Source organism: Streptomyces sp. T028 (assembly GCF_048159505.1).
Classification (GTDB): Bacteria; Actinomycetota; Actinomycetes; order Streptomycetales; family Streptomycetaceae; genus Streptomyces.
On record NZ_JBLRVZ010000028.1, the window covers coordinates 1 to 57,671 of the forward strand.

The window sequence follows — 57,671 nt, forward strand, 5'->3', positions numbered from 1 at the left end:
ACCTGCTGGAGAAGTACCACTGCGACCCCGTCCTGATCGTCGTCACCCAGAACAGTGCCACGGCCCGCTGGGCGGCCCAGCCCATCCAGGTCGGTGTGCGAGGCATGCCCTCCATGACTGTCCAGCCATTCGTCCTCGGGCCGGGGAACGTCCCGGTGATCTCGGACGAGGCGGAAGCGGTGCGGGACCCCGCCCTCGCGGTGCTCTCGGCGATGACGCACGGCCGGGGGCCGCAGGCCGCGGGCATACTGGAATCGCTGGTAGTCGCCCTGAAGTCCATCGACGCGGACAGCGCCGCGGTGTTCGTGCAATTCGTCGACTCGTGCCTGGCAGACCCCCAGGCCCAGCAGATGTGGAGGGACCTGATGACGGCAATGCAGTACTTCTGGCGGCACCCGCTCGCCGAGCAGGTGCGAGAAGAAGGCCGAGAAGAAGGCCGAGAAGAGGGCCGAGAAGAGGGCCGAGAAGAAGGCCGCGTCGGGGCGCTCGCCGAGATGACCCTGAACATCCTGCGCTGGCGCGGCATCGACGTCCCCGACTCCGTGCGCGACCGCGTCGAAGCCTGCACCGACCTCGACCAGCTCACCGCTTGGTCGGAGCGCGCCGTCCACGCCACCACCGCCGACGACCTCTTCACCGTCGGCGGAGTCGGCTAGGCCTTGCGCGTAGGGTGACACCCGGCCTTAGGTTTCTCACCTGGACGGATTTGCCAACAACATCAGTTCTCACCCGGAGGCCGTGGCCGCTCCGTCGGTCAGATCGTCCGAGCGCAGCAGGCGCAGGAACGCCTTCACTCCCGCGATGATCTCCTGGTTGTCGGTGAGCCGGTTCACCGTGGACTCGAACTCCCGGCCCAGCGCGGCGATCCGGCGGTCCGTTCCCTCCGCCCGCTCGTACGTGCTCAGGGCCAGCGCGTCCACCGTGCGCCGCAGTTCGGCGAGGGCCTTGTACTGTTCCTCCGCCTTCTCCTCCAGGACCCGCGTCCCGGTCTCGGCGCGGTCCAATCGGGCGCGCAGCTCCACGACGTCGTCCCGCGGGTACTTCACCTCCTTCAGGAGGGTGCCGAGGCGGCGTCGGAGCTGGGCGAAGTAGGCGCCGGCGGGGCGGAAGAAGGTGCTCAGGAGGAAGAACGCGGCGAACCAGTAACCCGTGAACTCGCCCGTCACCCAGGTGACCGCGAACACGACCGCCGCCGTCAGGACGTGGCCCGCGATCGCCGCCCGGAGCATCGCGCGAGCGATACGCCTCGCCTCGGCATCCCGGGCCTCGGAGATCTCCATCCCCTTCTCCCGGCTCACCGCGATCTCGGCGAGTACCGCATGCGCACGGAAGTACAGGTTCCACGGCAGCGTGAGCAGGAGCATCAGCCACAGCAGGCTCAGCACGCCCGCCCCGACGGCGAACACCACCGCGGTCGGCGCCCCCGCCACGTAGGCGAACACCAGTGCCGCGGCCGCCGCCACGACGGCCGCCATCGCCCCCAGAAATCTGCCCATGCCCCCGCCTCCCACCGGTCCGTCGACACCGTCCGTCCATCGTCCCCGCGCCGCTGCGGCTTGGCATGAGTAGGCGTACTCAGGCCGCCCGGCGAGGGAGGACTGGACGGGGCTGAAGTTCGCCCGACAGTGGGATAATCGCCGCAAAAGGGACGCAAAGTGAACCGGCGTTCGGGCAACCTCCGTATCTGAGGCAACATCTTGGTGAATGACGGGCGTCGCGCGACGGGAGCGCGGGGGAGTGCCGTCGTCGGCCGGACGGAGTGAAGAGGTTGAGCGACGTGGTGGAGCCGAGGATCGCCGTTGCCGTGGTGACCATGGGCAACCGGCCCGACGACGTGGACGCCCTGCTGGAGTCCGTCGCCAAGCAGGACCTGGCACCCGCCCGGATCGTGATCGTCGGCAACGGCTGCCGGCTCCCCGACTTCGCCGAACGCCTCGCCCTGCCCGGCGAGGTCACCACCATCGACCTCGACGAGAACCTCGGTTGTCCCGGTGGCCGCAACGTCGGCCTCGAACGGCTGCGCCAGTACGGCGACATCGACGTCGTCGTGGAGCTCGACGACGACGGGCTGCTCGTCGACCCCGACGTGCTCCGCCGCGTCCGCGACCTTTACGCCGCCGACCCCCGCCTCGGCATCGTCGGCTTCCGCATCGCCGACGAGAACGGCGAGACCCAGCGCAGGCATGTGCCGAGGGTCGGCGCCTCCGATCCCATGGAAGGCGGGTACGTCACCGGCTTCCTCGGCGGCGGTCACGCCCTCAGCATGGCCATGCTCGCCGAGACCGGTGACTGGCCCGCCGAGTTCTTCTTCGCGCACGAGGAGACCGACCTCGCCTGGCGCGCCACCGACGCGGGCTGGAAGATCCTCTACGCGCCCGAGCTGCTGCTCCAGCACCCCAAGACCTCGCCCGCCCGGCACGCCATCTACCACCGCGTCACCGCCCGCAACCGGGTCTGGCTGGTCCGCCGCAACCTGCCCCTGCCGCTCATCCCCGTCCACCTCGGCGTGTGGATCGCCGTCACCCTGCTGCGCACCCGCTCGCTGGGCGGCCTCAAGGCCTGGTTCGGCGGGTTCGCGGAAGGGGTGCGCAAGTCGGCCGGTCCCCGGCGGCCCATGCGGTGGCGCACGGTGTGGCGGCTCACCCGCCTCGGCCGACCGCCCGTCATCTGAGCCCGGCCGGCTGTTTTCTGATCTCACGTCACCTGAACGCGCGTGGAAACAGGGCGCGGGCCCCGGTCGTTCACCTCCGCCGACCGGGGCCCGACACGTCCCCGGACCCGGCCGCGGCGGCGACACTCCCCCGAGTACCGCGTTCACACGCGCGCACCGTCGGGCCGGCTCCGATGGTGTGATCACATCAGACGGCACCAACGGATCGCTAACATATTGCCAACGGATCTCCATGTCGTCGCTGGTCAGATGGTCTGCAGCGAGTGTTTGCACATGGGCGGAAAGGCGATGGCGGACGTGATACGGCAGGACGGGCTGCGGTTCGGACTGCTGGGACCGCCGGTCCTCCACCGCCCTGGCCCGCCGTACGAGAACACCCGGACCATCCGCAGCGCCAAACTCCGCACCCTCCTCGCCGCCCTCCTCCTCGACGCGAACCGGATCGTGCCCGTCGGGTCGCTCAAGGAGGCCCTGTGGGGCGGCGCGCCCCCGGCCTCCGCGCACGCCTCGCTGCACAACCACGTCACCCGGCTGCGTCGGCTCCTCGACGACCCGGAGCGGCTGCGGGCCGTGCCGCCCGGTTATCAACTCCGCGTTGAGCGGGGGGAGCTGGACGTCCATGTCTTCGAGCGGCACCTCGCCACCGCGCGCGGGGCGCACGCCGCCCGCAACTGGGAGCGTGTCGTCGCCGAGTGCGCCGCCGCGCTCGCGCTGTGGCGCGGTACCCCGCTCAGCGGCCTCCCCGCCGACCTGGGCGGCTATGCCCTCGTACGACGTCTGCGGGAGGCCCGGCTGCTCCTGCTGGAGTGGCGCTACGACGCCGAACTCGCCCTCGGCGGCGACCGGCCGGCCCGGATCGTGCCGGAGCTGACCGCCCTCGCCGCCGAGCACCCGCTGCGCGAGGCGTACCACCGCCAGCTGATGCTCGCCCTGCACCGCGCCGGCCGTCAGGCCGAGGCCCTCGCCATCCACCGCGACCTGCGCACCCGCCTCGTGGAGGAGCTCGGCGCCGAACCGGGCCCGGCGGTCCGCGAGGCCCATGCGGAGGTGCTGCGCGGCGCGGGGGAGCGGGGACCCGAGCAGGGCCCCTTCGGGGACGGGGAAGAGCCGAACGAGGGTGAGGGCGACGACGGCACCGACGCCCCTGACGGCTTCGGCCTCTCCAGTCCGGCGAGGGTTGCGCCCGATCCCGCCCAACTTCCCCCACCCCCCGCCCACTTCACCGGCCGCGACACCACCCTCCGCCGCCTCACCGACCTCCTGACCGCCCTCTCGGCGGACGGCCGCCCCACGCTCGCCGTCATCACCGGCATGGCAGGCGTCGGCAAGAGCGCCCTCGCCCTCCAGGTGGCCCACGCCCTGAGGGAACGTTTCCCCAGCGGGCAGCTCTATCTCAACCTGCACGGCGCCACCCCCGGCATGACCCCCCTGCCCGCCGCCCAGGCGCTCGCCGCCCTCCTCCGCGACCTCGGCACCGAGCCCCGCCGCATCCCCGAACACCCGGACGCGGCAGCCGCGTTGCTGCGCACCCTCCTCTCGCCGAGCCGCACTCTCCTCGTCCTGGACGACGCCGCCTCCGCCGCCCAGATCCGCCCGCTGCTGCCGGCCGGCCCCGGCTGCGCGGTGATCGTCACCAGCCGTTCCCCGCTCACCGTCCTCGACGGCGCCCACCGCTTCCCGCTCGCGCCCTTGTCCGCCGAGGACAGCGCCACCCTGCTGCGCGCTCTCTCCGGCCGCGACGACGCGCACGACGGTGACGGCCTCGACGCCCACCACCCCCTCGTCGACCTCACCGGCCGCCTCCCGCTCGCCCTCCGTATCGTCGCCGCCCGTCTCGCCGCCCGCCGGGCCCTCACCCCGGACACGCTCGCCGGGCAGCTGACCGCCACTCAGCGCAGGCTGCACCACCTCGAATACGACGACCTGAGCGTCCGCCGCTCCCTCGCCGTCGCCCACGACGCGCTCGCCGCCTCCGCGCGCGAGGCCGACCGGGACGCCGCCCTCGCCCTGCGCCGGGTCGGCGCCCTCGACCTGCCCTCGTACGGCGCACCCCTGCTGGCCCGGCTCACCGGCACCGACGAGCGCCGCGCCGAGGCCGCCCTCGACCGGCTCGTCGACGTGGCCCTCCTGGAGGAGACCACCTACGGCCGGTACGCACCCCACGACCTCGTACGCGACTTCGCCCGCGAACTCGCGGCACAGAACGGCACGACGGCCGCCACCGGTACGACGGCCGCCACCGCTACGGCCAGGACAACCGCCCTTCACTGGTACGCCGCCGTCGCCGAACGCGCCCTCACCGCCGTCGTCGACCCCGGCCTCGACCAGGACGACCGGCGCGGCCCGACCCCCGCCCAGCCGCCCGCCCACGCGGTGCACGTCGGGGACGTACCGCCCTTCCCCGGGCCCGAGGAGGCCTTCACCTGGGCCGAGTCGGAGCTGGAGAACATCGTCGCCCTGGTGGAGGGAGCCACCGGGGACACCGAGGCCGCGCTCGTCTCCACCCTTCTCCGTCTCCTCTTCCCCTGCCTCCAGCGCCGGGGGCGCGTCGCCGAGATGGAGGTGCTCGGGCAGGTCGCGCTGCGCACGGCACAGCGGCTCGGGGACGCGACGGCGGAGGCGTACGCCCTCGGCGACCTCGCCGGTCTGCACTTCCTGACCGGCCGGCTGCAGAACGCGCTCGCCCTCAACAGCCGGGCCCTGACCATCTGGCTCCGGCTCGACCGGCTGTCCTGGATCCGCCGCTGCCTCAACAACCGGGGGCTGCTGCTGGAGAGCCTCGGCCGGTACGAGGAGTCGGGCGACGCCCTGCGTCAGAGCCTTCGGTACTCGCGTCAGCTGAACGACCGGCACGGCGAGGCCGTCACCCACAGCCACCTCGGCAACCTGTACGAGCACACCGACCCGCGCGCCGCCATCGAGCAGCACCGCCTCTCGCTGGCCATCGGGGACGAGGTCGGCGCCGTGATCGTGCAGCACTCGGCGCACTGCAACATCGGCTACGCCCATCTCACCCTCGGTGAACCGGCTGCCGCCCTGCCGCACTTCGAGGAGAGCCTGCGCGTCCTCGGCGGCCACAGCGACTGGCACGGCGAGTCACAGACCCGGCTGGGACTCGTCCGCGCGCTGCGGCTGCTGGGCCGGAGCGGACCCGCCGCGGGGGAGTGCGCCGAGCTGCTGCGCCGCGCCGACTCCCGCGCCGACCACTACACGGGCGGTCTGGCCCGGCACCAGCACGGTCTGCTGCTGCGCGGGCAGGGACGTACGGACGAGGCGCGTGCGCAGTGGCGGGCGGCCCTGGAGGCACTGGACGGGACGGACGAGACGGCGGTCGTGGCCGAACTCAGGTACCTGCTCGGCCTGCTCGACCGGTCCGCCGGGTGATCACTTCGCGTCGGCATAACACTCCACCACCGCCGTCGTGAACGGAAACCGCACCGGTGTCTCCCCGAACGTCAGCCGTCCCGCCAGGCCGCCCGCCTCGCGGATCGCGGCGACGACCGCGCCCGCCTCCTCCTCGGGACAGTGCACGATCACCTCGTCGTGCTGGAAGAAGACCAGCTCGGCCGCCATGTCCGCGCAGGTGCGGCGCAGTGCGGCGAGCAGCAGCAGTGCCCAGTCGGCGGCGCTGCCCTGGACGACGAAGTTGCGGGCGAAGCGTCCCCGCGCGCGTGCGTCGGAGGAGGCGTAACCGGGCACCCACTGCCGGTCCTCCTCCGGCTCCTCGCCCTGGGTCGGGGCGACGGGGTCGACGGGGATGCCCGCCTCCTCCGTCCCCGCCTCGCCCGCGCCGACCGCCGGCGGGCAGGTCCGGCCCAGCCAGGTCCGTACGAGCCGGCCCTCCTCGCCCGCCTTGGCCGCCTCGTCGACGTAGGCCACCGCGCGCGGGAAGCGGCGGCGCAGCGCGGCGAGGTTCTTCAGACCGTCGCCGGAGGTCTGGCCGTAGACCGCGCCGAGCACGGCGATCTTCGCCTGGTCGCGGTCGCCGGAGAAGGCGCGGTCGGAGACGGACTGGTAGAGGTCGCTCTCCTGGCCGGCCACCTCCATCAGACCGGGGTCACGGGAGATCGCCGCGAGGACGCGCGGCTCCATCTGGTCGGCGTCGGCGACGACCAGCCGCCAGCCGGGGTCGGCGACCACGGCCCGCCGGATGACCTTGGGGATCTGCAGGGCGCCCCCGCCGTTGGTCACCCAGCGGCCGGTGACCGTGCCGTGCGCCAGGAACTCGGGGCGGAAGCGGCCCTCGCGCACCCAGTCCTGCAGCCAGGACCAGCCGTGGGCGACCCAGATGCGGTACAGCCTCTTGTACTCGATCAGCGGTTTCACCGCCGGATGGTCGACGGACTGCAGCTCCCAGCGGCGCGTCGACTTCACCCGGATCCCGGCCCGGCCGAACGCCTTGATCACATCGGCCGGCAGATCGGGGCGGACCCGGCGGCCGAACGCGGCGGACACCTCGGCGGCCAGCTCGGCCAGCCGGCGCGGCTCGCCGCCACCCGCGTACCGCTCGCCGAGCAGGTCGTGCAGCACCGCGCGGTGCACCTCCGCGCTCCACGGCAGGCCCGCGCGGTTCATCTCGGCGGCGACCAGCATCCCCGCCGACTCGGACGCCGTCAGCAGCCGCATCCGGTCCGGGTGCTCCGCGCGCGCGTGGCGTCGCTGCTGCTCGGCGTAGACCTCGGCGAGGTCGGCCAGCGGCAGGGGGGCCGCCTGGACTGACCGCGGTTCGAACAGCGAGGACTGGGCGCCGGGTACGGCGGAGCGCTGCGGCGGGTCCGGTGGTACGGGGCCTCCGCGCAGCCGCGCCAGGGCGGCGGCGGCCGAACGGGGTTCCCCGTACCGTCCCTCGTGGCCCAGGAGGAGGGTCTCGGCGTCCTCGACGTCGTAGCACCGCTCCACTCGCACCCCCGTGGCGAGCAGGCGCGGGTACACCTCGGCCGTGGAACGCCAGACCCAGCGGGTGACGCCGGGCCGCTCGCGGACGGCCCGCGCGAGATCCGCCTCCCGCAGCACCGGACCGGCGGGCAGCCCGTCCGGACCGAGGGGGGCGAGTTCCACGCCACCGTCCTCGGCCGGAGCGAGAGCCCACCGGTCGGCCATGGTGCGAGTGTCGCAGGAGGGTCTGACATCGACGCTGGGACAACGGCCCTCAGCCGTCGTCCCCGAGCCCCACGGTGAGCTTCGTCAGGGCCTGCGCGACCCACGCCTCCGTGGCGGGCTTCTCGATGCCGAGGCCCGACAGGATCCCCTCGCCGTTCTCGAACTCCAGGAGCGCCAGCAGGATGTGCTCGGTGCCGATGTAGTTGTGGCCGAGGCGGAGCGCCTCGCGGAAGGTGAGCTCCAGGACCTTCTTGGCGTCGGAGCCGTAGGGGACCAGTTCCGGGACCTCCTCCGCGGCGGGCGGCAGCGCGGCGCCGGCGGCCTGGCGCACGGTGTCCAGGAGGACCCCCTGCGCTGTGATCGCCTTGGCGGCCAGGCCCTCCGGTTCGGCCAGCAGGCCGAGCACCAGGTGCGCGGGGCGGCCCTCGGCGTTGCGGGCCGCGACGGCCTCGTTGTGGGCGGCCATCACGACGTTGCGGGCGCGCGGGGTGTAGCGGCTGAAGCCCTGGCTCGGGTCGAGGTCGGCCGACTCCTTCGGCACGAACCGCTTCTGTGCCGCCTGCCGGGTGACCCCCATGCTCCTGCCGATGTCCGTCCAGGAGGCGCCCGAGCGACGGGCCTGGTCCACGAAGTGCCCGATCAGATGGTCGGCCACCTCGCCGAGGTGATCGGCGGCGATCACCGCGTCCTGGAGCTGGTCGAGGGGTTCGGGGTGAACCTTCTTGATGGCCGCGATGAGTTCGTCGAGCCGTACGGATGACGTGATGTTGGGGTTCGTCGTCATGTGTCAACCGTAGGTTGACACCCTGTGGCTGTCAACCTCGGGTTGTCAGGGTGTATCGGCCCCCACGCGCGCGTTGGCCCCCACGCGCGCGTGACACGATCGACCCGTGAGCAGCACCGTTGACACCGCCTTCCAGGCCGCCCTCTACGACACCGCCGACACCGCCCTCGACACGGGTGCCTCCCTGCTCGCCGCCGACCCCTCGGCGGACACCGAACTCGAGCGGCGCGGCAGGGAGTTCGTGGCGGCGGCCTGGCGGCGCGGCTGGCAGCCCGCCGACGTCGTACGGATCGCGCGGCGGGAGCTGGACGACGTCCACGTACGCGTGCTCACCGCGCTGATCCGCGCGCAGGCACCGGACGACAAGGCGCGCGGCCCCCGCTGGACGGCCCAGCTGGCCGAGCTGCCCGAGGGGGCCCCGCCCCGCACGGACCGTTTCTCGTACGCCACCGCGGTCCTGGAGCTCTACCGCCTGCTGCTGCGCCTGCCCGCCCTCGAACCCCTCCAGGAGCCCCGGCCGGGGCCGGGTCGGCGCTCCGACTCCCGCATGCTCACCCGGATCCGCGCGCTGCTCGCCAAGGCCGAGGCCACCGGCTTTCCGGAGGAGGCGGAGGCGCTCACCGCGAAGGCGCAGGAGCTGATGGCCCGGCACAGCGTCGACGAGGCGCTGCTCGACGCGCAGGCCCCGGACCCGGACGCGCCCGCCGCCTGCCGGATCGGGGTCGAGCCGCCGTACGAGCAGGCCAAGGCGGTGCTGCTGGACGCCGTCGCGGACGCAAACCACTGCCGCGCGGTCTGGAACGAACCGTTCTGCTTCTCCACGGTCGTCGGCTTCGAGGCCGATCTGGAGGCGGTGGAGCTGCTCTACACCTCGCTGCTGGTGCAGGCGCAGTCGGCGATGGCGAAGGCGGAGGCCGCCCAGAGGGCCGGCGGACGTAAGCGGACCAAGACCTTCCGGCAGTCCTTCCTCGCCGCCTACGCCCACCGCATAGGGGCCAGGCTGGCCGAGGTCGCGGCAGCCACCGAGAGCCAGGCGGGCAAGGATCTGCTGCCGGTCCTCGCCACCCGGGAGGTCGCGGTCACGGCGGCCACGGACCGGATGTTCCCGGACACGGTCACCACCCGGCTGCGCGGGATCACCGACGAGGCGGGCTGGACCGAGGGAGCCGAGGCCGCCGACCGGGCACAGGTCGGCTCCCGGCCCCGGCTCCCCTGAGATACGTGGGTCGCCCGAAGTACGTCGGTCGCCCGAGGTACGTCGGTCGCCCGAAGTACGTCGGTCGCCCGAGGTACGTCAGTCGCCCGCCTGCGTGAAGGCGCCCACCGAGGCGTCCGGCTCGCCCGCGCTCTTCAGCGAGACGTCGCCGTACGACCAGGGGAAGCTCTCGGTCTTGTCGGACCCCGGCAGGCTGTACTCCACCGTCTTGACGGCGAGGCTCTTGTCGCCGCTCTCGCCACGGACGTACGTGATCGTGAAGGTGACCGTGCCCTGCTCCGGGACGGTCAGCTTCTGCGCCTGGGCGGCCGGGTCCTGCGGCACGCTCACGGGGTCGCCGTCTGCGGAGAGGCCGACGGTGGGCAGGCCGTCCAGGGTGCACTCGGCGCCCTTGTTGGTGAGGGTGACGGTGACGTTGCCGGTGTCCCCGGCGGCGGGGGCGGCGTCGACCGGGCCGACGTCCTGGCCCAGGTCGTCGAAGGCACAGGCGGAACCGGCGGCCTCGCTCCCGGAACCGGAAGCCTTGCTCGCGGTGTCGCCCGAGCCGCTGTCGTCGCCGCCGGAGCAGGCGGTGAGCAGCAGGGCCGCGGCGAGGGCGGTGACGGTGATCGGAACGGCGCGCATGAATGGTCCCCTGAGGTCTGTGGCGGTGCTGGAAGGATCATCACGCACGCGCGAGGCAACTCGCTGCGCGCCCCCACCCGTTCCCGCACTCCCGGGTGTCGCGTGCCCCTGCCCGTCGGTCAGGAGGAGCCCGCTCCCGCCGTCGGCAGCCCGGAGGGCAGCTTGCCGTTCTCCGCCCTGGTGTACGTCTCCTTGCCGGCGGCGCCCGACCAGGTCACCTTCATGGTGTCGCCGTCGACCGAGTCGACCATGCCGGTCGTACGGTCCTTCGAGCCGGTCGGGCACTTGAGGTAGATCATCTTCATGCCGGCCTCCGCACTGGCGGTCCCGCTGCACACGGTCCCGCCGGTGGCGAAGAGGGCGGCCTGCTTCCCGGTGACGATCAGCGCGACGGAGTCGCCGTCCGCCGTGGTCAGCCAGTTGCCCTCCAGCCCGCTCGACGCGGAGGCCGTGGCCCCGTCCGACCCGTCGCTCGCCCCGCCGGTGCCGGCGGTCGCCGTACCGGCGCTCGCGGACGGGATCGCCGAGGAGCCGTCGTCCTCGGACCCGCCGCCGCACCCGGTCAGCGCGAGCGCACCCGCCAGTGCCGCGGCGGCGGCCACGGCCCGCACCGGCCGACGGGACGTGCCGCGCGAGTAGATCGCCGAAGTCACTGCAAGCTCCCAAGCTGTAGCCGGACGGACCGGACGGACCGGACGGGAAGGACCGCAGCAAGCTACCAGCCCACCCACGCCGAACCCTGGGGGCGCCCTGTGACCTTCAAGGACTGACCTGTGACCCCGATGCCATCGGCGAATGAGGTCAGCGGCCTCGAAGTGTCGCGAGAGTCTCAGCGACACGCCGCCGGCACGGCGTGTCGCTGAGACTGCGCACACACTTTGCGAATGACACCCCCGGTGAGGGGCGTGACCGTGCGTCCTACGGTCCGGTCGTCTTCCGTGACCGGGAAAGGCACCGGCGGCCGTACGAGGGAAACCGGTCGCTTCGTCCATTCGGACTGGACGCGGTGTCGCCCACGGCTCGGCCGGACGGCCGATGCCACCGGTCCCCTCCGGTCCAGCCGGATTCGCCCCTGTGTACGACTTTCGGGGTCGTGCACAGGGGCGAGCGCTTTCCTCCTCCGGCCCGCCCCGGCAGGACGATTTCCGGATCCTCCGGGCGGGGCCCGCGGAACCGCCACGTCCGGAGGTCGGCCCACCGGTTTGACCGGAAGCCACGCATCCACCTTCCGGGACCATGCGAATCGGAGGAAAACGGTGCCCGCGCAGAGTGCCCGTGGAACATGACGGGCGTGCCGAGCGTCTGTTCCTAGTGCATGAGTGGTTCGATCCTGGACTACTTCCCCGCCGGGTAAAGCGAGCGTCAAAGCTGTAACCGCGCCAGCACCCCGCGTGCACGTGCATCTGCTCATGCAAGTGCACATGAACGGGGTTATGATCCGGGACAGTTGACCACGGCACCAATGGCCACACAAGCCAGTGCACCACCAGGGAGCGACCTGTGGACCACCACGTTGACGGGGGGCACGACGTGTACAACGGCATGACGGCCACACAGCTGTACGGGGTTGCCTGGCAGAAGAGCCGGCACAGCAACTCGCAGGGATCCTGCGTGGAGTTCGCGCGACTGCCCGGCGGGGACGTGGCCGTGCGCAACTCGCGCTTCCCCGACGGCCCCGCGCTCGTCTACACGCGGGCCGAGATCGAGGCGATGCTGCTCGGCATCAAGGACGGCGAGTTCGACCACCTGATCGCGAGCTGACCCGCCGGCCGCTCACGCACCGCGAGCCGGCCGGCCGGTCGGCCAGTCCTCACACATCACGGGCAAACCGGCATCAACAGGGTCACAACGCGCGTAGAACCGCGGCACGAGAGAGTGCCGCGGTTCGTCATTCGGCGGGCGTGTGCAACCGGAACAGCGCCCAGACCACCTTGCCGCCGAGGCTGCCCGAGAGCGGGTGCCAGCCCCAGCCGTCGGCGAAGGAGTCGACGAGGAACAGGCCGCGGCCCGACTCCGCCGAGAAGTCCTCGCTCTCCTGGGGCAGCGGGCTGTCGTGACTGGGGTCGCGCACCGCGCACACCAGCCGCTCGGTCCACCGCATCAGATGCAGCCGCACCGACGGGCTCTGGTCCGCCGCGAGCGGGGCCGTGTCGGGCAGTCCGTGTCGCAGGGCGTTGGTCACCAGCTCCGAGACGACGAGACAGACGTCGTCGAAGCGGTCGTCCACGTCCCACTGGCCGAGGGTTCTTCTGGTGAACTGTCTGGCCTCGCGCACCGCTTCGAGGCGGGCGGGCAGTGTGCAGGACGCGGCGTTGGACACGGCCGCGGGATCAAGCGGCGGAAGGCCCTGCCGTAACGGCTCGAGCATGGTCGATCCATTCGTCCCCATGCGAGGCACTCCCGGGATTCGCGGTCGTTGCGATGCAGCGGTGGCGCGAGACCATGGTCTTGGATGCGCACGGCGGATGCAAGGGCAGATGCACGTGCACGTGACCGAAATGGACCCGCCCGTACCGCTTCTTGGCCATTTTTTCCGCCATCTTCTCGTCGTTCGGGGCCCGTTCCCTTGCTCTCTCCTCACTCTTCCCTTGCGACGCTCCATGCGTATCCTTTGGCTTCTTTCCATCTCTGTAATCGGACGAGTACTGCTCGAAGTGTTTTAGTGGCAGACTGCGGGCCCAGAGGACGGTTGGGGAGGCTGGCGAACGTGAGCGCGGGAGAGCCCGGATCGGTGGTGCGGCGGATGCTGCTCGGCTCGCAACTACGACGACTGCGTGAGGCACGTGGAATCACGCGGGAGGCGGCGGGCTACCACATCCGGGCGTCGGAGTCGAAGATCAGCCGGATGGAACTCGGCCGGGTGAGCTTCAAGACCCGGGACGTGGAAGACCTGCTGACGCTGTACGGCATCACGGACGACGTCGAGCGCCAGGCGCTCATCGGACTCGCCCGCGAGGCCAACGTGGCCGGCTGGTGGCACAGTTACTCCGACGTCCTGCCCAACTGGTTCCCCACCTACGTCGGCCTGGAGGGCGCGGCCTCGCTGATCCGCGTCTACGAGGTGCAGTTCGTGCACGGACTGCTGCAGACCGAGGACTACGCCCACGCCGTCGTCTCCCGCGGTATGAAGGGCGCGAGCGCCGCCGACATCGACCGGCGCGTGGCCCTGCGTCTGGAGCGGCAGAAGTACCTGGTCGCCGAGAACGCCCCCGACTTCCACATCGTCCTCGACGAGGCCGCCCTGCGCCGCCCCTACGGCGACCGCGAGGTCATGCGCGGTCAGCTCCAGCATCTGATCGAGATCTCCGAGCGGCCCAACGTGCGGCTGCAGATCATGCCGTTCAGCTTCGGCGGGCACTCCGGCGAGTCCGGCTCCTTCACCATCCTGGGCTTCCCGGAGTCCGACCTGAAGGAGGTCGTCTACCTGGAGCAGCTCACCAGCGCCCTCTACCTGGACAAGCGCGAGGACGTCGCCCAGTACGAGTCGGCGCTGAAAGAACTCCAGCAGGACAGCCCCGGACCCGACGAGAGCCGGGACCTGCTGCGTGGCCTGATCCAGCTGTCGTAGGCCCGACCAGTGGCCGGTTCCTGAGGGTTTCCCCTCAAGAAACCGGGGAACACCCCAACCCCGTTGAAACACACGTACGATGACGCGTGATCAGATCGTGACGTCGATCGCAGCAGGGGATTGAGGGATCACATGTCGTCCTACTTCACGGACCTGGCGCAGCAGTTCATCGACGGTAAGTGGCGTCCAGGGACGGGGTCCTGGGACATCATCGACTTCAACCCCTACGACGGCGAGAAGCTCGCCTCGATCACCATCGCCACGGTCGACGAGGTCGACGAGGCCTACCGCGCCGCCGCCCGCGCCCAGAAGGAGTGGGCCGGGACGAACGCCTACGCCCGCCGCGGGATCCTCGAGCGCGCGCTGCGCCTGGTCGAGGAGCGCGAGCAGGAGATAGCCGACGTCATCATCGCCGAGCTCGGCGGCACCCGGCTGAAGGCCGCCTTCGAACTCCACCTCGTCAAGGAGTTCCTGCGGGAGTCGGTCAACCTGGCGCTGCGCCCCGAGGGCAAGATCATTCCGTCGCCGGTCGACGGCAAGGAGAACCGCCTCTACCGCGTGCCCGTCGGTGTCGTGGGTGTGATCAGCCCCTTCAACTTCCCGTTCCTGCTGTCCGTGAAGTCGGTCGCCCCGGCCCTGGCGCTCGGCAACGCCGTGGTGCTCAAGCCGCACCAGAACACCCCGATCACCGGCGGCACGCTGGTCGGCAAGCTGTTCGAGGACGCGGGGCTGCCGGCCGGTCTGCTGAACGTCGTCGTCACCGACATCGCGGAGATCGGCGACGCCTTCATCGAGCACCCGATCCCGCGCGTGATCTCCTTCACCGGCTCCGACAAGGTCGGCCGCCACGTGGCCACCGTCTGCGCCTCCCACTTCAAGCGTTCCGTCCTCGAACTGGGCGGCAACAGCGCGATCGTGGTCCTCGACGACGCCGACGTCGACTACGCCGTCGACGCGGCCGTCTTCAGCCGCTACGTCCACCAGGGCCAGGTCTGCATGGCCGCCAACCGCGTCCTGGTCGACCGCTCGCTCGCCGACGAGTTCACCGAGAAGTTCGTCGCCAAGGTGCGCGGCCTCAAGGCCGGCGACCCGCGCGACCCGGAGACCGTCATCGGCCCGGTGATCAACTCCCAGCAGGCGGAGTCGCTCACCTCGGTCGTCGAGCAGGCGCTCGCCGAGGGCGCGACGGCCCTGCTGCACGGCACGACCGAGGGCAATCTCGTCCAGCCGTCCGTCCTGACCGACCTCCCCGCCAGCTCCGCCCTGCTCCAGCAGGAGGTCTTCGGGCCCGTCGCCTTCCTCGTCCCGTTCGACGGCGAGGACGAGGCGCTGCGCCTGGTCAACGACACGCCGTACGGCCTGAGCGGCGCGGTCCACACCGGGAACATCGAACGCGGTGTCGCCTTCGCCAAGCAGGTCGACAGCGGCATGTTCCACGTCAACGACGGCACCGTCCACGACGAGCCGATCGTGCCCTTCGGCGGCGAGAAGAGCTCCGGCGTCGGCCGCCTCAACGGCGAGACGACCCTGGAGGCCTTCACCACCACCAAGTGGATCTCGGTGCAGCACGGCCGCAGCGGGTTCCCCTTCTGATCCTTCAGAGCCCTCAGAGCCGAACTCTGGCCCATGGCCCCGGGCCATAACCTGGGGCCATGTCAGCGATCCGTCTGCTCGTGCTGGGTGCGGTGCGTCAGCACGGGCGGGCCCACGGCTACCAGGTCCGCGGCGACCTGGAGTACTGGGGCGCCCACGAGTGGTCCAACGCCAAGCCGGGCTCGATCTACCACGCCCTGCGGCAGATGGCGAAGCAGGGCCTGCTGCACGAGCACGAGGCGGCCCCCTCCACCGCCGGCGGCCCGCCGCGCACCGAGTACGAGATCACCGGGGCGGGCACCGAGGAGTACTTCCGGCTGCTGCGCGAGGCGCTGGCCTCCTACGACCAGAGGACCGACGTCAAGTCGGCGGCCATCGGCTTCGTCGTCGACCTGCCCCGCGCCGAGGCCGTGTCCCTGCTGAGGGAACGCGTCCGCCGCATCGAGCGGTGGCGCGCCACCGTCACCGAGCAGTACGTCCCCGAGGGCGGCCCCCAGCAGCTGGGCCACATCGGCGAGATCATGAACCTCTGGGTCCACACGGCCGACGCGGAGGCCGAGTGGACCCATGGCCTGATCGGCCGTATCGAGGCAGGCGCGTACACCTTCGCGGGCGAGGGCGAGCCGTTCGTCGGCGTCCTGCCGGAGGGCGCCCCGAACCCGTACGCGACGGGGGAGCGCCATCCGAGGGACGACCGTTAGAGGGTTCCCCGGTGTTTTTCCCGGTGGTTCCCCCGGTGGCGCTAGTGATGGAAGCTCGTCGCCGCGGTCCTGTCCCGGCTCAGCGGGCCCGACTGGCGGCGCAGCTCCGGCAGCAGCCGGGTGAGGTCCTCCACGAACAGGTCCGCGAGGTCCTCCGAGAATCCGTTGCGGCACACCACCCGCAGGACCGACAGGTCCTCCCGGTTCGGCGGGAAGGTGTACGCCGGGAGCAGCCAGCCGCTCTCCCGCATCCGCCGCGACACGTCGAAGACGTCGTACGACGTCACGTCCGGCGCCGTCGTGAAGGCGAAGACTGGCAGCTGGTCGCCCCGGGTGAGCAGCCGGAAGTCACCGAGGGCCTCCACCTTGTCGGCGATGCCCCGGGCCACGTCCCGAGTGGTCTGCTGCACGGTCCGGTAGCCCTCGCGGCCCAGCCTGACCAGCGTGTAGTACTGGGCGACCACCTGGGCGCCGGGCCGGGAGAAGTTCAGCGCGAAGGTCGGCATGTTGCCGCCCAGGTAGTTGACCCGGAACACCAGTTCCTCGGGCAGGGCCTCCTTGTCGCGCCACAGAGCCCAGCCGACCCCCGGGTACACCAGCCCGTACTTGTGCCCTGAGGTGTTGATCGACGCCACGCGCGGGAGGCGGAAGTCCCACACCAGGTCCTCGTCGAGGAAGGGCGCGACCATCGCGCCGGACGCGCCGTCCACATGCACCGGGACGTCCAGGCCCGTGCGCTCCTGGAGGGCGTCCAGGGCCGCGCACAGCTCGGCGATCGGCTCGTAGGACCCGTCGAACGTGGAGCCGAGGATGCCGACGACCCCGATGGTGTTCTCGTCGCACCGGTCGGCGGCGGCCTGCGGGTCGAGGTGGTAGCGCTCGCCCTCCATGGGGATCAGCCGGGGCTCCACCTCCCAGAAGTTGCAGAACTTGTCCCAGCACACCTGGACGTTGACCCCCATGACCAGGTTCGGCTTCGCCCCGGAGTCCGGATTCCGCTTGCTCCAGCGGCGCTTGAGCGCCATTCCGGCCAGCATGCACGCCTCGCTGGACCCGGTCGTCGAGCAGCCCACGGCCGTCGACGGATCCGGCGCGTTCCACAGGTCGGCGAGCATCGCCACACAGCGCCGCTCCAGCTCGGCGGTGCGCGGATACTCGTCCTTGTCGATCATGTTCTTGTCGGTGCACTCCGCCATCAGCACCCCGGCCTGCGGCTCCATCCAGGTGGTGACGAAGGTGGCCAGGTTGAGCCGGGAATTGCCGTCCAGCATCAGCTCGTCGTGCACCAGCTGGTACGCCGCCGTCGGCGCCATCGGGTTGTCGGGCAGCCGGTGCTTGGGCGGGGCCTCGGTCATCCCGCCGACCGGATTGGCCTCGCCGTAGAAGGGATTCAGGGACAGTGGGCGCTCGTCGGGTTTCTCAGGACCTTTGTGCAACGCCATGAGGGCCTCCTGAAGGGGCGAACGGGTGGCGGCGGACCGGAGTTCCGCCCACGCGCGACAGCGGGGCCTCAGCGGCTCTGGGGCCACGGCTCACGATAAGCGGACGAAACGGACATGACATCCGGGCGGGTGACACCCTTGCACCTCACGCCACGTGAGGACGCACCGTGGAACCCGTACGGAAACGGAAGGGAACGGAGGAAGTGAGCTACTCCGTAGGACAGGTGGCCGGATTCGCCGGGGTCACGGTGCGCACCCTGCATCACTACGACGAGATCGGCCTGCTCGTCCCCGGCGGCCGCAGCCACGCGGGCCACCGGCGCTACGACGACGCCGACCTCGACCGGCTCCAGCAGATCCTGTTCTACCGCGAGCTCGGCTTCCCGCTCGAGGAGGTCGCCGCCCTGCTCGACGACCCGGCCGCGGACCCGCGCGCGCACCTGCGCCGCCAGCACGAACTGCTGACCGCCCGGATCGAGAAACTGCAGAAGATGGCGGCGGCCGTGGAACACGCCATGGAGGCACGCACGATGGGCATCAACCTCACACCCGAGGAGAAGTTCGAGGTCTTCGGCGACAAGGACCCCGAGCAGTACGCCGAGGAGGCTGAAGCGCGCTGGGGCGGCACCGAGGCCTACGCCGAGTCGCAGCGCCGGGCCGCCCGCTACACCAAGGAGGACTGGAAACGCGTCCAGGCCGAGGTCGACGCCTGGAGCGAGCGGTACGTCGCCCTGATGGCCGCAGGCGAGCCGTCCACCGGGGAGGCCGCCATGGACCTGGCCGAAGAACACCGGCGCCACATCGGCACCTGGTACTTCGACTGCCCGTACGAGATGCACCGCGGTCTGGGGGAGATGTACGTCGCCGACGAGCGCTTCAAGGCGTTCTACGACTCCATGCGGCCAGGCCTCGCCGAGCACCTCAAGGAGGCCATCCTGGCGAACGCGGCCCGCCAGAACTGACGGTCGCCCTGGTCCGGCGCTACTCCCGGGCCAGGACCACCGCCGTCCCGTACGCGCACACCTCGGTGCCCACGTCCGCCGCCTCCGTCACGTCGAAGCGGAACATCAGCACGCCGTTCGCGCCACGCGCGCGTGCCTGCTCGACGAGCCGCTCCATGGCCTGGTTGCGGGTCTCGACCAGGGTCTTCGTCAACCCCTTGAGCTCCCCGCCGATCATCGATTTCAGGCCCGCGCCGATCTGGCTGCCCAGGTGCCGTGACCGCACGGTCAGTCCGAAGACCTCGCCGAGGACCTCCTGCACCCGGAACCCGGGAACGTCGTTGGTGGTGACGACCAGTACGTCCGGCTGGGGCCCCTGGCCGCCGCCGAAATCATCGATGCCCATGTCCACAGCTTTGACCGAGGAGGGGCACAGTGCATCCTGGGGGAAGCCCTGGGAACCTGGTCCTGTGGCGCTGCGTTGATAGTTTGGGGCGGTCCCGCCGCCGCACCGATCGCCCTCACCCTTCAGGAGCCCAAAGCCGTGACGACCCTTGCCCTCGGACCGAGCTGGCTGGACCCCAACTACCTGCTCGACTCGTTCGGCATCTGGGGTCTGCTGCTCATCGTCTTCGCGGAGTCCGGCCTGCTCATCGGGTTCTTCCTGCCCGGTGACTCCCTGCTGTTCACCGCCGGCCTGCTGATCACCTCCGACCAGCTGGACTTCCCGCTGTGGGGCGCGGTCGCGCTGATCTGCGTCGCCGCGATCCTGGGCGACCAGGCGGGCTACATGTTCGGCAAGAAGGTGGGCCCGTCCCTCTTCAGCCGCCCCGACTCCCGCCTCTTCAAGCAGGAGAACGTCACCAAGGCGCACGAGTTCTTCGAGAAGCACGGCCCGAAGTCCCTGATCCTGGCCCGCTTCGTGCCCATCGTGCGGACGTTCACGCCGATCATCGCCGGCGTCAGCGGCATGAAGTACCGCTCGTTCCTGGTCTTCAACGTCATCGGCGGCGTCCTGTGGGGCGCGGGCGTGACCCTGCTCGGCTCCTGGCTCGGCAACATCGCCTTCGTCAAGAAGAACATCGAGGCGATCCTCATCCTGATCGTCCTCATCTCGGTGATCCCGATCGTCATCGAGTTCCTGAGGGCCCGCTCCCAGGCCAAGAAGAACCCGCCCCAGCAGCAGCCCCAGGACCCGGGCCGGCCCCAGTACCCGGTCATGGACGACGCGACGACCCAGCTCCGCCGCATCGACCCCCAGCACCCCCAACAGAACGACTACTACGCCCAGCCCCAGCCTCAGCCCTACGGCAACGACTACTACGGCGGCCAGCAGCAGTACCCCCCGCAGCAGTACCCGCACAACCAGAACCAGGGCTACTGACAACGCCCCGAGCCACTGGGCGCCCGGCGCTAAAACCCCCGCGTCCTCTTCGCGGCCTTCCGCTTCTCGGCGGAGCCGATCCGCAGGAACAACCGCGAGACCTCGTTTCCCAGATTCACCCCGATCGCAATGGCCATGGCCAGCGCAGCGGCCTTCGTGAGCGACCCGAGCCCGTCGTCCACCTCGTTCTGCGCGATCGCCAGCAGCCCGAAGTAGACCGCCGACCCCGGCATCAGGGGCCCGATCGCCGCGGTGGTGTACGGCAGCGCGGAGGCGAACCGGTGCCGCGCCAGCAACTGCCCGAACAGGCCGACCACGCCCGCCGCGACGGCCGTGGAGGCCACGGACGAGATCCCGCCGGCGTAGTGCATGGCGCCGTACACACACCAGGCCACACCCCCGTTCAGGGTGACGGCCAGTACGGTGGATCGTTCCTGCTGGAGCAGGACGGCGAACGTCAGCGACAGCAGCATCGACGAGCCGATCTGCCACAGCGGCCGGTCGTTGCCGCCCAGGACCGCGTCGGGGTTGAGACGGGCGCCCAGCTGGACGCCGACGTAGAGCATCATCAGCACCCCGACGACGATGCCCACGAACAGGTACATGACCTCCAGCAGGCGGGCCGCGGCGGTGATGTAGAAGCCGGTCAGCCCGTCCTGGACGCCCGCCACCAGCGCCCGCCCGGGCAGCAGCGCGAACAGCCCGCCGGTGATGACCGCGGACGCCTCCACGTCGACGTGCGCCAGCGTCAGCGCGATGCCCGTCGCGACCGACGGCATCGCGGCGACCAGGAACTGGTAGAACTCCGGCAGCCCGCGCCCCGCGCACAGCCAGGCCAGCCGGTCGCCGAGCATCGCGGCCACCATCGCCGCCACGAACACCACGGCGTCACCGCCGACCAGCACCGAGGCCGCCCCCGCGAGCAGCCCGCTCGCCCCGGTCAGCACCCACGTCGGGTACGGGTGCCGGTTGCGGCGGATCTCCGCGAGCCGCCGGTAGGCCTCCTCCAGGGAGACATGGGTCTCCGGGTCGCTCAGATCGTCCACGAGCCGGAACACGGCCGCCAGCCGCGTGTAGTCGGTGCCCCTGCGGCGCACCGTCCGGGACGCCGTGACCGGATCCTCCACCAGCGAGGGCTGGTACGAGATCGACAGCAGCGTGAAGGTGACGGTCGGCTCGCAGCGGTCCAGACCGTACGAGCGGCACACCGCGAACATCGCGGCCTCCACGTCCTCCGCGCCCTCCCCGCCCGCGAGCAGCAGCTCGCCGATGCGCAGCGTCAGGTCGAGCACACGCGGGACGGCCGGACCGCCCTCCTCCTTCGCGACCGGTTCCGGCGCCGGCCGCTCCGCCACCGGCATCCGCAGCATCGTGCGCATCCGGTCCTGCCAGGGCACGTCCTTGGTCAGGCTCACCAACGGGATCCCGTCGGCGGGAGTGAACGCGGCCGGGGCGCTGCGCGCGCTGTACGTGCTCGGCTGATCGAACGCCGAGCCCTCCGCCTCCGTCACTGAGAAACGCTCCCTGAACGACGCCTTCCGTGTGCCTCAGTATGCGCACGGACACACGAAAGGGCCGCACGCGTACGCGTACGGCCCTTTCCGGGACTACGGGAGGTCAGTGACCGCCCTGGTCCTTGAAGCGCTTGTACGACCGCTCGATCTCGGCCTCGGCGTCGCTGCGGCCGACCCAGTCGGCACCCTCGACGGACTTGCCGGGCTCCAGGTCCTTGTAGACCTCGAAGAAGTGCTGGATCTCCAGGCGGTCGAACTCCGACACGTGGTGGATGTCGCGCAGGTGCTCCACGCGCGGGTCCGTCGACGGGACGCACAGCAGCTTGTCGTCGCCGCCCGCCTCGTCGGTCATGCGGAACATGCCGATCGCGCGGCAGCGGATCAGACAGCCCGGGAAGGTCGGCTCGTCCAGGATGACGAGCGCGTCCAGCGGGTCGCCGTCCTCGCCGAGGGTGTTCTCGACGAAGCCGTAGTCGGTCGGGTAGGCGGTCGAGGTGAAGAGTCGACGGTCCAGGCGGATCCGACCCGTCTCGTGGTCCACCTCGTACTTGTTGCGCGAACCCTTCGGGATCTCGATCGTGACGTCGAACTCCACCGGTGGCTCCTCCATGATCAGCACATAGTTCTGGTGATTAAGTGTCCCTCACGCCGGTGTGTGATCGCGAAAGGGGCTGGTGGTCGTGCCGGAGCTGAGGCCTTGGCGAGCCGCGAGACCGCATGTGGTGCGGATCACGGACGCCGTACGACCACGTCTGGCACGTGCCGCAGGGATCGTACGGCCCTCTCTCACGCGCGCAGTGGCCGCCGCCAAGCCGCAGGTCGCACGGCTGACGCGGGCGGCCGGTCCACAGCTCGCACGCATCACGAAGGCCGTTCCGCACGCCGGTCCCTGGCGGTACACCGCGGGTGCGGCGACCGCCGGTCTGGCGCTGGCCGCGGGCGTGGTGACCGCCGCCGGCCCCTGGGACACCACCGGCCAGCGTACGGCCGAGCGGGACCGGGCAGTCGCCCTGGAACACGCGGGTGGCGCAGATCACGGCCGTACGGACGATTCGTCCGGTACGTCCACCGCCGCCGCCGGAGCGCCCCAGCCCGCCCCCAGCGCCGCCTCCGTCCTCACCGGCCTCTCGGGTGCCGCCGCCACCGTGAAGTCCGCCCCGGACGCCCTGCCGACCACCGCCGGCCTCAAGGCCGTCCTGGACCGTCTGCTGGCCGATCCGGCCCTCGGCGCCCGGCGCACCGCCGCGGTCGTCGACGTGGCCACCGGCAAGCGCCTGTACGGCTCCGGTGCGGACACGTCACTGACCCCGGCCTCCACCACCAAGATCGCCACCGCCGTCGCCGCGCTGTCCGCGATGGGCCCCGACCACCGCCTCACGACCCGCGCCGCCCTCGAACCCGACACCAGGGAACTCGTCCTGGTCGGCGGCGGCGACCCCACCCTCACCGCCCGCAAGGACGACGGGGGCGACGGCGGGGGCTGGGCGAGCCTGCGCACCCTCGCCGCCGCCACCGCCAGGACGCTCAAGACACGAGGCGTCACCGAAGTGACCCTCTCGTACGACACGACCCTCTTCACCGGCTCCCGGATTCACCCCATCGGGGTCAACACCAACCTCGCCCCCGTCACCGCCCTGAGCGCGGACGAGGGCCGCGTCGACGACACCGTCAGCGGACCGGCCACCCGCGTGAGCGACCCGGCCGCCGACGCCACCCGCAAGTTCGCCGCCTACCTGAACGCCGACGGCATCAAGACCTCCGCCCCCGGCCCCTCGAAGGCCACCACGCGCGCGCAGACGCTCGCCACCGTCTCCTCACCCCCGCTGTCCACGCTGATCGAACGCATGCTCACCAACAGCGACAACGACATCGCCGAGGCCCTCGCCCGCCAGACCGCCGTCGCGACCGGCGTACGCGCCGACTTCGCCGGCGGCGGCAAGGCCGTCCTCGCCCAGTTGAGGAAGCTCGGCCTGCCCGTGACCGGAGCCGTCTTCAAGGACGGCAGCGGGCTCGACCGCGCCGACCGCCTCACCGCGAACCTGCTCACCGCCCTCCTGGCCAAGGCCGGCGACCCGGACCTGCCCGCACTGCGCCCCGTCCTCACCGGACTGCCCGTCGCCGGCTTCACCGGCACCCTCAGCACCCGTTACGCCGACGGCGCCGCCGGTGTCGTACGCGCCAAGACGGGCACCCTGACCGGCGTGAACACCCTCGCCGGCACGGTCGTCGACCAGGACGGCCGCCTCCTCGCCTTCGCCCTGCTCGCCTCCGACACCACCGACCCGACGGCCGCCCAGACGGCCCTGGACAAGACGGCGACGGCACTGGCGGGCTGCGGCTGCCGGTGAGGGCCACCCCCTCGGGGGAACCCCGGCCCGACCCTGACGTCTCCCTGATCAACGCCTCGCGGCCTGCCCCAACCGAGGCCGACCACGTACGGTTGACACATGACGAGCATCGGTGGTGCCGCATCTGCTGGGATGATCGACTGGAATCTCGCGGTGGCGACCGCGACCCGGCTCGTGCGGCCGGGCCCCGAGGTCAGCCGTGACGAGGCCCGGACGGTCGTCACGGAACTGCGCCGGCACGCCAAGTCCTCGGAGCGACACGTCCGCGGATTCACCCGCATGGGCACCGAGGACACCCACGACACCCCGATCCTCGTCGTCGACCGCCCCGGCTGGGTCCGGGCGAACGTCGCCGGGTTCCGGGAGATCCTCAAACCCCTCCTCGACAAGATGCAGGAGCGCCGCGGCAGCAGCCCCGGCGGCGCGGTCCTCGGTGCCGTCGGCGGCAAGGTCACCGGTGTCGAACTCGGCATGCTGCTGTCGTTCCTCGCCTCCCGCGTCCTCGGCCAGTACGAGACCTTCGCCCCCGCCACCCGCGACCTCCCCGCAGGCGCCAAGAACGGCGGCCGGCTGCTGCTCGTCGCCCCCAACATCGTCCACGTCGAACGCGAACTCGACGTCGACCCCCACGACTTCCGCCTCTGGGTCTGCCTCCACGAGGAGACGCACCGCACCCAGTTCTCCGCCGTGCCCTGGCTGCGCGACCACCTCGAGGGCGAGATCCAGTCGTTCCTGGGCGAGACCGACGTCGACCCCATGACCTTCCTGGAGCGCTTCCGGGAAGCCGCCCAGTCCCTCGCCGGCGGCCGTCCCGAGGGCGAGGAGGACGACGGGGGGCGCTCCCTCGTCGAACTCGTGCAGACCCCCGCCCAGCGGGAGATCCTCGGCCGCCTCACCGCCGTGATGTCCCTCCTGGAGGGCCACGCCGACTTCGTCATGGACGGCGTCGGCCCCGACGTCGTGCCGACCGTCGCCGAGATCCGGGAGAAGTTCCAGCAGCGCCGCGCCAGGGGCGCCTCCCGACTGGACGTCGCCCTGCGCAAACTCCTCGGCCTGGACGCCAAGCTCCGCCAGTACAAGGACGGCGAACGCTTCGTGCGGTCGGTCGTCGACCAGGTCGGCATGGACGGCTTCAACCGCGTGTGGACCTCCCCCAACACGCTCCCCACCAAGGCCGAGATCGCCAAACCCGCCGACTGGGTCGCACGGGTGCACCGCAAGGCCGAATCGTGAGCCCGGTCCGTGAGCCGACGCGGAGCGCCGTCAACCGGATGCGCCCCATGGCAGGCAAACGCCCCTTCAATCACCCGTCCGAGGGACCGTGAGCCCTCGGCAGGCGTGCGATGCTCGGGGAGCGGCCCGGTTCTGTCACCATCTACACACTCTGAGTGACCGACCTCGGGCTCACCCCCCGAACACTTCTTGAAGGGAACCGGACATGGGTCCCCATCCAGCGGTCGCGGCGATACGCCTGGCGGTCCGCCGCGTCCTCCACGACATCCTCAACGACCACCGGCCCACCGGCACGACCACCGACACCCTCGTGCCGGCGCCGTACACGCCCCCGCCCGCGCCACTCGTCCTCGTGGCGTGTTCAGGCGGCGCCGACTCCATGGCACTCGCCTCCGCACTCGCCTTCGAGGCCCCCCGGCTCGGCGTCCGCCCCGGCGGCGTCACCGTCGACCACGGCCTGCAGCCCGGCTCCGACCTGCGCGCCGACGAGGTCGTCCTGCGCCTGCGCGAACTCGGCCTCGACCCCGTCGAGTCCACCGCCGTCACCGTCGGCCGCGAAGGCGGCCCCGAAGCAGCCGCCCGCGACGCCCGCTACGCCGCCCTCGACGCCGCCGCCGAACGCCACGGCGCCGCCGCGGTCCTCCTCGGCCACACCCGCGACGACCAGGCCGAGACGGTCCTCCTCGGACTCGCCCGCGGCTCCGGTATCCGCTCCCTGTCCGGAATGGCCGCGGTCTCGGGGGCCGGCGGCCGTTACCGCCGCCCCTTCCTCGAACTCGACCGGCAGACCGCCCGCAAGGCCTGCATGGTCCAGTCCCTGCCCGTCTGGGACGACCCCCACAACGCCGACCCCGCCTACACCCGCTCCAGGTTGCGCCACGAAGGCCTGCCCGCCCTGGAGAAGGCCCTCGGCAAGGGCGTCGTCGAGGCACTCGCCCGGACGGCCCAGCTCTCCCGCGACGACGCCGACGCCCTCGACGCCTGGGCCCGCCGCGCCGAGGACTCCGTACGGGACGCGGCCGGCCTCCTGGAGTGCGCCAAGCTCTACGCCCTGCCGCCCGCGGTCCGCCGCCGCATCCTGCGCCGCGCCGCCATCGAGGCGGGCGCCCCGGCCGGTTCCCTCTTCGCCCGGCACATCGAGGAGGTCGACCGGCTGATCACCGGCTGGCGCGGCCAGGGAGCCATCAATCTCCCCGGCAAAGTCGTCGCCCAGCGTCAGGGTGGCAGACTGGTGATTCGGCAAGGCTGATTCCCGACCCTCCGCACGGAGGGTCCGGGCCGGCCCTTGGGACGACCGAAAGTGATGCGGGTGGACGCGAAAGACATGGGTGCCGACCTCCAGCAGGTGCTCATCACCAAGGAAGAGATCGACGCGAAGCTGGCCGAGCTGGCCGCGAAGATCGACGCGGAGTACGCGGGCAAGGACCTGCTGATCGTCGGCGTCCTCAAGGGCGCGGTGATGGTCATGGCCGACCTCGCCCGGGCGCTGTCCACCCCCGTCACCATGGACTGGATGGCCGTGTCGTCGTACGGCGCGGGCACCCAGTCCTCCGGTGTCGTGCGGATCCTCAAGGACCTCGACACCGACATCAAGGGCAGGCACGTCCTGATCGTCGAGGACATCATCGACTCCGGGCTGACCCTGTCCTGGCTGATCAACAACCTCGGCTCGCGCGAGCCCGAGTCCCTGAGGATCTGCACGCTGCTGCGCAAGCCCGACGCCGCCAAGGTCGCCATCGACGTCCACTGGGTCGGCTTCGACATTCCCAACGAGTTCGTCGTCGGCTACGGCCTCGACTACGCCGAGAAGTACCGCAACCTTCCGTTCGTCGGTACGCTCGCGCCGCACGTCTACGGCGGCTGAACCCCTCGGGTCACAGACCCGTCGGACGTACGGGAACCCCGGCGGGCCTCGCGCCGTTGGAGCATGCAGACGGGTTCGCCAGCCGGACCGTGCGGCTTCCCGCGACAAAGCTGGGGTACCGTCAGAAGAACTGTCTTATCAAACTCACTATGGCAGGAGGGACGGGGCGACACCGCTCCGTATGGATGGACGTGAAGCGATACTTCCGTGGGCCGGTCATGTGGATCGTGCTGGCCGTCCTTGCCGTGGTCGTGTTGATGCAGGTCGTCGGCTCGTCCGGCGGCTACAAGACGGTGGACACCGGCCAGGTCGTGGCGGCGATCAACGACAACAAGGTCGAATCGGCCAAACTCACCACCGGTGACGAGCAGACCATCAAGGTCACGCTCAAGGACGGCGTGAAGGTCAAGGGCAGCTCGAAGATCCAGGCGAGCTACATCGGCGACCAGGGCGTGACCATCGCCAACACGCTGCAGACCAAATACCAGGACAAGCAGATCCCGGACGGCTACACGGTCTCTCCGACGAAGCAGAACGCCTTCGTCGGGATCCTGCTGTCCCTGCTCCCCTTCGTCCTCATCGTGGTCGTCTTCCTGTTCCTGATGAACCAGATGCAGGGCGGCGGCTCCCGCGTCATGAACTTCGGCAAGTCCAAGGCGAAGCTCATCACCAAGGACACCCCGAAGACGACGTTCGCGGACGTGGCCGGCTCGGACGAGGCCGTCGAGGAACTCCACGAGATCAAGGAGTTCCTCCAGGAGCCCGCCAAGTTCCAGGCCGTCGGCGCCAAGATCCCCAAGGGTGTGCTGCTGTACGGCCCGCCCGGCACCGGCAAGACCCTGCTCGCGCGCGCCGTCGCCGGCGAGGCGGGCGTCCCCTTCTACTCGATCTCCGGTTCCGACTTCGTCGAGATGTTCGTCGGTGTCGGTGCCTCCCGAGTCCGTGACCTCTTCGAGCAGGCCAAGGCGAACGCCCCGGCGATCGTCTTCGTCGACGAGATCGACGCGGTCGGCCGCCACCGCGGCGCCGGCCTCGGCGGTGGTCACGACGAGCGTGAGCAGACCCTGAACCAGCTGCTCGTCGAGATGGACGGCTTCGACGTCAAGGGCGGCGTGATCCTCATCGCCGCGACGAACCGGCCCGACATCCTCGACCCGGCGCTGCTGCGCCCCGGCCGCTTCGACCGGCAGATCGCGGTCGACCGCCCGGACATGCAGGGCCGTCTGGAGATCCTCAAGGTCCACCAGAAGGGCAAGCCGGTCGCGCCCGACGTCGACCTGTCCGCCGTCGCCCGCCGGACCCCCGGCTTCACGGGCGCCGACCTGTCGAACGTGCTGAACGAAGCGGCGCTCCTCACGGCGCGCAGCGACAAGAAGCTCATCGACAACCAGATGCTGGACGAGGCGATCGACCGTGTGGTCGCGGGCCCGCAGAAGCGGACCCGGATCATGTCGGACAAGGAGAAGAAGATCACCGCGTACCACGAGGGCGGTCACGCCCTGGTCGCGGCGGCCTCCCCGAACTCCGACCCGGTCCACAAGATCACGATCCTGAGCCGCGGCCGTGCGCTGGGCTACACGATGGTGCTCCCGGACGAGGACAAGTACTCCACCACGCGCAACGAGATGCTGGACCAGCTGGCCTACATGCTCGGCGGCCGCGCGGCGGAGGAGCTCGTCTTCCACGACCCGACCACGGGCGCGGCGAACGACATCGAGAAGGCCACCGCCACCGCCCGCGCGATGGTCACCCAGTACGGCATGACCGAGCGCCTGGGCGCGATCAAGTTCGGCGGCGACAACACCGAGCCGTTCCTCGGCCGTGAGATGGCTCACCAGCGCGACTACTCGGAAGAGGTCGCCGCCCTGGTGGACGAGGAAGTCAAGAAGCTCATCGAGAACGCGCACAACGAAGCCTGGGAGATCCTGGTCGAGAACCGCGACGTCCTCGACAACCTGGTCCTGCAGCTGCTGGAGAAGGAGACGCTGGGCAAGGAGGAGATCGCCGAGATCTTCTCCGCCATCGTCAAGCGCCCGGCGCGACCCGCCTGGACCGGTTCCTCCCGCCGTACGCCGTCCACCCGTCCGCCGGTGCTCTCGCCCAAGGAGCTCGCACTGACGAACGGCGCCAACGGCGCGACGCCCGCGATCTCCACCGCGAAGTCCACCGCGGCGGAGCCCACCCCGGTGACCGAGCCCGCCCCGGAGGACCGCCCCGAGAGCTGACCCGGCTCACGGAGCCCCCCACCAGGCCCGGAATGGATGCCGCGCCCCCCAGGTTCTAGCCTGGGGGGCGCGGCATTCGCATATGGCCGAATCCATACGGCGTAGTAGGACATCCAGGAACATCGAACATCTGGGAACGAGGCAGCACATGACCGACCCCGTGACGCTGGACGGCGAGGGCTTCATCGGCGAGTTCGACGAGAAGCGCGCCGAGAACGCCGTACGCGAACTCCTGATCGCGGTCGGCGAGGACCCGGACCGCGAGGGTCTGAAGGAGACTCCGGCGCGGGTGGCACGGGCGTACCGGGAGCTGCTGGCGGGCCATACGCAGGTGCCCGAGGATGTCCTGACGACGACGTTCGATCTCGGCCACGACGAGATGGTCCTGGTGAAGGACATCGAGATCGTGTCCCTGTGCGAGCACCACATGCTGCCGTTCCACGGGGTGGCCCACGTCGGCTACATCCCGGCCGAGACCGGCAAGATCACCGGCCTGTCGAAGCTGGCGCGGCTGGTCGAGGTGTTCGCCCGTCGGCTGCAGGTGCAGGAACGACTCACCACGCAGGTGGCCGACTCGCTGATGCGGATCCTCGAGGCGCGCGGTGTGATCGTCGTCATCGAGGCCGAGCACATGTGCATGTCGGTGCGTGGGATCCGCAAGCCGGGTGCCAAGACGACGACCTCGGCGGTGCGGGGCCAGCTGCGGGACGCCACGACCCGCGCCGAGGCGATGAGCCTGATACTGGCGCGCTGACGCCTCGGCGGCCTACGCCGCCGGTTCCGCCCCGCTGTGGTTGTGGTCGTCGTCCTCCGGGAGCTTGCAGACGTGCTCCAGGAACACGGCGGCCGCTATGACGCCGATGCCGGCCAGGACCGAGAAGCCGGCGTAGATGGCCTGGTCGCGGCGGGCGGGGATGTCGAGGGACTCCAGGAGGAAGACGCCGGTGCCGCCGTACATGCCGGAGACGAGGGCGGCGACCAGGGCGCTGGCCTGGCCGAAGACGACCGCGCGGGCCGCCATGAGGGGATCGACGCCCTTGGCCCCGGGGCGGCGCTCGCGCTGGGCCTTGAGGCGGGCACGCAGCGAGAGCGCCGTGGACAGCAGGACCACGGCGATCAGGGCGAGGACGATGGGGGCGGCCAGGGGGACGCTGGGCAGGGTCCCGATCGAGTTCCAGAGGCGGGCGCCCGCCCAGGACAGGACGCCGGCCACGACGAACACGCCGGCCAGCACCCTGATGCGCAGCTCTCTCACGGTGTCCCTTCAGCTCCCCCGGGTTCCGCGGGTCGTTCCGCGGACGAGTGTCGTGGTGGTCGTCTTGACCTTAACGACTACTCGGGCAGGTGGAGTTCCAGGTCCTTGCGGGCGGCGACGCCCTCGCGCGTGACCGAGTCGAGAAGGTCGGCGACCGCGCCGTGGCCGGGGAGCTTGGCGTCGGGGTCCACGTCGTGCCAGGGGGCGAGGACGAAGGCGCGTTCGTGGGCGCGCGGGTGCGGCAGGGTGAGCTGCGGATCGTCGTCGACGACATCGGCGTACACCACGATGTCGACGTCGAGGGTGCGCGCGCCCCAGCGTTCGTCACGGACGCGGTGGAAGGCCTCCTCGACCGCGTGGGCCCGCTCCAGGAGCGAGGACGGGGGCAGGGTGGTCTTCAGCAGGACGACCGCGTTGAAGTACGAGGGCTGGCTGCCGGGCTCGACGCCCCACGGCTCCGTCTCGTAGACCGGGGAGACGGCCTTGACGCGGACGCCGGGGGTGTCCTCCAGGGCGTCCACGGCCCCCTGGAGGGTCTCCAGGCGGTTGCCGAGGTTGGCGCCGAGGGAGAGCACGGCCCGTTTGGGGTTGTGCAGGGTGGTGTCGGCGGCGTCCACCTGCTGGACGACGGAGGCGGGCACCGGCTGGACGGTCGGGTCGCTGTGACCCTGGGTGAAGGACGCGGTCATACTCGGCTCCGGGTGATGGTGACGGTCACGTCGTCGAAGGGGACCGTGATCGGGGCGTTGGGCTTGTGGACCACGACCTGGACCTCTTGTACCCCCTCGTGCTTCAGACAGGCCTGGGCGATGCGCTCGGCGAGCGTCTCGATGAGGTTCACCGGTTCGCCCTCGACGACGGCCACGACCTCCTCCGCCACGATGCCGTAGTGCACGGTCTTCGCCAGGTCGTCGTCGGTGGCGGCAGGCCGGGTGTCCAGGCCCAGCACGAGGTCCACGACGAAGGTCTGGCCCTCCCTGCGTTCCTCGGGGAACACACCGTGGTACCCGCGGGCCTTCAGGCCGCGCAGCGCGACACGATCCACGCGAATCACTCCTGCAATCGTCGGTTGCCTCGAACGAATCTACCTGCGCGCACCGACAGGGCCGGGCGGCGGGCGCGCGGGGACGGCGGTCCGCGGCGCAGTCTTCACCCGGTGTTTCCCTTGGCGAACCCGGTGGCTCATGGGCCGGTGGCCGGAGCTACCCGCCGGTTCGTGATTCCAGCCACTTCCTGGATCACGAGAGGCTGTCGTCGTCCTCGTCGGTGTCCTGTTCCTCGTCGTTCTCGGCGAGGACCGGGGAGGCGTGGTGCGACCAGAGCTTCCAGCCGTCGGGGGTGCGGCGGAACACGTTGGTGGCGACCACCAGCTGGCCCACGAGCGGCCCGAGCTCCTCGCCCGCCCGGGGTGCGGGGCCGCCGCTGAGGATGTTCTCCGTGCAGGTCACGAGGGCGGTGTCGCCGGTGACCGAGACATGCACGTCCGTGAGGAAGAACTGGATGTAGTCGGTGTTCGCCATGATCAGGGCGTACGAGCGCAGGACCTCGCCGCGTCCGGTCAGCACCGGCCAGCCGGGGTGTACGCAGGAGATCACCCCGGTGTCCGCGGGATCGTGGTACTCCTCGTCGACGCCCAGGTCGGACGGGGTGAGCCAGAGCGAGGAGACGCCTTCGAAGTCGCCCTGTTCCAGTGCCTCGTAGAAGGCGGTGTTGGCGGCCTCGACCTGCTCGACGTCGGTGTGGGGGGCGCTCACCGGGCTCCCTCTGCGCCGGGCGCGACGCTGCCCGTGCGCGCTCCTTCCACGGCGCGCGCGACCCGTACCGCGTCCGCCGTCGCGGACACCTCGTGCACGCGCACCGCCCAGGCGCCGGTGTGCGCGGCGATCGCGGAGACGGCGGCCGTGGCGGCGTCGCGCTCGCGCGCGGGCGGGGGCGCGCCCTCGGGGCCGGCCAGCACGCGGCCGAGGAAGCGCTTGCGGGAGGCGGCGACGAGCAGCGGGTACCCCAGGGCGTGCAGCCGGTCGAGGTGGGCGAGCAGGGCGAGGTCGTGGTCGGCCTCCTTGGAGAAGCCGAGGCCGGGGTCGACGACGACGCGGTCGGGGGAGACGCCGCCGGCGAGTACGGCCTCCACGCGCGCGTGCAGTTCGTCGACGACTTCGGTGACGACGTCGTCGTAGGAGCCCTTGACGTTGCCGCCCTCCAGGAAGCCGCGCCAGTGCATGACCACGAAGGGGGCGCCCGCGTCCGCGACGGCGGGGATCATCGCCGGGTCGGCGAGGCCGCCGCTGACGTCGTTGACGAGGGCGGCGCCGGCGGCGAGGGCCTGGGCGGCGACGGAGGCGCGCATGGTGTCGACGGAGATGACGGCGCCCTCGGAGGCGAGGCCGCGTACGACGGGGATGACACGGCGCAGTTCCTCGGCCTCGTCGACACGGGTGGCGCCGGGGCGCGTGGACTCGCCGCCGACGTCGACGAGGTCGGCGCCCGCGGCGACGAGCTGGATGCCGTGCTTGACGGCGGCCGTCGTGTCGAACCAGCGGCCGCCGTCGGAGAAGGAGTCGGGTGTCACGTTGACGACCCCCATGACCGCGCAGCGGTCCCAGTCCGGAAGGCCGGCGACGCGCCCGCGTCCGCTCTGCTTGCTCATATGTTCAGCGTAGGCCCAGCAGGGCGGCGGGACGCCGGGCGGCCCGGGCGCGGGCCCTGGGGCGGGGCGGGGCCCGCGCCCGGGCCGGTTGGGGAGGGAACGGGGAACGGGGGTTCCGGCGGGCGGTCGCGGGGTCAGGCGGCCCGTACGTCCTGTCTCTCGGCGAGTGCGTGCACACACGCGCGTGCCGGCTTGGTGCGGCGGCGCAGGAAGTGCGGCAGGGGGAGGGCCAGGTTCACGAAGCCCTCGGCCTGCATGGCGGCGAAGCCGATGCGGGGGAGGTCGCCCGAGGCGCGGTAGACCACGAAGCGGGGCTCCCAGCGGGGCTGGAACTTGGCGTTGAACTTGTACAGGGACTCGATCTGGAACCAGCGGGAGAGGAAGACGAGCAGCCCGCGCCAGGCGCGCAGCACCGGCCCCGCGCCGATCTTCTCGCCGCGGGCCAGCGCCGAGCGGAACATCGCGAAGTTCAGGGACACGCGCGTGACGCCGAGTTTCGGGGCGGCCTGGAGCGCGGCGACGATGAGGAGTTCGTTCATGCCGGGGTCGGCTGAGCGGTCGCGGCGCATCAGGTCCAGGGAGGCGCCGTTCGTGCCCCAGGGCACGAAGTGGAGGATCGCCTTCAGATCGCCGTACGGGCCGGGCACCTCGTCGGCCTTGTGGGCGGTGGCGATGAGGCAGTCCCCGTCGGCGGGGTCGCCCACGCGGCCGAGCGCCATGGAGAAGCCGCGTTCGGTGTCGGTGCCGCGCCAGTCCTCGGCGGCCAGCCGGATCCGCTCCAGTTCGGCCTCGCCCAGGTCACGGACACGACGTACGCGGGTCTCGTAACCGGCGCGCTCGATGCGCTTGACCATCTGGCGCACGTTGCGCATCGCGCGGCCGGCGAGTGAGAAATCCGCGACGTCCACCACCGCCTCGTCGCCCAGTTCGAGGGCGTCGAGGCCGGTCTCACGCGTCCAGACCTCACCGCCGGTCTCCGAGCAGCCCATGACGGCGGGCGTCCAGGAGTGCGCCTTGGCCTCGTCCATGAAGCGCTCGATGGCGCCGGGCCAGGCCTCGACGTCGCCGATGGGGTCGCCGCTGGCGAGCATCACGCCGGAGACGACGCGGTACGTCACGGCGGCCTTGCCGCTGGGGGAGAAGACCACGGCCTTGTCGCGGCGCAGCGCGAAGTGGCCGAGGGAGTCGCGACCGCCGTGCCTGGCCAGCAGGGCGCGCAGCCGGGTCTCGTCCTCCTCGGTGAGGCGGGCGGCCGGGTGTTCGGGCCGGAAGGCGAGGTAGATCGTGGTGACCGCGGTGATCCAGCCGAGGGCGCCGAGGGAGAAGGCGACGGTCCAGGAGGTGCTGCCCTGGTAGTCGACCGGGCCCTCGAAGCCGACGAGGCCGTACAGGACGTGCGTAATGCGATCGGCCAGGCTCGGGTCGCCGATGATGCGCCGCGGGTGGACGCTGACGATGATCAGTCCGAGGACGAGGGAACCGGCGCCCATGAGGACGAGGTTGGCGAGCGCGCGCCACCGGCTGCGCGGGTCGGGCAGGGCCCTGAACTGGTCCCGGTGGACGATCAGCGGGACCAGCAGGGCGAGCGAGATGAGCGCGCCCGCGATCGAGTGGCGGTACACGAACTGCGCGGCCGCGCCCGCCGGGAGCAGGGCCACCGCCGCCCGCCAGGCGCGCCGCTTGCCGCGCTTGAGGCCGTGGGCGAGCAGGAGCAGCAGCACGCCGGCGCTGAGCGAGAGCGCCGCCGCGAACGGGCCGAACGAGCCGGGCAGCACCTCGGCGATGGTGTGCATACGGCTCTGCCGGAACCGCGGGAAGATGCCCGCCGCGACGTCCAGCAGCCCCACGAGGGCACAGGCTCTGCCGACGAGGGCGGGTACGGACTCGGGGCGCGGACCGCGCATCAGCGCCTGCACCCGGCTTGATCGGTGCGGAACCCCGCCCGACATTTCCCCATCTTCCCTGACAGACATCGCATCCCGTAGTTCCGCGAGAGACCTTGGATCCGGGCCCGATTCGGGCATCCGGCGACATTGCGCCCTCTAGGACGGTGTCTCGGGGAGAGAGGTTCACTCCCCTCTTCAAAGCCACCGAAAAGGCCGAGGAAAGTCCGGGACAAGCCCTCGCGAAGGAGTCGGGGGGAACAGGTGTGCGCCCGGGCCTGGAGCAGGCAGGAATCCGCTGTATGGGTCTCACGAGCAACACAGTGCTGTTGTTGTCCGTCGTGTTCGCCTTAATGCTGTTCGCCGGCACGGTGTGGCTCTGGCCGCGGCTGGCGAAGCGCTCCTGGCGGGCCGTCAGCGGGCGGGTCGGGCTGCTGCTGTGCACACAACTGGCCCTCTTCGTGTCCGTGGGGCTGTCCGCCAATCAGGCCTTCGGTTTCTACGCCAGCTGGGCGGACCTGTTCGGCCGGGAGACGGAGCCGGGTGTGGTCGTCGACCACACGAACGGCGCCCCGGGCGGGCCGCTCAGGGTCGTCGACACCCGGCGGGTGGAAGGGGGCGGCGGGCGGCCGGACTTCGGCGGGCAGATCCAGAAGGTGGTCCTCGCCGGCCGTACGACGCACATCGGCACGCCCGCCTATGTGTACCTGCCGCCCGAGTACTTCGCCGCGAAGAACCGCACGCGCACGTTCCCCGCGGCCGTCGTCCTCACGGGCTACCCGGGCACGGCGGAGGCCCTCGTCGACAAACTGCACTACCCGCGTACCGCGCGGCGGCTCGCCGAGGACGGCCGGATGCAGCCGATGATCCTGGTGATGATGCGGCCGACGGTGGCCCCGCCGCGGGACACGGAGTGCGTGGACATCCCGGGCGGGCCGCAGACCGAGTCGTTCTTCGCCAAGGACCTGCCGGACGCCGTCGCGGCCCACTACAGGGTCGGGAAGAAGCCCGGGAGCTGGGGGATCATCGGCGACTCCACGGGCGGTTACTGCGCCCTGAAGCTCGCGATGCACCACCCGGAGGTGTACGCGGCGGGCGCGGGCCTGTCGGCGTACTACAAGGCGCCGAGCGATCCGACCACCGGCGACCTGTTCCACGGCGACGAGACCCTGCGCAAGGAGGCCGATCTGCGCTGGTTCCTGAAGAACCGTTCCGCTCCGGACACCTCTCTCCTCGTCACCAGCAGCAAGGTTGGAGAATCCAACTACAAGGCCACGCTGGACTTCATAGGCCTGGCGAAGGCCACGAACAGGACCCGGATCTCGTCGATCATCCTCGAAAGCGGCGGCCACAACTTCAACACCTGGCGCCGGGAGATCCCGCCGACCCTGGAGTGGATCAGCGGCCGGCTGAGTAATTGATCATGATTAGGCTTCGGTATGGCTGTGTTTTTACGGGGCGGGGCGCCAACATTCGCCTACGCGCGGTAAGTTTCTGGCCATGCCACGTGGACGTCACCGTCATTCCCCGCCTTTGCACAGGCTGTTGCCTCCCTCGGTGATCGCAGGCGTCTCGCTCATCTGTGCCTTCGGTCCCTGGGTGCTCTCGGATCCCGCCGTGCTCCGCATCATCGCCGCGGTCGCCGCGGCCACCGCGGTCGTCGGGGCAGCCGTCCTGCGCCGCTGGGACTCGCAGGCCGGCAAACAGGTCGCCGACCTCACGCGCGCGCGGGCGAGCGACGAGTGGCGCTTCGAGGAACGCGTCGCCGAACTCGAGACCGACCTCGACGAATCGCGTGAACTGCGCGGCAAGCTGGAGCAACGGCTGCGCGCCAAGCGCACCGAACTGGCCGGTCTGCGCAACGAACACGCCGCCCTGCTGCGCCGCTACGCCACCGCCGAGACCGAGCGGGCGAGCGCCCTGGAGGGCCGCCGTCTGCTCGAGATCGAGAACACGGCCGAGCCGGAGACGCACGCGTTGCCTCCCGCGCGCGTGTCGGAGGAGCAGGAGACGGAACGGGAGCCGGAGACGGAGACCGCCGTCTCCGAGACGCCCGAAGCCGTGGAGGGCGACGAGTCCGCCGACGAGACGCCCGAGGCCCCGGCGGCCTTCTCCCCGGAGGGCTCGCAACTGTACGCGCGGGCGCGGAAGGCGCTGGCGAAGCTCGACCCGGACACCGCCCCGGCCCCCGTCGCCGACGGCGACGACTCCGGCGAGGAGGAGCCCGTGAAGGTTCCGTCCGGGAAGGCCGGTGCCGAGGAGTCCGCGCAGGAGGACGAGGCCGAGGGGCAGCCCGAGGCGGCCGACGAGCACGCGCGCGCGGTCGCCCACCACACGGTTGACGCAACCGACGAGGGCCGGAAGGAGGCGACGGAGGAGACCGCTCCGGAACCGGCGCGGGCCGACACCGAGGAGGCCGTCGCGGAGCGCGCAGCCTCCGAGCCCGCAGCCGTGCCCGCCGTCTCCGAGCGCGCCGCCTCTACTCCGGCCGCCTCCACGTCGGGCGTCTCCGAGCGCGCTGCCACCGCCGCCGCCGAGTCGACCGCGCCCGCCGTCTCCGCGTCCGCCGCGCTCGTCCCCCGGCCCGCCGCCCCCGTGCAGCGGCCCGCCGGGCACTTCACCGTGCCGACCGCCGTGGCCGTCGTACCCGCCGCCCAGCCGGTACGGCGTCCCGCGGTGGAGGGCGGGTTCGACTTCTTCGGTACGAAGAGCGCGACGCCGAACGCCCTGGAGTCGGTGCAGAACGAGGACCTCGCCGACGTCGTCGGGCAGGAGGCGCTCGCGCTGCACAAGGCCGAGGCCGAGGCGGAGTTCAAGCCGGCCGGCGAGGAGGCGCGCGGCGTCGGCCAGGTGATCGACCTGACCGCGCACGACGAGACCGAGGTGATCGACCTCCAGGGCCTGCGCAGCGCGGTGTCCTGACCCGTCGTCACCCGTCGGCACCCCCTGACCGACTGAAGGGCCGTGCGGCCGCCGTTCGTGAGACGGCGGAGGCACGGCCCTTCGGCGTACGTCCCCTCCGGCCTGCGGACACGCCCTACGCCATCCAGCGGTCGGGCCGGGCGTCCCGGCGGCCGGTGCGGGAGCGCTCGGCCTGGGAGCGGAGCAGCTCCACGGCCTCCTGAGCGTCCCTCAGCCGGGCTGTGACGGTCTTGTTCGCCCCCGTGTCCACATGGACCGCGGCAAGGCGCCACAGGCGCTGCAAGGGGCCCTGCGTCAGCCGTACGCTCTGGACCTTGGCGTGGGGCACGAGCGCGAGGCTGCGGTGCAGCAGCCCGTGCCGGGTGGCGAACACGGCGTCGGTGACCGCGACGCCGTGGCCCCGCCACCACAGCGGCAGGCACCGTCCGGCCCGGCGCGGCGGACGCGACAGCGAGGCCGCCGCCGGCACGGTCACGCCGGGCAGCACGCGCGCGACGACGGCCACCGCGACCGCGCGCGGGGCGACCGGAACGAGCACGGAGTTGGCCGAGCCCGCCACGTCCAGCTCCACACGCACCCAGTCCCGGCGCCGCCACAGCAGCGGCTGCACGATCCGCACGGTCTGCACGCGCCCCGGCGGCACCGTCTCGTGCGTACGGTCCAGCAGGCCGCGGTCGATGCGCAGTCCGTCCGGGGACTCGGCGACCGTCCAGTCGTACTCGCCGACGAACCGCCCGGCGCTGCGCGCGCCCGCCGCGCCGAGCAGCGGCAGGCCCGTCGCGAGGACCGTCACCACGCTGTGGGTGAGGAGCCACAGGACGGGCGGGACGACCAGGGCGGCGGCGACGGCGCCCCAGGCCGAGCCGGTCAGTACCAGCGCGATCACGAGCCGGCGCGCCGGTACGCGCAGCAGCTCGCGCGCCGGCGCCTCGCCCACCTCGTGCGCCGTCTCGGGAGCGAAACCCGCCGCCCGCGCGAGCAGTTCGGCCCGCAGCGCGCGTGCCTCGTCCTCGCCCAGGAAGGCCAGCTCGTCCTTCTTCTCGGCGCCGACGACGTCGAGCCGCAGTTTCGCCACGCCCGCGATCCGGGCGAGCAGCGGCTGGGTGACGTCGATCGCCTGGATGCGTTCGAGGCGGATGTGCGCGGTGCGCCGGAACAGCAGGCCGGTGCGGATGCGCAGTTCGCTGTCGGTCACCGCGAAGTGCGTGAACCACCAGCTCAGAAAGCCGTACGCGGCCGACGCCGGGACCAGGACGGCGAGGGCGATCAGCAGGGTCGTCGTGGTCAGCCGGGTGAGCTGCTCCTGGGCCTGGTTGGGATCGTGCACGGCCCAGCCGACGAGCACCGCGACCGGGGCCCAGGCGCGCCGGAACGGGGTGACGGGGTGCAGCCGGTGCTCGGCGACGGCCGGCCGTGCCCCCGCCTCGCGGACGCCGTCCTCGGTCCCTGACACGCCGTCCTCGACGCCCGGGGCCGTCACAGGCCCGCCGATCGGGCCTCGCCGAGTTCGGTGAGCCGGTCGCGCAGCCGCTCCGCCTCGGCCGGGTCGAGGCCCGGGATGGTCGCGTCGGTGGCGGCGGCCGCGGTGTGCAGCTGGACGCTGGCGAGCCCGAAGTGCCGTTCGACGGGCCCCGAGGTCACCTCGACCAGTTGCATGCGCCCGTACGGTACGACGGTCTCCTCGCGCCACAGCACGCCCCGGCTGATCAGCAGGTCGTCGGCGCGCTCGGCGTACCGCCAGGACCGCCAGTTGCGGCCGAGGAGCACCCAGCCCCAGCCGATGCCGGCCAGTGGCAGCAGCACGAAGGCGGCCCACGCGGGGCCGACGCACAGGCCGAGCACCAGTCCGACGGCGACGGCCGCGAGCCCCAGCCACACCACCAGCAGCAGCCGGCGCATCCGCAGCAGGCCCGGCGGCAGCCCGTTCCACACCGGCCCCGCCCCGGGCGCCCGCGCTCCGGTCTCGGTCGTCTCGGCGCCCCCTGGGCTCCCCGTCTCCATACCGCCAGCGTACGTAGGGGAGACTGGGTGCCATGACTCCTACGACGGAGACCACGGTCGGGATCGGCGGCGCCGCGGAGAGCACCGACATGGTGCTCAACATCGGCCCCCAGCATCCCTCCACGCACGGCGTGCTGCGGCTGAAGCTGGTGCTGGACGGCGAGCGCATCCGGCACGCCGAGCCGGTGATCGGCTATATGCACCGCGGCGCGGAGAAGCTGTTCGAGGCGCGCGACTACCGCCAGATCGTCATGCTGGCCAACCGCCACGACTGGCTGTCGGCGTTCTCGAACGAGCTGGGCGTGGTCCTCGCCGTGGAGCGGATGCTCGGCATGGAGGTCCCCGAGCGCGCGGTGTGGACGCGCACGCTGCTCGCGGAGCTGAACCGGGTGCTGAACCACCTGATGTTCCTGGGCTCGTACCCGCTGGAGCTGGGCGGCATCACGCCGGTCTTCTACGCGTTCCGCGAGCGCGAGGTGCTGCAGAACGTCATGGAGGAGGTCTCCGGCGGGCGCATGCACTACATGTTCAACCGGGTCGGCGGCCTCAAGGAGGACCTGCCGGCCGGCTGGACGTCACGCGCGCGTGGCGCCGTCGCCGCCGTCCGCTCGCGCATGGACGTCTTCGACGACCTCGTCCTCGGCAACGAGATCTTCCGGGGGCGCACGCGCGCGGTGGGCGTGCTCTCGGCGGAGGCCGTGCACGCGTACGGCGTGAGCGGGCCGATCGCGCGCGCCTCGGGCGTCGACTTCGACCTGCGCCGCGACGAGCCCTACCTCGCGTACGGGGAGCTGCAGGACGTCCTGAAGGTGGTGACGCGCGGCGAGGGCGACTGTCTCGCCCGCTTCGAGTGCCTGCTGTGGCAGACGCACAACGCGCTCGACCTCGCGGACGCCTGCCTGGACCGGCTGGCCGAGCTGCCGCCCGGCCCGATCAACCAGCGGCTCCCCAAGGTCCTCAAGGCGCCCGAGGGGCACACGTACGCGTGGACCGAGAACCCCCTCGGCATCAACGGCTACTACCTCGTCAGCAAGGGCGAGAAGACGCCGTACCGCCTGAAGCTGCGCTCGGCCTCCTACAACAACATCCAGGCCCTCACCGAGCTGCTGCCGGGCACCCTGGTCGCGGACATGGTGGCCATCCTGGGGTCGATGTTCTTCGTGGTCGGGGACATCGACAAGTAGGGCCTGCGGACAGGTGGGGCCAGCGGACAGGGAGGGCCGGCGGGCGCCTCACAGCAGCGGGTCCGGAATTCCGACCGGCTGGAGCAGCCAGCCGAAGTCGCCCAGTCCGCCCGGTGCGGTGAGCTCGGCGGCCTCTCCGGCGCCCGCGAGGGCGCGGACGTAGGCGGCGGGGTCGGTGGAGGCGAGCGCGAGCGGGGGGCGCGCGCCGGTGAGGCCCAAGGCGTGCAGGGCGGCGCGCTGGGTGAGCAGCCGCGCGCCCGGGAGCGCGCACGCGTCCAGCGCCACATGCGCCGTGATGTCGCACGAGCCGTCCGGCACGGGTGCCGTCTCGCGGCCCTCCCGGAAGCCGGTGAGCGTGCCGAAAGGGGGGCGCGCGTCCGCCGTGTGCGCGTAGTCCACGGCGACCGCGAGCCCGCGCGCGACGGACGCGACGGCCGAGGCCCAGGCCGTGTCGCGGGGCAGCCCGATCTCCGCCCGCAGCCCCGGCTCGGCCGGCAGCGGCCACCAGCGCGTCAGCCAGTCCGCCTCCGCACCGGCGACCGGTTCGGCCGGCCGCTCGGTTCCGTCCCGCCGTACGAGGACCAGCCGGGCCACGCCCGCGGGGTCCACCTCCGCCACCTCCACCGGCACGTTGTCCAGCCACTCGTTGGCGAACAGCAGCCCGGTGATCCCGGGCGGGGGTTCGGGGAGCCACTCGATCCGGGGATCCAGTGCTTCCGGGCGGTCGGCGAGCTCGACGGCGTACGCGCGCGTGCGGGCGGCCACCTCGGCGGGGAGCGCGGTGAGCACACCGGTGACGAGTTCGCCCCGGCCGGCGGCCATGTCGACGAAGTCGAGCCGCTCGGGCCGGTCCAGCGCCTCGTCGACGTGGCACAGCAGCCGGGCGACGGCCCGGGCGAAGAGGGGCGAGGCGTGCACGGACGTACGGAAGTGGCCCGCGGGGCCCTCGGGCCGCCGGTAGAAGCCGCTCGGCCCGTAGAGGGCGGCGCCCGTCGCCTCCCGCCACCCGCGCCAGTCACCCGAGTCGTCGGAGTCGGCGGAGCTGCCGGAGTCGCTCACTTCGTGCGTCATCCGGTCAGACTAGGCGTACAGGTGATCACGGCCTCCACCTTGCGGAGTATGCGCGCCCGGAGCGGATCGGTCCTCCGGTTGACCCCTGCACACAGCGCGCTTCCCTACGCTGGGTTACGTGCAGCGCGTCTATGACTTCCTCCGCAGACACCCGACCGGGGTGGACGGCTTCTGGGCCGTCGTCCTGTTCGGGATCACCGCGGCTGCCGGAACCGCGGGTCAGGACCGGGGCGGCACCGACTCCGTGGCGCTGCTCGTGCCGGTCGTCCTCCTCCTGTGCCTGGTCATCGCGCTGCGTCGGCTCATGCCCGAGAAGATGCTGGTGCTGGCCGCGGCGCTGGGCCTGGCCCAGCTGGTGCTGAACGTCGGGGTCACGGCCGCCGACTTCGCCCTGCTGGTGATCGTGTACACCGTCGCCGCCAGCGGCGCCCGCTGGTCCTCCCGGCTCGCCCTGGTCATGGCCCTGAGCGCGGCTCCCCTGGCGCAGCTGCGCTGGCCGCACGAGAACGCGAGCGTGCCGGGCCAGGCCGCGGTCATCGTCTTCCAGACCGTGCCGTTCGCCCTGGCCTGGGTGCTCGGCGACTCGATACGCACCCGGCGCGCCTACTTCGCGGAGCTGGAGGAACGCAACGCCCGGCTGGAGAAGGAGCGCGAGGCGCAGGCCAAGGTCGCGGTCGCCGCCGAGCGCGCCCGGATCGCGCGGGAGCTGCACGACGTCGTCGCGCACAACGTGTCGGTGATGGTGGTGCAGGCCGACGGCGCCGCGTACGTCCTCGACGCAGCGCCCGACCAGGCGAAGAAGGCACTGGAGACGATCTCCTCCACCGGCCGCCAGGCCCTCGCCGAGATGCGCCGCCTGCTGGGTGTGCTGCGCACCGGGGAGCACCAGGAGGGCGGCGAGTACGTTCCGCAGCCGGACGTGGAGCAGATCGAGGACCTCGTCGAGCAGTGCCGCGGCTCGGGCCTGCCGGTCGACTTCAAGATCGAGGGCACTCCACGGCCGCTGCCCAGCGGCGTGGAGCTCACCGCGTACCGGATCGTGCAGGAGGCGCTGACGAACACGCGCAAGCACGGCGGGCCGAACGCGGGCGCGAGCGTACGGCTGGTCTACTTCGACGACGGTCTCGGCCTGCTCGTCGAGGACGACGGCACGGGCGCCCCGCACGAGCTGTACGAGGAGGGCGGTGTCGACGGACAGGGCCATGGCCTGATCGGCATGCGGGAGCGGGTCGGCATGGTCGGCGGCACGCTGGACGCGGGCCCGCGTCCGGGCGGAGGATTCCGCATCAGCGCCCTGCTCCCGCTCAAACCGGCGCATTGACGCCGACGCACGCCCCTCGTCGACACCTGTCACCCCCCCCACGCACAGAGACCCGATCCACGGAAAACGGAAGAGGACCCGATGACGATCCGCGTGATGCTCGTCGACGACCAGGTGCTGCTGCGCACCGGGTTCCGGATGGTGCTCGCCGCCCAGCCGGACATGGAGGTCGTGGCGGAGGCGGGCGACGGCGTCGAGGCCCTCCAGGTGGTGCGCTCCATGGCCGTCGACGTCGTCCTGATGGACGTCCGCATGCCGAAGCTGGACGGGGTGGAGGCGACCCGGCGGATCTGCGCGGAGCCCGATGCGCCGAAGGTGCTGATCCTGACCACCTTCGACCTCGACGAGTACGCGTTCTCCGGGCTGAAGGCGGGCGCGTCCGGCTTCATGCTGAAGGACGTGCCGCCCGGGGAGCTGCTCGCCGCGATCCGCTCCGTGCACAGCGGGGACGCGGTGGTCGCGCCCTCCACCACCCGCCGTCTGCTCGACCGGTTCGCGCCGATGCTGCCCAGCGTCGGCAAGGAGCCGCAGCACAAGGAGCTGGAGCGGCTCACCGACCGGGAGCGCGAGGTGATGGTGCTGGTCGCGCAGGGGCTGTCCAACGGGGAGATCGCGGCCCGGCTGGTGCTGTCCGAGGCCACCGTGAAGACCCACGTCGGCCGCATCCTGACCAAGCTGGGACTGCGGGACCGGGTGCAGGTGGTGGTGCTGGCCTACGAGACGGGGCTGGTGCGGGCCGGCGGACACGGCTGACGCACGCCGAGATCGCCCGCCTGCCCGGTCAGCGCAGGAGCCCCTCCAGGAAGTCGCTGCCCAGCCGGGCCACCACCGTCACGTCCAGCTGGTGCAGGACGTACCGGCCGCGGCGGCGGGTGGTGATGAGGGAGGCCTTCTTGAGGACGCCGAGGTGGCGGGATATCTCGGGTGCCGTCATGCCCAGGGACTGGGCTGTCTCGCTCGTGGTGTAGGCGCTGCGGGCCAGCAGCCGGCAGATCCGCATCCGGACGGGGTGGGAGAGCGCGGTGATGCGCAGCGTCAGCTGCTCCACCGAGGGCGGCGAGGCGAGCTCGGGGGAGCCGACCGGGTAGTGCAGGACCGGCTGCCAGCCGTACCGGTGCAGAACCATCAGGTGCGGCCAGCCGAGGCTCGTCGGGATGAGGAGGAGCCCGCCGTCCGCCGTGGTGGTGCGGCCGTGGGCCATCTTGTCCACGGAGATCAGCGCGGCGCCCTCGTCCAGCGACACGGCGGAGGACATCGAGGTGAGCGCCTCCGCCAGGCCCTTGCGGCGCAGCAGGTCCGTCTTGTGGCGGGCGTCGGCGGCGAGCGGGTGGCTGACCCGGGCCCAGACGTCGGCGAAGAACGCCTCCTCGCAGTCCTGGAGGAACTGCCGCAGCCAGGCGCGCACCGCGGGCGGGTCGTCGAGCAGCCGTCGGGTGAAGTGCACCTGCCGGGGGCCGCGGGAGGCGGCCAGGTCCAGGGCGCGGCGGTGCTGGGCCGGGTCGGCGAGGACGTCGAGGCCCGGCGCGTCGTACCCGGGGGTGCACATGAACTCCGTCGCCGCGTTGACGAACTGTTCGTCCGTCAGCTTGTCGAGGAGGTCCAGTTCCTCGGCGAGCGTGGCGCCGGGCAGGGCGTCGCGGCCCGGGAGTCCGGCGTACGGCAGGAAGAGGTCGGAGAACGTCGTCCGCCACAGGAAGTCGGCCTCGCACATCCGGTCGGCCAGATACGGGTCCAGGCGGGCGGTGACGCCGGTGACCCAGCCCTGCAGACCGGGGTGGTGGCCGGGCTCGGAGAGCGCGTGCAGGGCCATGCCGAGTTCGGCCAGGGGCGAGGGCACGACGGCGACCCGCTCCGGCCGCAGCCCCGTGATGTCGATGCGGACGCTCATGCCCTCATGGTGCACCCCGCCACTGACAACCCGGCTCCCGATTGACGACAGCCGTCAATCGGGAGGGATGCACCGACGCGGAAGGGGACGGTCTCAGTTCACGCCGTCCAGCTTCGCCCGCTGCTCCGCCGTGAGGTCCAGGTCGACCGCCGCCAGGCTGTCGTTCAGCTGGTCGACCGAGGAGGCGCCGACCAGCGGCAGGATCGGGATGTCGCCGCCGATCAGCCAGGACAGGACGACCTGGTTGACGCTCGCGCCGGTCTCCTCCGCCACCTCGCGCACCGCCCGGAGGCGCGGCTGGGTGCCGGCGTGCTCGAAGCCCGGGCCGAGCGGCTTGTCGTCGCGGACGTACGCCCCGGACAGCAGCGGGGAGTAGGCGACCTGGGTGAGGGAGGGGTTGGCCCGGACGTAGCTGAGCAGGTCGGCGCTGACCAGGCCCTGGTTGCCGTCGGGCGAGCGCAGGCTCGGGATGTCGGCGCGCTGGCGGAGGTAGCTGTGGTGGTGCTGGAGGACCTCGTAGCCGGGCAGGCCGGCCGCCCTGGCGAGGTTGCGGGCGGCCTCGATCCGCCAGGCCCAGTGGTTGCTGGCGCCGAGCAGACCGGCGACGCCGTCGGCGACGACCTCGCCGAAGCCCTGGACGGTCTCCTCCAGGGGGGTCTTCTCGTCCATGATGTGCGCGTACAGCAGGTGGATGCGCTCGATACCGAGGCGCTCCCTGCTGCGCTCGGCGGATTCCCGGATGGTTTTGGCCGAAAGTCCCTCGACGTCGAGGCTGAAACCGCTCGACGGGGCGTTCGGGCGGGCGCCGAGTTTCGTGGCGATGGTGATCTCGTCGCCGACGCCCCGGCTGCGGATCCAGCGGCCGAGCAGTTCCTCGCTTTCGCCGCCCTGGGTGCCGTGGACCCAGAAGGCATAGTTGTTGGACGTGTCGATGAAGGTGCCGCCCGCCTCGACGAAACGGTCGAGAACGGCGAAGGAGGTCGCTTCGTCGGTGACCGTACCGAAGAGCATGGAGCCGAGGCTCAGGACGCTCACCTCACGGCGGGTGGCCGGATCGCTGCCGATGACGCGGTATTTCATGAGAGTCCTCTTCGGGGATTCGGGTGCGACGAAACTCTTCGGCGATGAAACTTCTCGACGGCGGACGGAATCATGAATTCCGAGTAAACGCTTTCCGGCCGCCGGAGAGAGTGTGCGCGACGGTCTCCACGACGGCGTCGAGATGCGGCACCAGAAAGAAGTGGCCGCCGCCGAACTCGTGGAGGGCGAACGCGTCGGTGGTATGGGTGGCCCAGGCCCGGGCCATGGGGGCGTCCACGCGCGGATCGACGTCCCCGATGAACGCGGTGACGGGGCAGTCCAGCGGGGGCGCGCCCCGGTAACGGTACGTCTCCGTGGCGACGTAGTCGCTGCGTACCGCGGGCAGGATCGCCGCGAGCAGCTCGGGGTTCTCCAGCATCCGGCTGTCCGTGCCGCCCAGGAGCCTCATGTCGGCGATCAGCTTCTCGTCGCTCGCCAGGTGCACCGAGCCGGGCGCGGGGATCGAGGGCGCGCGCCGCCCGGACACGAACAGGGCGCTCGGACGGGCCCCGGCGGCGCGCAGCCGGCTGCCCACCTCGAACGCGAGCGTGGCGCCCATGCTGTGTCCGAACAGGGCGAACGGCTCCTCGGCCCACCCGGTGAGCTCGGCGGCGACGGTGTCGGCCAGCTCGTGCAGATCCTCGACGCAGGGCTCGTTGTACCGCTCCTGGCGCCCCGGATACTGCACGACCAGCACCTCGGCGCGCGGTGCGAGCCGCGCCGAGAACGGGTGGAAGAAGGAGGCGTTGCCACCGGCGTGCGGGAACACGAACAGCCGTACGGCGCCCGTCGCCGCGGGGTGGAACCGCCGTAGCCAGGGCGTGGCGGGCGCGCTCACGGTCACACCGCTCACCCCGCCCGGCCCGTGCCCGTCCGGACCCGGGCGGTGATCGGTACGTGCTTCCAGCCGGAGACGAAGTTGGAGGCGAGGCGTTCGGGTTTGCCGGCCGGCTGGAAGTCCTCGAAGCGGGTGAGGAGTTCCTCGAAGAGGATGCGCAGGGTGACCCGGGCGACGCTGTGCCCGATGCAGTAGTGCGGGCCGATGCCGAAGGCGATGTGCTTGTTGGGCCTGCGGCGGATGTCGAAGGTCGCCGCGTCGGGGAAGACGGTGTCGTCGCGGTTGGCGGAGCCGAGCCAGACGACCACCGCGTCACCCGCGCTGACCTTGGTGTTCCTGACCTCGACGTCCCGGGTGGCGTACCGCAGGAAGTGGTTGACGGGCGAGGCCCAGCGCAGCGCCTCCTCGGTGGCGGAGGTGGTGAGCTCGGGGTGCGCGGCCCAGTCCTGGAGGACGCCCTTGTCGATGAACTCCGCCATCACGTAGTTGGGGGAGTGCGGGGTGGTGACGTTCGCGCCGAGCAGCAGGCTGTAGCAGTTCGCGACGATCTCGCCGGGGTCCATGTGGCGGCCCTCGAACTCGGTGGAGATCAGCACGCTGAGCAGGTCGTCGCCGAGGTTCTGGCGGCGGAAGCGCATCAGGTCCTGGAAGTAGGCGAACAGATCGCGGTGGGCGCGCTCCAGAGTGGCGGCCTTGCCACCCGGGTCCTGGTACTCGGGGTCGTCGGCGGCGATACAGATCGTCGTCAGCCGGCTGAGCCAGGGCCAGTCCGCCTCGGGCAGGCCCATCATGGTGCCGGTCACGGACATCGGCATGGCCAGCATGGCCTCGGCGAAGTCGAAGGTGCCGCCGTCGGCGAGCGGGGCGATCAGATCCACGACCAGGGGTCTGATCATGTCCTTCTGCCGCTCGACGGCCTTCACGGCAAGGGCTTTCTTCAGCCGGGTCTGCATCTCGGTGTGGCGCGGCGGATCGGTGACGGCGAGCTGTTTGCCGCCGGCCGGGTCGTCGGTGCCGAGCAGATCGAGCATGGTGCCGCGCTCCGAGGTGAAGGTCTCGGTGTCGCGCAGGACGCGTTCGGCGTCGTGGAACCCGACGATGTTCCAGAACCCGCGCGTGTCGTCGACCTCCTGGCGGGTCAGGGTCTCCCGGTCCCTCATCCACCGCCATACGGCGTGCGCGTCGCCTCCGCCGTACAGCCAGGGGTCGACGAGATCGGCCGTCGCCCCCTGGTGCACGGGGCATCCGGAAATCGCTGCGTCGGGTATGGCGGCGTCATGGACTTTCAAGGGGTCGTCCTTTCGTCCGGTGAGGATGCCGCCGGACAACCTACACGACAGGTGTGGACTGAAGCTTAATTATTTGACGATCTGTTGACGGTGTTCGCGAGAGCGCAATGAATTGGACACGTTCAGGCTTGAATTGATTTTGCGCCATCTGGCCAAAAACTGGCGCACCTGCCTCGATCGCCAGGTCTGATGGGGTGCGACACGCCGGGAAACATGCCCGACAAGGAAAGCCTTGACATGTTCATCCTGGCCCGCCTACGGTAATTCAGCCATTCACCGGCGCTCGCCGTCGTGCCTTGATGGAAACGCCTTTTTGCTTTCCATTTGTTCGCGCACCGTTTTACCGCGTGTTATTCGCCATCAGTAAGCGGTTCCATTGTTCACATGAGTTTCGGGGGAATCTCTCGTGATGTCCGTTTGGTACCCGGCCACCCGTATGCAGCAGGGCCTGTGGGTCCTCGACCGCGACGAACTGCAGCGACCCACCCAACTCGTCCCGTCCGTCGTGGAGTTCACCGGCGACGTGGACCACGGATACCTCGTCGAGGCCACCCGGCTCACCATCGCCCGCCATCCGTCCCTACGGGCCCGTTTCCGCTTCGACCTCGGGCGGCGCCGGGTCGAGTACAGCACCGACGGCGAGCCGGGCGAGGCCCTCCTGCGCGACGCCGAGGCCGAGGGGCTCACCGGCGCCGAGGTCGACGCCTACGTACGGACGCTGTGCAGCACCCCGTTCGACCTCGCCGTCGACGCGCCCGCCCGGGCCGTCGTCGTACGGCTCGACGCCCGGCGCACCCTGCTGGTCCTCGTCTCCCACCACATCGTGGTCGACGGACTGTCGCGCACGATGCTCCTGGAGGAGATCTTCACCGTCTACCGGGCCCGGCTCGCCGGCACCGCCCCCGAACTGAGCGACCCGCCGCACCCCGCCTCGGTCGTCGCCGAGCGCCCGCCCGAGGAGATCGCCGCCCAGGTCGACGAGGTCGTCGAACGGCTCAAGGGCGCCCCCGTCGACGTACCCCTGCCCTTCGAACGCGGTACTGGCGACGACCTGGAGGCCGCCCGGCTCGGCGCCACCGTCACCACCCGCCTCGACGCCGACCGCACCGCGAAGGCCCTGGCGGCCGCCGCCGAAGAGGGCTGTACGACGTTCATGCTCGGCGTCGCCCTGCTCGCCGGCACCCTGGCCCGCGGCAGCGGACAGCGCGACTTCCTGATCGCCTTCGCCTGGCCGGGCCGCGACCACCCGGACGCCGGGGACGTCATCGGCATGTTCATCACCACCGTGGTGCTCCGCGTCTCCCTGGAGCCGGACACCAGCTGGCGGGAACTGCTGGGCAACGCCCGCGTCGCCGCCATGGAGGCGTTCATGGACGCCGACGTGCCACTGGACGCGCTCGCCGCACGGCTCAACCCCGACCGCACCCGCATCTGGCCGCCCCTCACCCCGGTCCTGCTCAACCTCGACGACGCACCCCACACCCCCGTGCTCGCTCCCGGCGTCACCGGCCGGCTGCGCCCGCTCGACCCCCTCTACGTCAAGTACGACCTCGCGGCGTTCGTCCGGATCGCGGACACCGCCGAAGGCCGGCAGCTGGAGCTCTCCCTCGACCACCCGACCGACGTCACCGACCGCTCCGCCGTGTCCGCCTTCCTGACGGAACTGCGGCGCGGCGCCGCGGACCTTGCCACCTCACCGGAGGAACCTGTGCTGGAACAGCCCGCCCGGACCATCGACCTGGACGACCCCGAGGAGCGGCTCGACCTCGTGCGGTCCGTCTGGCGCGAGGTCCTCGGCGTCGAGGACACCGCCGCCGCGGACGACCTCGACGACGACGTCAGCTTCTTCGAGTCCGGCGGCGACTCGCTGCTCCTCGTGGTCCTGGTGGAGCGCCTCAGCCAGGCCTCCGGGCGCACCCTGCGCACCATCGACCTGTTCCGCTCCGCCACCGTCAGCGGCCAGGCCGACCTCCTCGCCAAGCCCGCCGAGGCCCTCTGATGGCGCCGACCCGCGAAGCGCTGGCCGTCTCCGCCCTCGGCGGCGGGGTGGACCCGGCGAGCTTCGCCACGGAGACGTTCCTCTCCCTCGGCGGTGACTCGCTGCGGGCCATGCGCCTGGCCGCTCAGGCCCAGGAGCGGCTCGGCCTGCGCATCCCCGTGCTCGACCTCCTCGGCGGGCGCCCGCTCGCCGAGGTGCTCGCCGGGGCGCGGGTCGAACAACCCACCGGGACCGCTGGGACGGATGGGACGGCTGAGACGGCTGAGACGGCTGGGACCACCGAGACGGCCGACGGAACCACGCACCACGCCGACGACGGCGCCCTCTCGCCCGCCCAGCGCGGCATGTGGCTCATCGAGCGGGTGGCCGGCGGCTCGCCGTACAACCTCGTCTTCACCGCCCACGCCGAGGACGGCGGCCGGATCGACCGCGGCGCCCTCGCCAAGGCTCTCGCCGAGACCGCCGCCCGCCACGAGGGCCTGCGCACGGTCTTCCGGGAGAGCGCGGGCGACGGCGAGGACGACGTCGTACGAGAGGTGCTGGCCGCGCACACCCCGCAGCTGACGGAGATCGCGCACGAGGGGCCGGCCGAGGAGTTCCCCGCGTTCGTGCGCCGCGAGGGGGCCGAGCAGGGCCGCCGTCCGTTCGACCTGTCGGCGGCGCCCGCGTGGCGGCTGCTGCACTTCTCGCACCCCGAGGGCGGGGACGCGGTCGTGCTGGCCGCGCACCACATGGTCCTCGACGGCTGGGCGGTCGGGCTGCTGCTGCGCGAACTGTTCGACCGGCACGCCGCGCTCACCGGCACCGGCACCGGCACCGGCGCCGGCATCGGTACCGGGCCGGAGCCGGATGCCGAACAGGCGCCTTCCGTAGATGTGCTGACGAGCCGTCAGGAAGCCCTGCGTGTCCGTGGTGTGTGGGACACACAGGCCGAGTTCTGGAAGGGCCACCTCGACGGCGCGCCCACCACCCTCGAACTCCCCGCCGACCGGCAGCGCCCCGCCCTTCAGGACGCCTCCGGCGAACGCACCGGTCTCGACCTCGGGCCCGCCCTGTCCGCCGCCGTCACCGACCGGGCCCGCACGCTTGGCGTCACTCCGTACGCCTTCCTGCTCGGCGCCTTCGGCCTCGCCCTCGGCCGCCGCACCGGCACCCGCAGCCTGCTCGTCGGCGTGCCGCTGCTCGGCCGGCAGGGCAGCGAGCTGGAGCGGCTGATCGCCGTCGCGGGCAACCTCGTACCCGTCCGCGTCGACCTCGACGACGACGCGAGCCCCGCCGACTACCTGCGCTCCGTGCACACCTCGCTCGGACACAGCATCGACGCGGGCGACCTGCCCTTCGAGGAACTGGTCGCCCGGCTCGGCGTCGAACGCAGCCTCGGCTGCCATCCCCTGGTCCAGGTCTGCTTCGGCATGCACGACCAGCTGGTGCCGCCGACCCTCGACGCGGGCACCGCCCGTCTGCGCGTCGAGGAAGGGCACGGCGGCGGCTCCCAGTTCGACCTGACCCTGCTCATCGGGCACTCCGACCCCGCCTACGCGGGCCATGTCGAGTACGCCACCGCCGTGTGGACCGAGGCCGAGGCCCGCGCCTTCGTCGCCGACTTCCTGGCCGGCGTCGAGGAACTCGCCACCGGGGACGCGGCCCGTCTGGAGGACGTGCGCTGCGTCTCCGCCGAGGGCCGGGCCCGGCTCGCCGAACTCAACGACACCCGCACCGAGTTCCCCGACACCTCCCTCGACGCGCTGTTCCGCGCGGCCGCCGCCCGCACCCCGGACGCCGTCGCCGTACGCGACGCCTTCACGACCCTCACCTACGCCCAACTCGCCGACGCGGCCCGGGAACAGGCGCGGCTGCTGCGCGCCGCCGGGGTCCGCCCCGGGGACCGGGTGCTGGTCGGCGTCGAGCGCTCGGTCGCCGAGGCGGTCGCCGTGCTGGGCGTGCTGTGGGCGGGCGCCGCCTATGTGGGTGTCGAACAGAGCGCCACCGACGCCCACTTGGCGAGGATCGTGGCCCGCGCCGAACCGTCCGCCGCGCTCGTCGGCCCGCCCGACAGCGAGACGGCCGCCCGCTTCCGGAACCTCGGCCCCGAGCCGGTGGCGGTGTGGGACCCCACGTGGGAGCCCGCACCCGCCGCGGTCGGCGCTCCGGCGCCCGCGCCCGCGCTCGACGCGCCCGTGCCGACCGGCACGGCCGGCGGGGAGGCCGCCGTCCGCTTCCGGGGGCTCGGCGCGGAGCCGGTGGCGGTGTGGGAGCCCACGGGGGAGCCCGCGCCTGCCACGCCGGACGCGCCCGCGCTCGCCGCGCCCGCGGCCGACATGCCCGCGCCCGGCGCTCCGGCGCCCGCGCTCGCGCCTGGAGCGCCCGCACCCGCCGCGGCCGGCGCTCCGGCGCCCGCGCTCGACGCGCCCGTGCCGACCGGCCCGGCCGGCGGGGAGGCCGCCGGCCGCTTCCGGGGGCTCGGCGCGGAGCCGGTGGCGGTGTGGGAGCCCACGGGGGAGCCCGCGCCTGCCACGCCGGACGCGCCCGCGCCCGCCGCTCCGGCGCCCGCGCCATCGCCCGCCGCTCCGGAGTCGGCGCTCGGGGTTGTGGAGTCGGCCGCCGAGTTCCCCGAAGACCACGCCCCCGAGGACCCCTCCCGCCTCGCCTACGTCGCCTTCACCTCCGGTTCCACCGGGGAGCCCAAGGGCGTCGCCGTGCCGCACCGGGCCGTGATCCGGCTGGTGCACGAGGCCGGGTTCGTACGGCTCGGTCCGGGTGAGCGGATGCTGCGGCTGTCGCCGCTCGCCTTCGACGCGTCGACCCTCGAGGTGTGGGGCGCGCTGCTCACCGGTACCGCCCTGGAGGTGCACCCGGCCGGCCTCGCCTCCCCCACCGAACTGGGCGCGTTCCTGCGGGAGCGGGAGATCACCGTCGCCTGGCTGACCGCGGGCCTCTTCCGGCTCGTGGAGGAGTTCGCCCCGGACTCGCTCGGCGGACTCGGGCAGCTGCTGACCGGCGGTGACGTCGTCCCGCACGAGCACACCGCACGGGTCCTCACCCGTCACCCCGGTCTCGTCGTCACCAACGGCTACGGCCCCACCGAGAACACCACCTTCACCACCACCCACTCGGTCTCCTCGCCCGACGAGGTCGACGGCCCGCTGCCCATCGGCCGGCCCGTGCCCGGCACGCGCGTGTACGTCCTCGACGCCCGCCGCAGGCTGCTGCCGCCCGGCGCGGTCGGCGAGCTGTACGCGGCCGGCGCGGGCCTCGCCGACGGCTACCTCGGCGACCCGGACGAGACGGCCCGCTCCTTCGGGGAGTTCTCGCCCGACGTGCCCGAGCGGCTCTACCGCACCGGAGACGTCGTACGCCTCGACTCGCGCGGCCGGCTGTGCTTCCTCGGGCGCGCCGACGACCAGGTCAAACTGCGCGGCTACCGGGTCGAGCTGAGCGCCATCGCCGACGCGCTGACCGGCCACCCCGCCGTGCAGGACGCCGTCGTGCTGGTCACCGAGGGGGACAGCGCCGACAAGCGGCTGGTCGCCGCGGTGGTCCCGGTGGCGGGCGCCGCGCTCGCCGCCACCGACCTGCGCTCCCTGCTCCAGCGCAAGCTGCCCGCGTACATGGTCCCCACCCTGTGGACGATCGTGGACGGCATCCCGGTCACCGCGAACGGCAAGGTCGACCGGCGCGCCCTCGCCGCCTCCGCCGTCCCCGCCGGACAGGCCTCGCGGGCCGCCGCCGACCCGGACGCCGCCCCGACCGCCCTGACCGCTCGGATCGCCGGGCTGTTCGCCGAAGTGACGGAGAACGCCGAGGCCGGGGCCATCGACGCCGACACCGACTTCTTCATGGTGGGCGGCAACTCCCTCGGCGCCGTACGCCTCATGCGCAAGGTCAAGGAGCACCTCGGCACGACCGTCCGGCTCCGCGACTTCCTGCTCTCGCCGACCCCGGCGGGCCTGCGGGCGCTCGTCGAGAAGGAGGCCGGCGGCGCGTGAACGCCACACCCCCGCTCGTGTGGGACGAGGGTCTCGAATGCTGGGTGGTCGCCGATCCGCGGCTCGCCCGGCAGGTCCTCAACCACCCCGGCTTCACATCCGGGACGTTCGAGCGCTCCTTCCAGCTGTACATGACCGAGGCCGCTCGCGAGGAGTACCGCGAACTCACCGAGTTCCTGCGGCTGTGGTTCGTGCAGACCGACGCCCCCGAGCACACCGCGCTGCGCCGCCCCGTGCAGCGCGTGATGTCCGCCTCCTACGTCCGCTCCCTCGCCCCGCGCGTCGAGGAGATCACCGAGGAGTGCCTGGACGCGCTGGCCGCGAGCCCGCCGTACGACGTCGTCCCGGCCGTCGCCGACGGGATCTCCGGGAAGGTGATGGCGCACGTCGTCGGCGTCGCCGAACCGCCCGGGACCCTGCACCGCTGGGCGCGCACGCTGTCGCTGTTCATCGGCGCCATGTACCGCAAGGACCACGCCGCCGAGGCGCATCGCACGATGGTGGAGATGACCGAGGCGCTCTCCCGCGCCGACGCACCCAGGTCCTTCCCGCAGGAGACCCCCGAGGACCGGGCGCGCACCACCGCCACCTGGGCGATGAACCTCTTCGGCGGCCTGGAGACCACCTCCTCGCTGCTCGCCTCCACCGTCATGGACGTCCTCGGCGAGCCGGTCGTGTGGGACGCGGTGCGGGCGGGGCAGCCCGGCGCGGCGGAGGAGTTCGTCGAGCGCGTGCTCCGACGCCGCCCGCCGCTGCGGCATCTGGGCCGGGTCGTGGCGTACGACCAGGAGCTCGCCGGGGAGTCGATGCGCGAGGGCGACCTGGTGCTGGTGAGCCTCACGGGGGAGGGGCTGCTGGACGGGGCGGGCGGCAGCGCCTGCCCGGTCACCGGGGACCAGCACCTCATCTTCGGGTTCGGCCCGCACTACTGCGTGGGCGCGCCCCTGGCCCGGCTGGAGGCGGCCGTGCTGCTGCGCCGCTTCGCCGCCCGCTTCCCGGACGCGCGGCTCGCCGCGAAGTCCCCGGAGTGGGGCCCGAACCTGTCGTACGTGGGCCTCGACCACCTTTACGTCGAGCTGGGGGTGTGAGCGTGCCGAGCGCGGATCAGGGCGCGGTGGCGGTGGTGGGCATGGCCTGCCGGCTGCCCGGAGCCTCGGACGTGGAACGGTACTGGGCGCTGCTCGGCACCGGGGCCGACGGCATCAGCCGCCCCACGCCGGACGAGCTGATCGCGCGGGGCGCCGACCCGTCGTACGTCCGCCGGGAGAACTTCGTGCCCGCGATGGGCGTGATCGACGGATCCCGCCGGTTCGACCACGCTTACTTCTCCTACAGCCGCGCCGAGGCCGCCGCGACCGACCCGCAGCAGCGGGTGTTCCTGGAGTGCGCGGTCACCGCGTTCGACGACGCCGGACTCGACCCGACGCGCTTCCGGGGTCGGATCGGGGTGTACGCCGGTGCCGACCGCGTGGGCGACCACCTCGACCCCGACCTGGGCGAACTCGCCCGCTACATCGGCCGGGAGAAGGACTTCCTCGCCACCCGGGCCGCCTACAAACTCGGTCTGCGCGGCCCCGCGCTCACCGTGCAGACCGCCTGCTCCACCTCCCTCACCGCCACCCATCTCGCCGTGCGCGCCCTCGTCGGCGGCGAGTGCGACGCGGCGCTCGCCGGGGGCGTCACCGTGATGCCCGACGGCGAGTGGGGTTATCTGTACGAGCCCGGCGGCATCCTCTCGCCCGACGGGCGCTGCCGGCCCTTCGACGAGCAGGCGGCGGGCACCGTGCCCGGCGAGGGCGTCGCCGTGGTGGTGCTCAAGCGGCTCGCGGACGCGGTGCGCGACGGCGACCGGATCGCCGCCGTGATCACCGGCAGCGCCGTCAACAACGACGGCTCCGACAAGATGGCGTTCACCGCGCCCTCCCCGGCCGGGCAGAGCGAGGTGATCCGGGCCGCGCAGACCGTGGCCGGTGTGGACCCGGCCGACATCGACTACGTCGAGGCGCACGGCACCGCGACCCGGCTCGGCGACCCGGTGGAGGTGCAGGCCCTCGCCGACGTCTTCGGCACTCCCGTACCGGGCCGTGCGCGGTGCGCGCTCGGCGCCGTGAAGGGCCACATCGGGCACACCGGCGCCGCCTCCGGGGTCGCCGGGCTGATCAAGACCGCGCTGATGCTGGAGCACGGCCGGCTGATGCCCACCGCCCACTACACCCGGCCCAACCCGCTGCTGGAGCTGGACGGTTCGCCGTTCCGGATCGTGGACCGGGCCGAGCCGTGGGAACCGCGCCGGGGGGACGGGGCCCGGGTCGCCGCCGTCAGCTCCTTCGGCGTGGGCGGCACCAACGCCCATGTCGTCCTCACGTCCGCCCCTCGCCGGGCCCCGCTCCCGGACCGCCCGGGCCCGCGCCCGCTGCTGGTCTCGGCGGCGGCACCGCACGCCCTCGGGGAGCTGGCGGGGGCGCTCGCCGACCGGCTCGGCCCGGCACCGGCACCGGAACCGGACCCGGGGACGCCGACCGTCGCCCAGGTCTCCCGCACCCTCGCCGGACGGCGCGTGCACAAGCACCGGGCGGCCGTCGTGGCGTACGACGCGGAACAGGCGGCCCGGCTGCTGCGCTCGGTCGCCGGGCGTGAGGCCGCGCGGGAGGCCGGTGCCAAGCCGCGCAGGCTCGGCAGGGTCGCCTTCGTCCTGCCCGGCCAGGGCACCCTCCGGCACGCCGCCGGTGCCGCCGCGCACCGCGCGCTCCCCGGCTTCCGGGGCGCCTTCGACGTGATCGCCAAGCATGTGCGCGACGCCCACGGCATCGATCTGACGCCCGCCGTCGACGAGCACGCCGACACGCCCCCGGACTGGTTCGCCGACACCGTGCACCAGCAGCTCGCCCTGTTCGCCCTCGGGCACGCCTTCGGCACCCAGCTGAAGGAGTGGGGCATACGGCCCGCCGCCCTGCTCGGCAACAGCGTCGGCGAGTACGCGGCCGCATCCCTCGCCGGGGTCTGGTCCCCACAGGACGCCGCCGACGTGGTGCACCTCCGGGCCCGCGCCATGTGGGCCACCGCGCCCGGCCGCATGGTGAGCGTCACCGGGGACGCCCG

Annotated in this window: 48 protein-coding genes (1 of these 48 running past the window's edge); 25 read left to right on the top strand and 23 right to left on the bottom strand. The window is 72.0% G+C overall.

Annotated elements, in window-relative coordinates:
• The coding region (locus ACLZN2_RS26250; RefSeq protein ID WP_416981525.1) for a hypothetical protein at positions 1-656 on the top strand (656 nt) is incomplete at its 5' end.
• A 69-nt stretch (positions 657-725) separates the two neighbouring features.
• Here the strand turns inward: ACLZN2_RS26250 and ACLZN2_RS26255 are convergent.
• The gene (locus ACLZN2_RS26255) at positions 726-1,496 is read right to left on the bottom strand and encodes a hypothetical protein (RefSeq protein WP_416981526.1); all 771 of its coding nucleotides are present in this window, start codon (positions 1,494-1,496) and stop codon (positions 726-728) included.
• Between the two features lie 281 nt (positions 1,497-1,777).
• On the opposite strand from ACLZN2_RS26255, the gene ACLZN2_RS26260 reads away from it, so the two are divergent.
• Both ACLZN2_RS26260 and ACLZN2_RS26265 read left to right on the top strand, forming a co-directional pair.
• The gene (locus tag ACLZN2_RS26260) at positions 1,778-2,671 is read left to right on the top strand and encodes a glycosyltransferase family 2 protein (RefSeq protein ID WP_416981639.1); all 894 of its coding nucleotides are present in this window, start codon (positions 1,778-1,780) and stop codon (positions 2,669-2,671) included.
• A gap of 288 nt (positions 2,672-2,959) precedes the next feature.
• The gene (locus tag ACLZN2_RS26265; RefSeq protein ID WP_416981527.1) at positions 2,960-6,055 is read left to right on the top strand and encodes a BTAD domain-containing putative transcriptional regulator; all 3,096 of its coding nucleotides are present in this window, start codon (positions 2,960-2,962) and stop codon (positions 6,053-6,055) included.
• Here ACLZN2_RS26265 and ACLZN2_RS26270 read toward each other — a convergent pair whose 3' ends face one another.
• On the bottom strand, positions 6,056-7,771 hold the full coding sequence (locus ACLZN2_RS26270; protein WP_416981528.1) for a bifunctional 3'-5' exonuclease/DNA polymerase: 1,716 nt from the start codon (positions 7,769-7,771) through the stop codon (positions 6,056-6,058).
• Positions 7,772-7,820: 49 nt separating this feature from the next.
• On the bottom strand, positions 7,821-8,555 hold the full coding sequence (locus ACLZN2_RS26275; RefSeq protein WP_416981530.1) for a Clp protease N-terminal domain-containing protein: 735 nt from the start codon (positions 8,553-8,555) through the stop codon (positions 7,821-7,823).
• Positions 8,556-8,661: 106 nt separating this feature from the next.
• Here ACLZN2_RS26275 and ACLZN2_RS26280 point away from each other — a divergent pair, with 106 nt between their 5' ends.
• Complete coding sequence (locus ACLZN2_RS26280) at positions 8,662-9,771, top strand: DUF2786 domain-containing protein (RefSeq protein WP_416981531.1); 1,110 nt, start codon at positions 8,662-8,664, stop codon at positions 9,769-9,771.
• 78 nt (positions 9,772-9,849) lie between these two features.
• Here ACLZN2_RS26280 and ACLZN2_RS26285 read toward each other — a convergent pair whose 3' ends face one another.
• Complete coding sequence (locus ACLZN2_RS26285; protein ID WP_416981533.1) at positions 9,850-10,395, bottom strand: DUF4232 domain-containing protein; 546 nt, start codon at positions 10,393-10,395, stop codon at positions 9,850-9,852.
• A 119-nt stretch (positions 10,396-10,514) separates the two neighbouring features.
• The gene (locus ACLZN2_RS26290; RefSeq protein WP_416981534.1) at positions 10,515-11,048 is read right to left on the bottom strand and encodes a hypothetical protein; all 534 of its coding nucleotides are present in this window, start codon (positions 11,046-11,048) and stop codon (positions 10,515-10,517) included.
• Between the two features lie 889 nt (positions 11,049-11,937).
• Between ACLZN2_RS26290 and ACLZN2_RS26295 the strand changes: the two genes are divergently transcribed.
• The gene (locus ACLZN2_RS26295) at positions 11,938-12,156 is read left to right on the top strand and encodes a DUF397 domain-containing protein (protein WP_052183895.1); all 219 of its coding nucleotides are present in this window, start codon (positions 11,938-11,940) and stop codon (positions 12,154-12,156) included.
• A gap of 127 nt (positions 12,157-12,283) precedes the next feature.
• Here ACLZN2_RS26295 and ACLZN2_RS26300 read toward each other — a convergent pair whose 3' ends face one another.
• Positions 12,284-12,763 (bottom strand): ATP-binding protein, encoded by a 480-nt coding sequence (locus ACLZN2_RS26300; RefSeq protein WP_416981535.1) that lies wholly within the window; start codon positions 12,761-12,763, stop codon positions 12,284-12,286.
• Positions 12,764-13,138: 375 nt separating this feature from the next.
• Here ACLZN2_RS26300 and ACLZN2_RS26305 point away from each other — a divergent pair, with 375 nt between their 5' ends.
• The 3 genes from ACLZN2_RS26305 to ACLZN2_RS26315 all read left to right on the top strand — a co-directional run bounded on the left by ACLZN2_RS26305 (position 13,139) and on the right by ACLZN2_RS26315 (position 16,257).
• The gene (locus tag ACLZN2_RS26305) at positions 13,139-13,963 is read left to right on the top strand and encodes a helix-turn-helix domain-containing protein (protein ID WP_416981640.1); all 825 of its coding nucleotides are present in this window, start codon (positions 13,139-13,141) and stop codon (positions 13,961-13,963) included.
• Between the two features lie 132 nt (positions 13,964-14,095).
• The gene (locus ACLZN2_RS26310) at positions 14,096-15,556 is read left to right on the top strand and encodes an aldehyde dehydrogenase family protein (RefSeq protein WP_416981536.1); all 1,461 of its coding nucleotides are present in this window, start codon (positions 14,096-14,098) and stop codon (positions 15,554-15,556) included.
• Between the two features lie 59 nt (positions 15,557-15,615).
• Positions 15,616-16,257: a PadR family transcriptional regulator gene (locus tag ACLZN2_RS26315; protein ID WP_416981537.1), complete on the top strand. Its 642-nt coding sequence runs from the start codon at positions 15,616-15,618 to the stop codon at positions 16,255-16,257.
• 41 nt (positions 16,258-16,298) lie between these two features.
• Here the strand turns inward: ACLZN2_RS26315 and ACLZN2_RS26320 are convergent, their stop codons facing one another.
• Entirely contained in the window at positions 16,299-17,699 is a 1,401-nt protein-coding gene (locus ACLZN2_RS26320) for a glutamate decarboxylase (RefSeq protein WP_416981539.1), read from the bottom strand.
• A gap of 203 nt (positions 17,700-17,902) precedes the next feature.
• Here ACLZN2_RS26320 and ACLZN2_RS26325 point away from each other — a divergent pair, with 203 nt between their 5' ends.
• Positions 17,903-18,661, top strand: a complete 759-nt coding sequence (locus ACLZN2_RS26325; RefSeq protein ID WP_416981541.1) for a MerR family transcriptional regulator — start codon at positions 17,903-17,905, stop codon at positions 18,659-18,661.
• 19 nt (positions 18,662-18,680) lie between these two features.
• Here the strand turns inward: ACLZN2_RS26325 and ACLZN2_RS26330 are convergent, their stop codons facing one another.
• Positions 18,681-19,046, bottom strand: coding sequence for a YbjQ family protein (locus ACLZN2_RS26330; protein WP_416981543.1), 366 nt, complete (start codon positions 19,044-19,046; stop codon positions 18,681-18,683).
• Positions 19,047-19,184: 138 nt separating this feature from the next.
• Here ACLZN2_RS26330 and ACLZN2_RS26335 point away from each other — a divergent pair, with 138 nt between their 5' ends.
• Positions 19,185-20,024, top strand: coding sequence for a DedA family protein (locus ACLZN2_RS26335; RefSeq protein ID WP_416981545.1), 840 nt, complete (start codon positions 19,185-19,187; stop codon positions 20,022-20,024).
• Between the two features lie 29 nt (positions 20,025-20,053).
• Here the strand turns inward: ACLZN2_RS26335 and ACLZN2_RS26340 are convergent, their stop codons facing one another.
• Together ACLZN2_RS26340 and ACLZN2_RS26345 are read right to left on the bottom strand one after the other, a co-directional pair.
• Positions 20,054-21,535: a threonine/serine ThrE exporter family protein gene (locus tag ACLZN2_RS26340; protein WP_416981546.1), complete on the bottom strand. Its 1,482-nt coding sequence runs from the start codon at positions 21,533-21,535 to the stop codon at positions 20,054-20,056.
• Positions 21,536-21,641: 106 nt separating this feature from the next.
• Entirely contained in the window at positions 21,642-22,133 is a 492-nt protein-coding gene (locus ACLZN2_RS26345; protein WP_061446956.1) for an inorganic diphosphatase, read from the bottom strand.
• 79 nt (positions 22,134-22,212) lie between these two features.
• Here ACLZN2_RS26345 and dacB point away from each other — a divergent pair, with 79 nt between their 5' ends.
• The 6 genes from dacB to folE all read left to right on the top strand — a co-directional run bounded on the left by dacB (position 22,213) and on the right by folE (position 29,962).
• Positions 22,213-23,886 (top strand): D-alanyl-D-alanine carboxypeptidase/D-alanyl-D-alanine-endopeptidase, encoded by a 1,674-nt coding sequence (gene dacB, locus ACLZN2_RS26350; RefSeq protein ID WP_416981547.1) that lies wholly within the window; start codon positions 22,213-22,215, stop codon positions 23,884-23,886.
• Positions 23,887-23,985: 99 nt separating this feature from the next.
• The gene (locus ACLZN2_RS26355) at positions 23,986-25,119 is read left to right on the top strand and encodes a zinc-dependent metalloprotease (protein WP_416981548.1); all 1,134 of its coding nucleotides are present in this window, start codon (positions 23,986-23,988) and stop codon (positions 25,117-25,119) included.
• Positions 25,120-25,324: 205 nt separating this feature from the next.
• Positions 25,325-26,368 (top strand): tRNA lysidine(34) synthetase TilS, encoded by a 1,044-nt coding sequence (gene tilS, locus ACLZN2_RS26360; RefSeq protein WP_416981549.1) that lies wholly within the window; start codon positions 25,325-25,327, stop codon positions 26,366-26,368.
• Between the two features lie 54 nt (positions 26,369-26,422).
• Positions 26,423-26,983, top strand: a complete 561-nt coding sequence (hpt, locus tag ACLZN2_RS26365) for a hypoxanthine phosphoribosyltransferase (protein WP_416981641.1) — start codon at positions 26,423-26,425, stop codon at positions 26,981-26,983.
• 185 nt (positions 26,984-27,168) lie between these two features.
• Positions 27,169-29,208: an ATP-dependent zinc metalloprotease FtsH gene (ftsH, locus tag ACLZN2_RS26370; RefSeq protein ID WP_416981550.1), complete on the top strand. Its 2,040-nt coding sequence runs from the start codon at positions 27,169-27,171 to the stop codon at positions 29,206-29,208.
• Positions 29,209-29,356: 148 nt separating this feature from the next.
• On the top strand, positions 29,357-29,962 hold the full coding sequence (gene folE, locus ACLZN2_RS26375; RefSeq protein ID WP_416981551.1) for a GTP cyclohydrolase I FolE: 606 nt from the start codon (positions 29,357-29,359) through the stop codon (positions 29,960-29,962).
• 12 nt (positions 29,963-29,974) lie between these two features.
• Here folE and ACLZN2_RS26380 read toward each other — a convergent pair whose 3' ends face one another.
• From ACLZN2_RS26380 to ACLZN2_RS26405, 6 genes are all read right to left on the bottom strand, one after another.
• Entirely contained in the window at positions 29,975-30,463 is a 489-nt protein-coding gene (locus tag ACLZN2_RS26380; RefSeq protein WP_416981552.1) for a DUF3180 domain-containing protein, read from the bottom strand.
• A gap of 77 nt (positions 30,464-30,540) precedes the next feature.
• Positions 30,541-31,152 (bottom strand): 2-amino-4-hydroxy-6-hydroxymethyldihydropteridine diphosphokinase, encoded by a 612-nt coding sequence (gene folK / locus ACLZN2_RS26385; RefSeq protein ID WP_416981553.1) that lies wholly within the window; start codon positions 31,150-31,152, stop codon positions 30,541-30,543.
• A complete protein-coding gene (gene folB, locus ACLZN2_RS26390; RefSeq protein WP_416981554.1) occupies positions 31,149-31,508 on the bottom strand; it encodes a dihydroneopterin aldolase in 360 nt (119 codons plus the stop codon). The genes folK and folB overlap by 4 nt, the downstream gene beginning before the upstream one ends.
• 193 nt (positions 31,509-31,701) lie before the next feature.
• Positions 31,702-32,217 carry a nuclear transport factor 2 family protein gene (locus tag ACLZN2_RS26395; protein ID WP_416981556.1) on the bottom strand — a complete coding sequence of 172 codons (516 nt, stop codon included), beginning with the start codon at positions 32,215-32,217 and terminating at the stop codon, positions 31,702-31,704.
• A complete protein-coding gene (folP, locus tag ACLZN2_RS26400) occupies positions 32,214-33,110 on the bottom strand; it encodes a dihydropteroate synthase (protein WP_416981557.1) in 897 nt (298 codons plus the stop codon). Before folP ends, ACLZN2_RS26395 begins: the two co-directional genes overlap by 4 nt.
• Before the next feature lie 134 nt (positions 33,111-33,244).
• Positions 33,245-35,059 (bottom strand): phosphatidylglycerol lysyltransferase domain-containing protein, encoded by a 1,815-nt coding sequence (locus ACLZN2_RS26405; RefSeq protein WP_416981558.1) that lies wholly within the window; start codon positions 35,057-35,059, stop codon positions 33,245-33,247.
• Positions 35,060-35,295: 236 nt separating this feature from the next.
• Here ACLZN2_RS26405 and ACLZN2_RS26410 point away from each other — a divergent pair, with 236 nt between their 5' ends.
• Positions 35,296-36,414 (top strand): alpha/beta hydrolase, encoded by a 1,119-nt coding sequence (locus ACLZN2_RS26410; protein ID WP_416981559.1) that lies wholly within the window; start codon positions 35,296-35,298, stop codon positions 36,412-36,414.
• A 79-nt stretch (positions 36,415-36,493) separates the two neighbouring features.
• Positions 36,494-37,915 (top strand): hypothetical protein, encoded by a 1,422-nt coding sequence (locus ACLZN2_RS26415; RefSeq protein WP_416981560.1) that lies wholly within the window; start codon positions 36,494-36,496, stop codon positions 37,913-37,915.
• Positions 37,916-38,030: 115 nt separating this feature from the next.
• Here the strand turns inward: ACLZN2_RS26415 and ACLZN2_RS26420 are convergent, their stop codons facing one another.
• Entirely contained in the window at positions 38,031-39,395 is a 1,365-nt protein-coding gene (locus tag ACLZN2_RS26420; protein WP_416981561.1) for a PH domain-containing protein, read from the bottom strand.
• On the bottom strand, positions 39,392-39,916 hold the full coding sequence (locus ACLZN2_RS26425; RefSeq protein WP_416981563.1) for a PH domain-containing protein: 525 nt from the start codon (positions 39,914-39,916) through the stop codon (positions 39,392-39,394). Before ACLZN2_RS26425 ends, ACLZN2_RS26420 begins: the two co-directional genes overlap by 4 nt.
• A gap of 32 nt (positions 39,917-39,948) precedes the next feature.
• Here ACLZN2_RS26425 and ACLZN2_RS26430 point away from each other — a divergent pair, with 32 nt between their 5' ends.
• Positions 39,949-41,100, top strand: coding sequence for an NADH-quinone oxidoreductase subunit D (locus ACLZN2_RS26430; protein WP_416981565.1), 1,152 nt, complete (start codon positions 39,949-39,951; stop codon positions 41,098-41,100).
• A gap of 48 nt (positions 41,101-41,148) precedes the next feature.
• On the opposite strand, the gene ACLZN2_RS26435 is transcribed toward ACLZN2_RS26430, so the two are convergent.
• The gene (locus ACLZN2_RS26435; RefSeq protein WP_416981567.1) at positions 41,149-42,171 is read right to left on the bottom strand and encodes an SAM-dependent methyltransferase; all 1,023 of its coding nucleotides are present in this window, start codon (positions 42,169-42,171) and stop codon (positions 41,149-41,151) included.
• A 118-nt stretch (positions 42,172-42,289) separates the two neighbouring features.
• Between ACLZN2_RS26435 and ACLZN2_RS26440 the strand changes: the two genes are divergently transcribed.
• Together ACLZN2_RS26440 and ACLZN2_RS26445 are read left to right on the top strand one after the other, a co-directional pair.
• Positions 42,290-43,492: a sensor histidine kinase gene (locus ACLZN2_RS26440; protein ID WP_416981569.1), complete on the top strand. Its 1,203-nt coding sequence runs from the start codon at positions 42,290-42,292 to the stop codon at positions 43,490-43,492.
• A gap of 81 nt (positions 43,493-43,573) precedes the next feature.
• The gene (locus ACLZN2_RS26445; RefSeq protein WP_416981571.1) at positions 43,574-44,245 is read left to right on the top strand and encodes a response regulator; all 672 of its coding nucleotides are present in this window, start codon (positions 43,574-43,576) and stop codon (positions 44,243-44,245) included.
• Positions 44,246-44,273: 28 nt separating this feature from the next.
• On the opposite strand, the gene ACLZN2_RS26450 is transcribed toward ACLZN2_RS26445, so the two are convergent.
• From ACLZN2_RS26450 to ACLZN2_RS26465, 4 genes are all read right to left on the bottom strand, one after another.
• Positions 44,274-45,380 (bottom strand): DUF5937 family protein, encoded by a 1,107-nt coding sequence (locus ACLZN2_RS26450; protein WP_416981573.1) that lies wholly within the window; start codon positions 45,378-45,380, stop codon positions 44,274-44,276.
• 93 nt (positions 45,381-45,473) lie between these two features.
• The gene (locus ACLZN2_RS26455) at positions 45,474-46,460 is read right to left on the bottom strand and encodes an aldo/keto reductase (protein WP_416981574.1); all 987 of its coding nucleotides are present in this window, start codon (positions 46,458-46,460) and stop codon (positions 45,474-45,476) included.
• 70 nt (positions 46,461-46,530) lie between these two features.
• On the bottom strand, positions 46,531-47,298 hold the full coding sequence (locus ACLZN2_RS26460) for a thioesterase II family protein (protein WP_416981576.1): 768 nt from the start codon (positions 47,296-47,298) through the stop codon (positions 46,531-46,533).
• An 11-nt stretch (positions 47,299-47,309) separates the two neighbouring features.
• Positions 47,310-48,587 carry a cytochrome P450 gene (locus ACLZN2_RS26465; protein WP_416981578.1) on the bottom strand — a complete coding sequence of 426 codons (1,278 nt, stop codon included), beginning with the start codon at positions 48,585-48,587 and terminating at the stop codon, positions 47,310-47,312.
• A 409-nt stretch (positions 48,588-48,996) separates the two neighbouring features.
• On the opposite strand from ACLZN2_RS26465, the gene ACLZN2_RS26470 reads away from it, so the two are divergent.
• The 4 genes in view from ACLZN2_RS26470 to ACLZN2_RS26485 are tightly spaced (at most 2 nt apart) and all read left to right on the top strand, a layout consistent with a single transcriptional unit that may run on beyond the window.
• On the top strand, positions 48,997-50,586 hold the full coding sequence (locus ACLZN2_RS26470) for a condensation domain-containing protein (RefSeq protein ID WP_416981580.1): 1,590 nt from the start codon (positions 48,997-48,999) through the stop codon (positions 50,584-50,586).
• Positions 50,586-54,572 (top strand): AMP-binding protein, encoded by a 3,987-nt coding sequence (locus ACLZN2_RS26475; RefSeq protein ID WP_416981581.1) that lies wholly within the window; start codon positions 50,586-50,588, stop codon positions 54,570-54,572. Before ACLZN2_RS26470 ends, ACLZN2_RS26475 begins: the two co-directional genes overlap by 1 nt.
• Complete coding sequence (locus tag ACLZN2_RS26480) at positions 54,569-55,660, top strand: cytochrome P450 (RefSeq protein ID WP_416981582.1); 1,092 nt, start codon at positions 54,569-54,571, stop codon at positions 55,658-55,660. The genes ACLZN2_RS26475 and ACLZN2_RS26480 overlap by 4 nt, the downstream gene beginning before the upstream one ends.
• A gap of 2 nt (positions 55,661-55,662) precedes the next feature.
• Positions 55,663-57,671, top strand: partial view of a type I polyketide synthase gene (locus ACLZN2_RS26485; RefSeq protein WP_416981583.1) — the 5' portion only. 1,933 nt of this gene lie beyond the right edge of the window; the window shows 2,009 of its 3,942 coding nt (coding positions 1-2,009); it begins with the start codon at positions 55,663-55,665; its stop codon lies beyond the right edge, outside the window.

Bases quoted from the DNA above. Each gene is read 5' to 3' on its own strand.
- hpt (WP_416981641.1), top strand. From the start codon at position 26,423: ATGCGGGTGGACGCGAAAGACATGGGTGCCGACCTCCAGCAGGTGCTC.
- ACLZN2_RS26305 (WP_416981640.1), top strand. From the start codon at position 13,139: ATGCTGCTCGGCTCGCAACTACGACGACTGCGTGAGGCACGTGGAATC.
- ACLZN2_RS26435 (WP_416981567.1), bottom strand. From the start codon at position 42,171: ATGACGCACGAAGTGAGCGACTCCGGCAGCTCCGCCGACTCCGACGAC.
- folP (WP_416981557.1), bottom strand. From the start codon at position 33,110: ATGAGCAAGCAGAGCGGACGCGGGCGCGTCGCCGGCCTTCCGGACTGG.
- tilS (WP_416981549.1), top strand. From the start codon at position 25,325: ATGGGTCCCCATCCAGCGGTCGCGGCGATACGCCTGGCGGTCCGCCGC.
- ACLZN2_RS26425 (WP_416981563.1), bottom strand. From the start codon at position 39,916: ATGGAGACGGGGAGCCCAGGGGGCGCCGAGACGACCGAGACCGGAGCG.
- ACLZN2_RS26445 (WP_416981571.1), top strand. From the start codon at position 43,574: ATGACGATCCGCGTGATGCTCGTCGACGACCAGGTGCTGCTGCGCACC.
- ACLZN2_RS26455 (WP_416981574.1), bottom strand. From the start codon at position 46,460: ATGAAATACCGCGTCATCGGCAGCGATCCGGCCACCCGCCGTGAGGTG.
- ACLZN2_RS26355 (WP_416981548.1), top strand. From the start codon at position 23,986: ATGACGAGCATCGGTGGTGCCGCATCTGCTGGGATGATCGACTGGAAT.
- ACLZN2_RS26270 (WP_416981528.1), bottom strand. From the start codon at position 7,771: ATGGCCGACCGGTGGGCTCTCGCTCCGGCCGAGGACGGTGGCGTGGAA.
- ACLZN2_RS26405 (WP_416981558.1), bottom strand. From the start codon at position 35,059: ATGTCGGGCGGGGTTCCGCACCGATCAAGCCGGGTGCAGGCGCTGATG.
- ACLZN2_RS26300 (WP_416981535.1), bottom strand. From the start codon at position 12,763: ATGCTCGAGCCGTTACGGCAGGGCCTTCCGCCGCTTGATCCCGCGGCC.
- ACLZN2_RS26285 (WP_416981533.1), bottom strand. From the start codon at position 10,395: ATGCGCGCCGTTCCGATCACCGTCACCGCCCTCGCCGCGGCCCTGCTG.
- ACLZN2_RS26310 (WP_416981536.1), top strand. From the start codon at position 14,096: ATGTCGTCCTACTTCACGGACCTGGCGCAGCAGTTCATCGACGGTAAG.
- ACLZN2_RS26475 (WP_416981581.1), top strand. From the start codon at position 50,586: ATGGCGCCGACCCGCGAAGCGCTGGCCGTCTCCGCCCTCGGCGGCGGG.
- ACLZN2_RS26320 (WP_416981539.1), bottom strand. From the start codon at position 17,699: ATGGCGTTGCACAAAGGTCCTGAGAAACCCGACGAGCGCCCACTGTCC.
- ftsH (WP_416981550.1), top strand. From the start codon at position 27,169: ATGGACGTGAAGCGATACTTCCGTGGGCCGGTCATGTGGATCGTGCTG.
- ACLZN2_RS26295 (WP_052183895.1), top strand. From the start codon at position 11,938: ATGACGGCCACACAGCTGTACGGGGTTGCCTGGCAGAAGAGCCGGCAC.
- ACLZN2_RS26450 (WP_416981573.1), bottom strand. From the start codon at position 45,380: ATGAGCGTCCGCATCGACATCACGGGGCTGCGGCCGGAGCGGGTCGCC.
- ACLZN2_RS26430 (WP_416981565.1), top strand. From the start codon at position 39,949: ATGACTCCTACGACGGAGACCACGGTCGGGATCGGCGGCGCCGCGGAG.
- ACLZN2_RS26255 (WP_416981526.1), bottom strand. From the start codon at position 1,496: ATGGGCAGATTTCTGGGGGCGATGGCGGCCGTCGTGGCGGCGGCCGCG.
- ACLZN2_RS26415 (WP_416981560.1), top strand. From the start codon at position 36,494: ATGCCACGTGGACGTCACCGTCATTCCCCGCCTTTGCACAGGCTGTTG.
- folK (WP_416981553.1), bottom strand. From the start codon at position 31,152: ATGACCGCGTCCTTCACCCAGGGTCACAGCGACCCGACCGTCCAGCCG.
- ACLZN2_RS26330 (WP_416981543.1), bottom strand. From the start codon at position 19,046: ATGGGCATCGATGATTTCGGCGGCGGCCAGGGGCCCCAGCCGGACGTA.
- ACLZN2_RS26275 (WP_416981530.1), bottom strand. From the start codon at position 8,555: ATGACGACGAACCCCAACATCACGTCATCCGTACGGCTCGACGAACTC.
- ACLZN2_RS26315 (WP_416981537.1), top strand. From the start codon at position 15,616: ATGTCAGCGATCCGTCTGCTCGTGCTGGGTGCGGTGCGTCAGCACGGG.
- ACLZN2_RS26265 (WP_416981527.1), top strand. From the start codon at position 2,960: ATGGCGGACGTGATACGGCAGGACGGGCTGCGGTTCGGACTGCTGGGA.
- folE (WP_416981551.1), top strand. From the start codon at position 29,357: ATGACCGACCCCGTGACGCTGGACGGCGAGGGCTTCATCGGCGAGTTC.
- ACLZN2_RS26410 (WP_416981559.1), top strand. From the start codon at position 35,296: ATGGGTCTCACGAGCAACACAGTGCTGTTGTTGTCCGTCGTGTTCGCC.
- ACLZN2_RS26470 (WP_416981580.1), top strand. From the start codon at position 48,997: ATGTCCGTTTGGTACCCGGCCACCCGTATGCAGCAGGGCCTGTGGGTC.